The following is a 55,204-nucleotide window of genomic DNA, read 5'->3' as shown; positions in this document are numbered from 1 at the left end:
GACGTGACGAGGATGTGCTCCTGCTCGGCCTCGATCTGCGGCGTCGGGTCGTCGTACATCGCGATGCGGTCGTCGCGAGCCGTCGGCTCGAAGTGGTCGTCCGTGATGAACGTAGTCGCGTCAGGCTCGGTCGGGACGTTCCCCCAGGCGAGGAAGTTCAGCAGATTCTCCTCGATTTCCTGCTCGGCGTCGTCGAGGTCCGCCCAGGTGATGGGGTTGCCACCGTTCCGTTGCTGGTTGATGAGCACGCCGACCTTCGGGTGGTACAGCGGGTCTGTCGGGTCGCTGTGGACGTGCTTCGGGTGGTAGTGCTTGAACTGGAAGCCGTAGCGGTGGCGGGGAATCAGTTCGCGTGCGTCAGTCGGGCCGACCCAGAGTCTGTGCATATAGCCCTCGACCTTCTCGTTGTCCGCTTTGTACTCCGCCTTCGAGCCTTCGCGGTTCGCGAGCAGGTGCATGACCTTCATCATCGTCCCGCTGGCGAGGAGCTTCGAGGCCATCGAGCGCCGGATACGGACGTACCGTTCGTACGCGGTGACGCGCGAGTGCTGTGGGTGTGGCTCGTCGCGGAAGTAGCTCGACTTCATCGAGAGGCCAGCTTTCTGCGCGACCGCGTTGACGACGCCGTGGAGGAGCTTCGGAACTTCGCTGGGGTCGACGTTGCTGGCTTTCAGCTCGACGTCGAAGCCTTCCGTTCCGAATCGCTGCCACCAGCGCTGGCCGAAGCCGAGCGGTTCACCCGTATCGCGGTGTCGCATCCCGTGGAAGCGCGGCTCTATCATCGGGGTGAACTTGCGTTCGCCTTCGCCGCGACAGGTGAGGTCCCACGAGTACAGCGCGTTGCCGGCGATATCGTCGGTGGGTCGTGGTGCGATTCCGGTCTTCGAGTAGTTGCACTGGATGTCCCACGTCTCTCCGTCGATCTCCGTGGTGAACTCGGCGTAGCCGTCGAAGCGACCGATGATGGCCTTGGCGAGGAGCTGGTATGGTCCGAGCCCATACTGCGGGTACTTGAGGTACCCTTCGAGTTCGTGCGGGCTCGAGGTCGTCTGGCTCATCCGAGGACCACCCAGAGGAAGAGGGCGGTGGGCGTTCCGACGAGGAGCGCGAGCGCGAGCAGGAGCCGCGGCCTCACGCGGAATCACCTCGCCGGTACTGGTAACGACTTGGCCAGAGGTCGCGGTAATCCTCCAGGCGGAAGGTGTCGGCCTTCTCTATCTTCTTCTGCAGGTAGCGTTTCGTCTTCTGACGCGGCCAGGTCTCACGCCAGCAGAGCGCGCTGTGCTCGTTGACGAGGAGAACGTCGTATCGGTCTCTCCCCATCGAACGCGCGTAGGCAGTCAGTGGTCGGCTACCGAAGGGGACGGCGATGACGAGCCCCTTCTCGATGCTCGCGAAGAGGTCGGCGAACTGGATGCTCTCGGATTCCGGGTCCCAGCCGGGGTGCGAGCTACCCACCGTAACCACCTCTCGGGAGGTTCCGCGGGGTGTACTGTTTCTCGGCGGGATAGGCGGGCTGGCAGCCGATGCAGAGGACGAGGAAGTCAGCTTGGTTGCGGGCGTCGTCCCAGCCACGAACGTAGACTGTCTCGCGTGGGTGGGGAACAGATTCGCCGCAGGGGTCGCACCGCGGCATCAGTCAGCACCTCCGTCGGCGCGCGCCTCGACGAGTTGCTGGATACGCGGCGAGCGTTCGTCGGCTGAGACGCCGAAGCGTTCGGGCTGATCGAGTGGGTCGACGTGGTCTACCTCGCGTCCGGCTGCGCTGCCGTTGGCGAGTCGGCCGCGGGTGTCACAGTTCGGGCAGCGGTGGGCTCGGTTGTTTTCGTCACCGTGCGTGTGTGCGAAGCGTTTGGTGACGTGGCTGCCGCAGGTGAGGCACGACCGGCGGCTGGCGACGGCCAGCCGATTCATGGCCGACACACCCCGGCATCGAGGGCAGGACAGGCCTGACCTCTCTCGTGGATGACACAGCCGCAGAACTCACAGATGCGCAGTGACCGCTGGTCGGCGGTCTTGCTCACGCCAACCACCTCCCTCTACCGGAATCGCCAGACTGCGGCGACCCGCGTTCCGGTTTCTGTTGAACTCTCTTTGCTGAGGGAGGGTTCGAGAAGTGCCGAAATACAGATTTTGAGGAGTACGAAGGCTGGTGCTCCTGTTTAGTTTCCCCAGTTACGCCAGTAAAATTCTGATGGACTCGCCGGGATTTGAACCCGGGGCCTCTCCCATGCCAAGGGAGTGATCTACCTCTGATCTACGAGCCCTCGAACGCATTCAAATGTAGTGCAGGGGGTATTGATAAACCTCTCGAATCGATGTGCCGAAGACACCTGTTGCCGTGTCGGAGCTTCACACGAAACGGTGGTGTCTCTCCCGCACGCGAGGTGCGAGTAGAAACCCTTTAGTCTGCGCTTTGGAAAGGCACACGCGGGAACAGCACGGCCGTAAATCTGACTCGTCGGCGGGCTTCCGTCGACTTGGGATTACGGAGGTGCTCCCGGCAGCGTTGGCAGTCGCGTGACTGCCTCGGTACTGCCGGATTCGCCTGGCTGTTCGGTCTGTTGTTCCTATCCTCACAGACAATGGCGAGAATGCACACCCGCCGCCGCGGCAAGTCCGGTTCGGACCGACCCGCGACGGATGAGAACCCGGAGTGGAGTGACGTCGACGCCTCGGACGTCGAAGAGCGCGTCGTCGAACTAGCAGAGCAGGGTAACGACCCGTCCCAGATCGGGATGAAGCTGCGCGACGAGGGCGTGACTGGCACGCCGGTCCCCAACGTGAAGTTGGCGACGGGCAAGAAGGTCACCGAGATCCTCGACGAGCACGACGCGACCCCTGACCTGCCCGAAGACCTGCGCAACCTGATGGAGCGTGCTGTTCGCCTCCGTGACCACATGGAGGAGAACCAGCAGGACTTCCAGAACAAGCGCGCACTCCAGAACACGGAGTCGAAAGTCCGCCGTCTCGTCGCCTACTACCGTGGCGACGAGCTGGACGCCGACTTCGAGTACGACTACGAAGAAGTGAAAGAACTCCTCGAAGGCTGAACACCCATGTCGCACTCGGGTCGCACGGACGAACGGGCTGCAGACGGTGGGAGTGACATCGCTCCCGCCCTCGAACGAGCCTCGTTCGTCCAGTTAGTCGCACGCGCGGACGGTGATGCCGTCGCAGCCGCCGGATTGCTCGCGAGAGCACTGGCGGACGTTGGCACGCCGTTTCAGGTCAGTGTCGGCCGCACGGTGGCCGACCGGACCGAGCGCGTCGCCGACGTTGACGACGGCGCAGTCGCGCTTGTCGTCGGTGCGTCGGATTCAGACGCCCGCCACCTCGACCCGGCCGACGAGTCGGCGAGTGTGGCGGCGTGGCGACTGGCGAGCGACATCGGTGGCGCACCCGATTCGGTGCTGGCGTTGGCAGGCGCGGTCGCGGCGGGCGTGACGCCCGGCGCAGGGGCGACGGAACGACTGGTCGAGGCCGCAGAGACGAGCGGTCGCCTGCGCAGGCGACCGGGCGTCGCGGTCCCGACCGACGACGAGCGAGCAGGACTCGCCGGGTCGACGCTGTTACACGCGTCGTTCTCCGGTGACGACGACGAGACGCGGGCGATGCTGGCCGAACTCGACCTCGACGACGAAGACGCAGACGACGAGACTGACGATGACGACGAGTACGATGCTGAGACTGTCGCCGACGAGTCTGTTGGTGACGACGAGACGCAGGCAGTCGAGTTAGACGACGATGCGCGACGCACACTGGCGTCGCGCTGTGCGGTCGAGACGGTCGGTGCCCCAGATGCGACGCCCCGGTCGGGCGAGGTGCTCGACCGGGCGCTTCGCCCCTACGCGACCCCGGAGGGACCGTTCGCCACAGTCGGCGGTCTCGCGGACGTGCTGGACTGTGTGGCCCAGAACGCGCCCGGAACGGGCGTGGCGCTGGCCCTCGGTCACGACGTGCGCGAGGCGGCGCTGGCAGCGTGGCGAGAGACGGCGACTGCGGCTCACGAAGCCGTGCGCGAGGCGACGACTGGTCGCTACGACGGTGTGTACGTCGCGCGCGTGGACGAGGGAGCCCCAGTCGCGGTCACGGCCCGACTGGTGCGCGATTTTCGCGCACCGGAACCGGTCGCGCTGGTCGTCGGCGACGACGAAGCTGCGGCGGCCGCAGTCTCTGACTGCGACCTCGCGGGCGTCATGTCGCGGACGGTCACCCAGACCGGCGGTGCCGCCGACGGCACGCCCCGAACCGGCTACGCCACCTACGAGTGCGAGACACGGGCGTTCATCAACGCTTTCAGGGAGGCAGTATGACGCGACGAGCGACGATTCGAACCGAGCACGACCGCCCGGATATCGTGGCGGCCGCCATCGGTCCGGACAACACGACCGAGATGCAGACGACGGTCGAAGACGGCACGGTGGTCACGCGCATCGAGCGCGAGGCGACTGGTGGCCTGCAGTCGACCGTCGACGACTACGTCGTGAACGTCGACATCGCGTCCAGAGTGGTACAGCACGCAGACCGACAGAAACCAGATAATCATGAGTGAACGATCCGTTTCCCGCAAGAAGGAGCAAAAGCGGTGGTACACCCTGCACGCTCCGGAACAGTTCGACCGGAAAGAGCTGGGAACCACACCCGCAGACGAACCGGAGAAGGTGCTCGACCGCACCATCGAAACCACGCTCGGCGACCTCACGGAGAACGCCAGCGAGAACAACACCAAGCTGACGTTCAAGGTCAACGACGTCGGCAGCGACGCCGCGTACACGGAGTTCGTCCAGCACGAACTCACCCGAGACTACCTGCGTAGTCTCGTCCGCCGCGGTGCGTCCAAGGTCGACGCGCACGTCACCGTGCTCACGACCGACGACTACCGTGTCCAGGTCCAGCCTGTCGCCTTCACCACGAAGAAGGCCGACCACAGCCAGGAGCGCGCAATCCGCAAGGAGATGACGCAGATCGTCCGCGAGGCAGCCCGCGAACACACGTTCGAGGACCTCGTCGACTCCGTCGTCGAAGGGCGTCTCTCCTCCGCCATCTACGGCGAGGCGAAGACCATCTACCCGCTGCGCCGCGTCGAGATTCAGAAGGCATCTCTCGAAGCGCGACCGTCCGAGGTCGCCGCCGAGGAAGAGGCCGCAGTCGACGTCGACGAAGAAGACGTCGACACCGAGGCCGTCGACGTCGAGACCGACGCCGACGAAGACGAAGAGTAAGTCGGAGTCGCAGTCGGCCAGTGGCCGACCGATTCGACTCGTTATTTTTCGACGATAACCCGCCCAGTCATCCCGCCGCGTTCGTGCGGCACGCAGACGTAGTTGTACGTCCCGGCGACGTCGAACGTGTGCTCGAACGATTCGCCAGAGGGGATGGCCCCGCCGCGTTTGTTCGCCCACGCGTCACGCGCGGCCTGTTCGGAGTCGTAGCCACCGGAGGCGAAGAATTCTGCGGACTCCGGGATGGCGCTCCCGTAGGCCGTGACGGTGTGGGCCTTGCTGGAGGTGTTCTTCCACGTGACGGTCTCGCCGACGCTGACCGTGAACTCGGTGGGGCGAAACGAACTCGCGGCCATGCCGATGTCACAGTTCTCACCGCAGGTGTTTCGAGTGCCTGCGGTGAGCGCGAGGCAACCCGAGAGGCCGGCGAGCGTCGACGTAGAGCCTACCGCGGCCAGAAAGGTGCGGCGCTTCATGTGCGGGCGTTGGGAACTGGGGGGTATAATCGACTCGGTCCGTGTCCGGCAACCGAAAGAGCGTAAAAGGGGAAGAGCCAACCCCGGTGATATGCTGCCACGGTTCGTCGGCCGACTGAGTCTCGCGGACGCGGTGACCGCCGCGAACGCCGCACTGGGGTTCGTCGCGGTGGTCGTCGCGACGCAGGACCCAGAGTTGGCCGCGCGCCTCATCCTACTCGCGGGCATCGCCGACGGACTCGACGGTGTCGTGGCCCGCTACTCCGGTGGGTCGGCCGTCGGCCCGTACCTCGACTCGCTGGCGGACGTGGCCTCGTTCTCGGTCGCGCCCGCGGTCCTCGTCTACGCGACGGTGACCGCGAACGCGGCCATCGCGTTCGATGCAGTGACACTCGGTGACGCACTCACGCTCGCGCTGCCAGCCCTGTTCGTCGCCATGGGCGTGATTCGCCTCGGGATGTACACCGCATACGACACGGCGGACGAGTACACCGAGGGTGTTCCGACGACGCTCGCCGCGACGATACTCGCCGCAGCAGTCCTCTGTGGCGTCACGAAAGGGGCCTACCTGCTGGTCGGCACCGCCGCGTTCGCCTACCTGATGGTGTCGACGATTCGGTACCCAGACCTGCTCGCGCGCGACGCCCTCTTGATGGGCGTCGTCCACGCGCTCGCCGTCTTGTTCCCGTATGCGTACGGTCGTACCTTCCCGTGGGCCATCCTCACGCTCGCACTGGCGTACCTGCTGGCCGGGCCGTGGTTCTACTGGCGCGGTGGGCGGGTGCTATCGAAATGGTATGGAAACGCTTAGGAACACGCTGGCCCGAGATTCCCGCATGAACCAACCGGCAACGGGGGCCACCCATGAGTGAAGACGACGCCGATGCCGACGAGTCGGAGCAGACCGAGGAACTCGAAACGACGGAGGAGGTGACCGTCGAGTCGCTGCAGGAGCGACTTGACGCCGCCGCCGAGGACCTCGAAGCCGCCGAGACCGAGGCCGACCTCGACGACGTCGAGTCGGACCTCGACGACATCGAAGGCGACCTCGAAGACGCCGACCTCCCGGAAGCGGAGGACGACGACGAGGAGGACCCGGCCGACGAACTTTCGTCCCAGCTCTCTGACCTCCAGGACGAACTCGAATCCCAGCGCGGCCCGTACGCCGAGGACGTCTGTGACAACATCACGGACGCCCAGAGCACGGTCGCGGACACGCGCTGGACCGAAGACGGCGAAGCGCAGGTCCTCGACGCGGTCGAGACGTTCCTCGCGCACGAGGACATCGGTGTGAACGAGACCGTCTCCGACACCGACGAAGCGGCCGAGATGCTCGGCGAGGCGGAGACGGTCGTCGCTGCACAGGACCTCGACGCGGACGAGGACACGGAGACGATTCAGCGACTCCTCGACGCGAGCGAAGAACTCCTGGCAGAAATCGAAGATGCCGAGGAGTGGGACGACCTCTCCGTACAGGAACAGCTCGCGTGGCACGGCTTCTACGACGTGCTCGACCACCGCAAGGACTTCCCCCCGGAGTGGCACGCCATCAAGGTGTTCGAACGCGAGATGCAGGCCGACAAGATTCTCGTCGGCCTCGACACGTTCGAATCGGACTTCATGCAAGAACACTGCATGGAGTCGCTCGCACGTCTCGGCCCGGAGGAAGCCGTCGAACCGATGATGAACCTCGCCAACCGGCGCGACAAGCAGGCCATCACGGTTCTCGGCAAAATCGGCTCCGAGGAACCCGTCGAGACGCTGGTCGAGTACGCCGACGCGGACTCCGACCCGGCGCTCCAGAAGGTCACGTTCCGCGCACTGGGCGAAATCGGCTCGACCGACGCGGTCCAGCCCATCGCGAACAAACTCGACTCCGACAACCCCATCATCCGGTCGCAGGCCGCCCGGGCGCTGGGTCTCATCGGTGACACCCGCGCCGTGAAACCGCTCGGGAACGTCCTCGACGAGGACGAAGAGGACACGGTCCGCGCGAGCGCCGCGTGGGCACTGAACCAGGTCGGCACGGAAGACGCGCTCGAGACGGCCGCCGCCTACAGCGACGATCGCTCGTTCATCGTGCAGGACGAAGCCTCGAAAGCCGCCGAGGCGACCGAGTCCGACGACGCCGCCGCAGAGCCGACGGCGTAAGGACTGACCGCACACCCAGACTTTTTGTGCGAACAGGCGGCCAGAGCCGCCGTGTTTCGGAGTAGCGTCGCAGTAGTCCTCGCCATCGGTGTGCTGACCGGGAGCCTGCTCGTCGGCATCGTGGGGGCCGGTGCGGCGGTCACTCCGACGGCCGACACGACAGCCGAGAACGGCCACGCAGTCGAGTCGGTCGCCACGGAACCGAACGCCTCGCTCGTCGCCGTCGCACCGAACCCGGTCGCGTCGGCCGACGAGGGTGAGTACGTCGTCGTCGCGTTCGCAGGTGAGACGAACCTCGCGGGCTGGACGCTCGGCGACGACGAGACGACCGCCACGCTCGGGAATCGAACTGTTTCGGGCCACGTGGCGTTCAGCGCGTCTCCCACTGCGGTTCCCACGGACGCTGCCGACGTGACGGTCGGTGTGGCTGGCTTCCCCGAACTGGCGAACTCCGGGGAGCCACTGACACTCGCGTACCACGGAGCAGTCGTCGACACGCTGCGATTCGAAAACGCGCCGGCCGGCGAACGCTGGAACGGCGAGCGCTGGCGACCCCGCGGTGCGACCGACTTCGAGCCTGTCGTGACCGGCAGCACGCGCGTCGACGCGTTCGTCATGCCGGATACCGCAGTCCCGCTCGATGCGGTTCGCACGGCCGAAGCGCGAATCCGACTCGCCGGCTACACATACTCTTCACAGCGTGTCACCGACGCCCTCGTCACGGCCGCCGAGCGTGGCGTCTCGGTCCGAGTGCTGGTCGACGGCGACCCAGTCGGCGGGACGAGCGAGCGACAGGTCGCCGCACTCGACCAACTCGTCGATGCCGGTGTCTCAGTTCGCGTGGTCGGCGGCGAGGCGGCTCGGTATCACTACCACCACGCGAAGTACGTCGTCGCCGACGACCGGGCCCTCGTCCTCACCGAGAACTGGAAACCGTCAGGCAGCGGCGGCCGGGCGAATCGCGGCTGGGGCGTCGCCGTGCGGGGCGATGCGACGGGCGCGCTCGCCGACCTGTTCGCCGCCGACTGGCAGGCACACGACGCGATTCCGTGGCGCGACTACCGCGAAACCGTCGACCCGGTGGCGGGCGAAGTGGCCACCGGCGACTACCCGAGCGAACGCGAAGCGAAATCGGTCACGGTCGACCGAATCACCGTTCTCGCCGCACCAGACAACGCCGAAGCGTCGATGACGGCCCTCGTCCGCAACGCGACCGACTCGGTTCGCGTCGAACAGATGGCCGTCGAGGGCGTCGAAACACCATTGATGCAGGCGACGCTCGACGCAGCACGAAACGGAACCCGTGTGCGAGTCCTCCTCAGTTCGGCGTGGTACGCCGAGGAGGAGAACGGCCGCGTCGTCGACCGATTGAACGCCATCGCCGACCGTGAAGACCTCGCACTCGACGCTCGCCTCGTCGACCCGGACGGGCGGTTCGAGAAGATTCACGCGAAGGGCGTCGTCGTCGATAGTCGACACGTCGTCGTCGGAAGCGTCAACTGGAACCGCCACTCGCTCCGCGAGAACCGCGAGGTCGCGCTCGTGCTGACAGGCGAGGAGGTCGGTGCCTACTACGCAGCGGCGTTCGATTCCGACTGGTCCGGCGGTGCCCCTGACGACGATGTACCACCAGTTCTGCTCGGTGCTGCAGTCGTCGTAGTCGTCGCCGTGGTGGCACTGCTGCGAGGAAGTGTCGAGTTCGAATAACTTTCCGGACACCTCAAACCCGGTGACGGCCTCCTATACGCATGGAATCGACCGGTGACCGACGAAAAGACTTTCAGTTGATTCACGAGGTTGCCGAGGCGGTTTCGGAGGCTCCCTCGCTCGAATCTGCCCTCCTCGGAACCATCGAACTCGTTTGTAAACGAACCGAATGGCGGTACGGGGAGGTATGGCTCCCAAACGAAGACGGCGACAAACTCGTCCCGAGCAAGGCGTGGTACGGAAGAGGGAAGGGCATCGACGGGTTCCGCGCCGCCACGGAGAACCTCTCGTTCGACAAGGGCGTCGGCCTCCCCGGGCGGGTCTGGGAAGCCCGTGATATCGAGTGGGTGAAAGACGTCTCGTCGGATACGACCGACCTCTCCCTCCGACGAAGTGCGGCCAGTGCCGCGAACTTCCACGCCGCCATCGCGGTCCCGATTATTGCGAACGACGACGTCGTCGCCGTCCTCTCGTTCTTCCTCGGCGAACCGAAAGAATCCGATACGAGACACGTCGCACTCGTCTCGACGATCGCGATTCTCGGCGGTCTGTTCCTTCGGAAACGACAGCTAGAGGTGGTCAAAGAGGAGAGAGAGGCCTACAAGCGGCGGTTCGAGTCACATCCCGTCGGCGTCCTCGTGTTCGAACCGGACGGCACCATCATCGATGCGAATCCGCAGGCGTCCGATGTACTTCAGTTAGACATCGACGAGTTGCTCGGTACGAAGTTATCCCAGACACCACTGAAGATGTTCGACTGGGATGGCGACCCGATACCACCACACGAGACGCCCATCACCGAGGTCGTCGCGACTGGAAAGTCGATTCAGGGCCGCCAACTCGGCGTCCACACACCCGGTGACGACCGCTGGCTCCTCGTCAACGCCGCGCCGGTGACGAACCGTGACGGGAACGTCGAACAGGTCATCGTCGTCGTCGAAGACCGAACCAGCAAATACACCTGGGAGCGCGAAATCGAGCGACAGAACGAACGCCTCACCCGATTTGCGAGTGTCGTCTCCCACGACCTCCGGACGCCGCTCTCGACGGCTGCCACTGCGCTCCAGTTGGCCAAGCAGGACTGTGAGAGTGAGCACCTCGATACCGCCGAGCGCGCGATGGGTCGGATGGACGTCATCATCGACGACGTGCTCACGCTCGCCAAAGAGGGGAAACGCGTCATCCAGACGGAACAGGTTCCACTGGCGACCGTCGCAGGAAACGCGTGGGAGAACGTCGCTGCGCCGAAGGCGACGCTCGAAACCATCGGAAAACCGACCATCGTCGGTGACCCTGACCGGCTGGAACGAATGCTAGAGAACCTGTTCCGAAACGCCGTCGAACACGGGGATGATGACGTGACGGTCCGTGTCGGAAATCTCGAACCGAACGGATTCTACGTCGAGGACGACGGTCCCGGTATCCCCGAGAACGAACGCGAGCGCGTCTTCGAGACGGGCTACACGACGCGGGAGTCCGGCGCTGGATTCGGTCTCTCTATCGTCCGGGAAATCGCGTACGCACACGACTGGGACATCGAAGTGATGGCGGGCGAGTCGGGTGGCGCACGCTTCGAGATTCGACCAGCGAAAGCGACGTAGGAGAGAATCGGGAACCGTCGCAGTCGTCTGCTCAGTCGTCGGAGAGGACCGACGCAGAACTGAGGTCTTCGTCGATGTCCGCTTCTGCCATCTTCTCGACGAGTGAGTCGATGACTTCCTCGCGGCGGCCCTTCACGAACTTGATGGAGCCGACGACGAGGTGGCCGCCACCGGAGACGCCACCGCCGACGATCTCTTCTTGCAGGTCGGTGACCATCTGCGGGATGTCGAGGCGGACGCCGTCGGAGCGGAGCACGGCGAAGTCCGGGCCGTACCCGATGGTGATGACGGGGTCGCCCGTCTCTTTGACCTTCGCGTCGTGAATCTCGCCCGTGGTCTTGCCGGGTGCGGGGTAGGTGAAGCGGTGGGCGTAGTTCTCCACGTCGAGGCGGTAGAGGTGTGCGCCGTTCGCGAGGTCCTCGGATTCGAGGTGAGGCATCGCGGCGTCGAGCTGGTCCGACACTTCGTCGCGGGCGCGCTCTGCGAGGAAGTCCACGAGTTCTGTGTGGCGGTCACGGTCGTCACAGCCGACGTTTAGCACATCGTTGATGAGGTGACGGCCAGAGTCGTAGCGCAGCCAGTGCGCAGTGTAGTCGAGTGCCTCGCTGATGTCCTGGAGGTCGTCCTCAGTGTAGCCCTCTTCGCTCGCGAGTCCGAGGTACTCGTCCATGACTTCGGCTTTCGAGCGGTCCGACAGGCCCGCGACGGCGGGGACGTGACGGAGTTCCTCGGTCATGTCCGGGTAAATCATCCGCGCGAGTTCGACGCACATCATGCCGGTCGTGATGCGGTAGTCCTCGTCGTACAGGTACGGGTTGACGTGGGCGTCGAGGAGCGGTTCGACCGCTTCCGGGTCCGGGTGGTGGTGGTCGAGCGCGACGATGGGGATGTCGTAATGCGCGAGCGTTTCGTAGGCCGGCACGTCCTCGGCCGTCGACCCGTTGTCGAGCATGAGGACGAGCGGAAGCTGCTGGCCGTGCTTCTCGCGGTCTTCGAGTGCGTAGTTCAGGTCACGCGTCGCGTCCTCCATCTCGTAGAACGGGGCCTTCGAGGGGAGTCGCTTGAACAGGTGGCGCGGTCCGTCGGGGTCCTCGTGGACTTCCGCGATGAAGCGCTCGATGGCCTGCTGGACCGGAACCGCGGCGCACATCCCGTCACCGTCGGCGTGATGTCGAACGCGGATGGGGCGACCCTCGATGACGGTCTTGCGCAGGAGCCGGGCGACCTCACGGAGGTCCTCGCGGAGCTTTTCGAACGCGTCCCACTCGACGAGCGGGTCGACCTCGTGCGGTTCTGCCCACTCCGCGAGCGCGCTGTCGAGGCTCTGTCGGGCAGTGTCCTCCTCCTCACCTTCCAGCACGGTCAGCGAGCCGACTTCGAGCTGGATGGCGTCGTCGCGGGACTCGACGATGCCGGTCACGCGGACCACGTCGTCGATCTCGACTTCTGGGAAGGCACGGACGCCCGCGGCTTCGAAGGCCGCTGCGGGAACGACGCCGTGCTCGTCACGAATCTGGAAGATGGTCGGACCGCCGGTCTGCTTAATCTGCGTGACGACACCTTCGACGTGGACCTGCTCGCCGAGGTTGGTGTCGAGGGCCGTCGTCGCCGTCGTCCGGTAGTCGTGTGCGATCGCTTCGACTTCGTAGTCGTCGACGTCGACCGGAATCAACGAGATGTCGCCGTTTTCGCGGACGTTCTCGAGTTCGACGACGAGTTCGTCGCCGACGGCGAACGTGCCGCTGAGGTTCGATTCGTGGACGAGACCGGAGACTGCATCAGAGAGGTCGACGAAGACGCCGTATTCGACGATACCGTTGACGGTTGCGAGATAGGGCGTGTCCGCCTCGACGTCGTCGACCGTACAGTCGGGCGCTAAATCGTATACGACGGTCGTGTCACCGTCGTCGTCGGCGCTGCCGACGGAGTCGGATGTCATTGTTACGGGACTGTTTGGAACGACCGCGTATAACGCTTATCAAGACGAACGCAGGTTTCGGAACGTTTAGCACCGCCGAGGCGTGAGAGTGGCCTATGGGACTGTTCGACCGGTTTTTCCAGCGTGAGGCGGTCGTGGGCATCGCCCGCGACACCATCGAGTTCGCGCTCGAAGCCGCCGAAGACACGCACCCCAACGAGTACATGGGGATGCTCCGGGGTACGAGCGCGGACCAACTCGGCCTCGACGTGGACGGACAGGTCGTCACCGACGTGCTCGTCATCCCCGGCACCCGGTCGAACCCGGTCAGCGCGACGGTCCAGACGAACATGATTCCGAACGACATGCGCGCGCTCGGGAGCATCCACTCCCACCCGAACGGCGTCCTCAGGCCGAGCGACGCCGACCTCGCCACGTTCGGGAGCGGCACCGCCCACATCATCATGGGCGCACCCTACCGCGAGGGCGATTGGCGCGCGTTCGACCAGTACGGCGACCCGCGTGAGTTGCCCGTGCTTGACGTCGACCTTCCGGACCCCGCAGAGTTCTTCGACTTCACGCAGGCGGACATCGACGCGGAGTTGCGAGATTGATATGACAGGAAATGCTACCACGGTCATCGCACAGGGAACGTTCGACATCCTCCACCCCGGCCACGTTCACTACCTCGCCGAAGCGGCCGCGATGGGCGACGAACTCCACGTCATCATCGCCCGCCGGGAGAACGTCACGCACAAGGAGCGACCCATCCTGCCGGACCGCCAGCGCCGCGACATGGTCGACGCGCTCGAAATGGTCACGGAAGCCCACCTCGGCCACACCGAGGACATCTTCGTCCCCATCGAGCGCCTCCAGCCGGACTACATCGTCCTCGGCCACGACCAGCACCACGACGAGGCCGCAATCGCCGACGCGCTGGCGTCACGGGGCATCGAGTGCGAGGTTCGCCGGGCGTCGGCACGCGACCCGAAGTACGAGGGTGAGTTGCTCTCGACTGGGCGGATTATCGAGCGAGTGTTGGCCGAGCGCGTCGACGAGGAGTAGTCGGCGCGTTACCCGGTCGTCGATTCGGGCTGCGACTCGCGGAACGCCCATAGTGCATCCTCGCCGCCGCCGACCCGAGAGAGGATAGTCACGATGTCGTCCGGTTGAATGACCGTATCACCGTGTGGAGTGAGTTCGCGGTCGTCGCGCTCGATGGCGATGAGGAGCGTCTCCTCGTCAAGAATTCCCTGTCTAGCGGCTTCTTCGAGCGTTAGGTTGGCGATGCGTGCCCCAGCTTGCACAGTGACCTCGACCACGCTCGCGTCGCCAGTCAGGCTGATGAAGTCGTTCGTTTCCGGTGGCACTTCACCGGCGTCGGGGTCGAACGGGCTGTAGGGAGCGAACAGTTCCTCTTCGACGAGATCTTCGTCTTCGATGTGGATACCGATGTCAGTGAGCTGGCGCGCGACGCGTCTGAGGTCCCGCGTACTCTCGCCCACCGCGAGGACGTGCAGGTTGCGACGGCCGGTCATCAGCGTCCGGACGTTGACGACGCCGGGAATCCCCCGTGCCTCGTGAGCGAGGGCTTCGCGGTCGGTGATAGGAACGTCACAGAGGTAGAGGTTGGTGAGTCGTCCGCCGGTGAGTTCGAAGTCGACCTGTGTCGTGTAGCCACGGATTATCCCGGCCGCTTCGAGTTTGTGGATACGGTTCCGGATGGTCGCCCCGGAGACACCGGCTGCCGAGCCGAGCGTGCTTGCGGAGGTGTTGCGGGCGTCGTCCATGAGCGCGTGGAGGATGCGCCGGTCGATTTCGTCGAGTCGGTAGTCTGGAGTACGAGGTGACATTGGTGGAGCGGGGAAAACTTCTGTTTCGAAAATATGGTACGGTCTGTGGTGATATAATGCTTATTTCGGACCGGTATTTCTTCCATGTGGGACACACACCGAACGGCTCGTCTCTCACAGCCGACCCAGCGGCTCGGCTAGAGTTGTGGCCCTCCCGGTCGGCTCTCCCGTCGTGAGGGACCATGTTGGGGAGTGTCTGCGTTATCCACCACCGGAACTGTATTTTCATATCCGAAATTAAGAAGGGCAAAATTTTGCATATCGAAAAATAAGGGCGAGTATTTATGCTATGTGCGACCGCATCACGACGTATGGACAGAACGAGATTCGATTGCGACTCGCCTGGGGTTCCCACGATGGAGATGGGGTCACACCACCTCGTCCGGGACTGGACGACGATACGACGGCGGTCGAGGGCAGGCCGTCCGCCGGTTCGGTGGCTGTACCTGTCGACAGCGACCGGAGGTGGCTGACCAGATGCCGTTGCTCGAACGCATCGTCGTTCCAGTCGCGAACGATACAGACGCGTCCGCGACGGCGGCTGCCCTCTCTCGGTATCTCGACGAGGTGGACCACCTCACGGTCGCCCACGTCATCGCGAAGGGCGGTGGAGCGGTAGATAAAGCACCGATGGAGAAACGACAGGCCGACGCGAATCAGTTCCTCTCGTCGGTCGAGTCGAGGTTCGCAGATGGGACCACTGTCGACACACGTATCGAGTTCGGAACGAGCGTCGCCGAAACCATCGTCGAGACAGCACTTGACGTAGATGCCACGGCCATCGTCTTTCGTCCCCGTGGGGGCAATCGACTCGTCCGGTTTCTCTCGGGAGATACGGGAGTTCGCATCGCAGCCGAGGCGGACGTCCCGGTCGTCTCGATTCGTTCGCTGGACCCTTCGAACTCGCCGAAGCCACAGCCCCGGCCGAACCGCTCGGAGGGCCGCCGATGAGTGACGAAGCGCTGGCGAAAGACCTCGGACTCCTGTCGGCGCTGACAATCGGTATCGGGACGATGGTCGGGGCCGGTATCTTCGTCCTCCCCGGTGTCGCCGCCAGCACTGCTGGCCCGGTCGTCGTCGTCTCGTTCGTCGTCGGCGGTCTCATCGCACTCGTGAACGCCCTCTCGGTCTCGGAACTCGGGACGGCGATGCCGAAAGCCGGCGGCGGCTACTACTACGTCAACCGTGCCCTCGGTCCGCTGTTCGGCTCTATCGCGGGCCTCGGCGACTGGGTTGGGTTGGCCTTCGCCTCTGCCTTCTACAGCATCGGCTTCGGGCAGTATCTCGCGACGCTGGTGCCGATGCCGGAGGTACTGTTCCTCTCCGAGGTACAGGTCGGCGCGCTCGTCGCCGGAATCGTCTTCGTCGGCGTCAACTACATCGGTGCCAAAGAGACCGGTGGCGTTCAGACGGTCATCGTCACCATCCTCCTGCTGATACTGACCCTGTTCGCCGTCCAGGGCTGGCTATCGTTCGACTTCGCGACGCTCCTCGGTGACGGTGGGGTCGCTCCGTTCGGGTACGGCGCCATCCTCCCGGGGACGGCGCTGGTGTTCGTCTCGTTCCTCGGGTACGCGAAAATCGCGACCGTCGCCGAGGAACTGAAAAATCCGGGCCGGAACCTCCCGCTGGCTATCATCGGGAGCGTCGTCGTCGTGACCGTCCTCTACGCGGTACTGGTGAGCATCATGTTGGGTGTGGTGCCGTGGCCAGAACTCAGCCAGAACGCACCGCTGACACAGGCCACGCAGGTCGCCTTCCCCGGTGGGTTCACGGGGTTTGCCGTCACTATCGTAACGCTGGGCGCGTTGCTCGCGACGGCCTCGAGCGCGAACGCCTCCATTCTGGCGTCGGCTCGAATCAACTTCGCGATGGGGCGAGACAGAATCGTCACCAACTGGCTCAACGAGATTCATCCGAGCTACGCGACCCCCTACCGGTCGATACTCATCACGGGGGTGATCATCGTCGTCTTCATCGCCGCGCTCGGACAGGACATCGAAGTCCTCGCGAAGGCTGCGAGCGTGCTCCACCTCGTCGTCTACGCCCTGATGAACGCCGCCCTCATCGTGTTCAGAGAGACCGACCCCGACTACGACCCAGCGTTCACGGTTCCCCTCTACCCGATTACGCCGCTCGTCGGCATCGTGCTGTCGCTCGGGCTGCTGGCGTTCGTCGGGACGCAAGAACTCCTCCTGTCGGGGCTGTTCGTCGTCGGTGCCGTCGTCTGGTACTTCGTCTACGCTCGTCGGACCACCACCAGACAAGGGCTGCTCGGACGGTACATCCTCGACCGGGAGGGCGAGTTGCCACCGGCAGTCGTCGGTGCGGCGGCAACCGTCGCACCGAACGGTTCGGGACACACCGAGGTGGGGCCGACGACGATGGTCGCACTCTCGAACCCGCGCACCGAGCGGGCACTCGTGACACTCGCAGCCGCGCTCGCGAAGTTCGACGGTGGTCGAGTACTCGCCACGCACGTCATTCAGGTGCCGGACCAGACGTCGCTCGAAGCTGCAGCCGAGCAGCGTGACCGCATCTCGAAGACGTCGAAAGGCCTCATGGCCGATGCACGCCGTGACGCCGAGCGATTGGCCGTCCCAGTCGAGACGAGAACCGTCCTCTCACACGAGGGACTCGACGAAGTGTTCGACATCGCGCGCGAACGCGGCGTCGAACGGTTAGTCATCGGCCACGGCGGGAAGAAACTTGCCGGCGGACGAGTCGAGGGGACACTCGACGAGTTGACCCACGACTTACCCTGCGACGTCCTCGTCCTCGACGAACGCGGGTTCGACCCGAGCGATATCCTCCTGCCGACCGCCGGCGGTCACTCGTCGGACCTGTCTGCCGCAGTCGCGAAGGCGTTACAGGCGACGAACAGCGCGCGCATCTCGGTGCTGCACGTCGCCGATGACGCCACCGCCGGGCGTGCGTTCCTCGAACAGTGGGTCACGGACCACGACTTGACCGATGTGGAGTTACTGGTCGAGACGGGGGACGTGGCGACCGCCATCGGGAACGCTGCCGCCGATAAGTCGCTCGTCATCTTCGGAGCGACAGAGCGAGGACTCGTGTCTCGCATCCTCGGTGGCTCGCCCCAGCTGTCCGTACTCGAAGAACTCGAACTATCGGTGTTGCTAGCCGAGCGCCCACGCCCGCGGTCGGTGCGCGAGCGGCTGTTCGGCTGAGACGTGAGTCGAAAAATCGAGGGACCTCGAAGTGAGGTCGTCTACAGATACCCGGCGTCGGCCAGTCGCTCGACGCCCTCACGGAGCCGTTCTTCGCTGGCTGCGTACGAGAGACGGGCGTAACCGGGCGTGCCGAACGCGCTGCCCGGAACCGTCGCCACGTGGGCCTCGTCGATTGCGCCTTCACACCACGCCTGGTCGTCGTCGTCCACCGGGAGCATCATGTAGAACGCGCCCTCCGGGACGGCCACGTCGACGCCGTGCTCCGCAAAGAGGTCGACGAGCATGTCGCGGCGCTCCTCGAACGCCTCGGACATCTCTTCGACCGTCTCGTCGCAGTTCTGGATGGCTTCGACGCCCGCGTGCTGGACGAAGTTCACCGCCGAGGAGACAGAGTGGCTGTGAATCTTGCCAGCCTGTGAGACGAGTTCGGACGGGCCGGCGAAGTAGCCGAGCCGCCAGCCGGTCATCGAGTAGGCCTTGGAGAAGCCGTTGACCGTGATGGTGCGGTCTGCCATCCCGTCGAGAGTGCCGAGCGAGATAGCCTCCGCGCCGTAGGTAATCTCTTTGTAAATCTCGTCGGAGATGACGAGGATGTCGTGTTCGACGGCGAGGTCACGGACGCCTTCGAGGGCTTCGCGGGAGTACACCGCACCGTGCGGGTTGCCGGGTGAGTTGACGACGAGGAGTTCCGTCTCGTCGGAGACAGCCGCGGCGAGGTCGTCGAGCGCCGGTTCGAGTGCGAAGTCGTGCTTCGCCGTGTCGACGCGGGTGAGCGAGCCACCAGCGAGTTTCACCATCGCCTCGTAGGAGACCCACGCGGGGTCGAGGAGTGCCACCTCGTCACCGTCATCGATGAGGGCGTCGATGATTTCGTACAGGGCCTGCTTGCCGCCGGGCGTGACGATGACCTGACTCGCGTCGTAGTTGAGACCGTCGTCGGCCAGTTTGGTCGCAATGGCTTCCTTCAGTTCCGGGATTCCGTTCGACGGCGCGTAGCCGGTGTGGCCGGCGTCCATCGCGTCCTTGGCCGCCTGCACGACGTTTTCGGGAGTGGGGAAGTCCGGTTCGCCGACGCTCAGGTCCACCACGTCCACGCCGTCGGCTTCCAGTGCCGAGGCCTTGTCCGAGATGGCTAGCGTCGCTGACGGTTCGACTCGCTTCACGCGGTCTGCGAATTCCATAGTCATAGTCTCTCAGCCAGTTTTACTGCGCCCTCGACGGCCGATGCGGCGTTCTCGATGCGCTCGTACGCTTCGGCCGAACTCATTCCCGGGCCGGTGACGCCGAGCGTGACGGGCTTGTCGCGGTCGAGGCTCACGTCGGTCAGCTTCTGTGCCGTCGCGTGACCGATGACCTGGTCGTGGTCCGTGTCTCCAGTGATGATGGAGCCGACGACCGCCACGGCGTCGATGTCGTCTCTGCGTGCGAGGCGGTCGGCGGCCAGCGGCGAGTCGTACGCCCCCGGAATCTGGACCGTCTCGACGACCGTCGCACCTGCCGACTCTGCAGCGTCTCGTGCTGCGTCTTCCATCTGCTCGGTGACGGGAGCGTTGAACTCCGCGACCACCAGTCCGAGCGAGGTCATATGCGAGGGGTTGCGAGGCTGGCTGAAAGTTCTACCGTTCGTCGCAGGAATGGTCGCGGTGTTCGGTCACTCTCACACAGCGTCGCTCGCTTCGTCTCTCGGCTGACTGGCACTCGCCTCGTCCGTCGACGTGCAGCCCGCGGCCTCCCACGAGTCGTAGTTCCGTGCCCACTCGATGGTCTCGGCCAGCTCGTCGGCGTCCGCGAGGTGGTCGAGGATACGCTGTTCGTGTCCCGGTCGCTCGTCGCTCGGCAGGTCGAAGCGGACTCGACCGAAGCCGGTCGGCACGTACCGTTTCGTGTCCTCGTGCCGGGTGACGACGTCCTCGACGTCCTCGTACGGGACGAACCACTGCGGTTCGTCGAGGCGCGTGTCGTACCCGAGGATGCCGTCGGCGTACACGCGGTACTCGACCGACCCGGCGATGAGGTGACCGACACGGGACCCGACCCAGCCGACGAGCGCGACGAGCACGAGGACACCGAGGGCCACGCCGGGCGCTCCCACCTCGGGACCCCCGGTAGCGTCGAACGCGACGAGAGCGATCAGTCCGAGCGGAAGCACCGCGGCGATGCACTTCAAAATGCCCTGCGCCGCGGTGGACCTGCCATCGGTTTCGACTACCGCGAGCGGGTCGCCGTCGGGCGTCGGCACCGGTGGCCGCTCACCGACTCGCTCCGGGAGTTTCTCGTGCAGAAATCGACCGACACTGGTGAGTTGTTCGTCCGCGAGGTCGTAGCAGAGCTTCGTGCCGAGGAGGACCACGAGCGTGAGGGCGTACCCGAGTCCGGTCGTCGGCGTCGCAGAGAGCAGCACCGGCGCGACGTAACTGAGGAGGAGCAGCCCACCGATGTGGTGGCGGGCGACGGTCGATTCTGCGGACAGGTCCTCGTAGTCTCCGTCTCTGACCGACGTGTAGACGCCAGCGGCTTCTCGACCGAAAGCGAGCACCACACCGATTGCGAGTGTCTCGATGGCACCGCCCGAGAGGGCTGCGATGTGGTCACCGAGGGCGAACAGTCCCGCTATCGGCCAGAAGAGGCCGAGTATCCAGAGGTGCCCGGCGATTTCTGGCACGTTTCGCGGGTAGACCGGCGGCAACCAGTCGACGACGACGATGCTGCCTCGTTTCTCCGACAGTCGGTCTCGGTGGATTTTGTTGTCGTTCTCGGTCGTGGGTGGGAGTTGCGCGAACAGCCCTTCGACCGCCCCTCGCAGCAGTCCGATGCCGATTTCGAGCCAGTAGAGGACGACCACCGTCTGTGCCGTCCAGCCGAACCAGACGACACCGACCAGTGGAAACAGCGTGACGACGACGAGCGACAGGAGGGCCGTATCACGGCCGGGGAGGGGACGCATTGGGGATATCCGTCGTTCGGGCGACAGGTGGTAAAATGATTCTGCTGCGACGGCGACGGCTACGTCGAGGTCGTGTCGGTGGCCGATGTGTGGTCCGTCGGTTCGTCGTCGTGGGATGGGCGGTCCGTCGGTTCGTCGTCGTGGGACGCGTCGTCCGTCGACCACGCGCCAATCGTCACGTCGTCCTTCGGTTCCCACGGTTCGTAGTCCCGGGCCCACTCGATGTATGCCGCGAGTTCTTCGGCGTCAGGGAGGTGGTCGAGAATCGTGTGCTTGCGGTCTGGCTCTTTCAGCCGAATCCGGCCGAAGCCCTCGGGAACGTACCGTTTCGTGTCTTCGTGACGAGTCACGACTTCTTCGAGGTCGTCGTAGGCGACGCGCCACTGCGGTTCGTCGAACAGCGTGTTGTAGCCGACGACGCTCTCGGGATAAACCCGATATTCGATGGTGCCGACGGTCAGCCACGCGACGACGAGTTCGATGGTGGTTCGCGCGACGCCCACAGCGAGAACGCCGATGGCCGCCCCGACCAATCCACCAGCGAAGAGTCCGACGAACCCAGCGACACACAGCAAGAGGGGCGTCACGCCTGCGACCGTCTCCAGCGCTCCAAGGAGTCCTGCTTCGAGTGCGACCGACCTGGTCGTCGTCGAGACGCGGACGTACGGCGCTCGTTCGGGGAGCGAAATCGGGTCCGGGTCGGTCACGCCGTCGTCCGTGTGGCGGTCGGCGAAGTCGCCGAGGCCCAACACGTTCGCGTCGACCAGGTCGTAGCCGAACTTGCAACAGAAGACGAGCCCGAACGTCAGCATCGACCCTCGGTGTGCGGTCCCACCGATGGCAGCGAGAAACAGCGCGACGACACTGAGGACGAGCAACAGCAGCGCCTGCAACCCGGAGAACGCCGATTGGGCGGATTCGTCCTCGTATCGGCCAGTCCGAACGTACTGGACGAGTTCGACGACGTGTCGGCCGACGACGACGGGGAGCGCGAGCAACGCGTGGCTGCCGGTCGCTGGGTCGCTCAGCCCGTACAGTCCGAGGGTGACGACCCCTGCAATCGGCCAGAACAGGGCGAAGATGAACAGTCCACGGCCCACGAACGGGACGTTCCGGGGATACAGTGGTGGCAGCCACGAGACCGGTTCGACGCTCCCGCGAACGTTGACCAGCCGTTCGAGCGGGAGGTTCTGTCTCGTCCACTCGCTCGGCAGTCGCTGTGCGAACAACGCCTCGACGGCGTTTCTGCACAGCACGACCCCAGACTCGAACCAGTACAGCACCAACACGAGCTCGACGGACCAGCCGAAGACGAAGACGCCAGCCAGCAGCATCGCGTTGGCGGCGAGGATTGACCAGGGTGTCGCGTCGCGGGCTGGCGTGAGTCGCATCGTGGTCGTCCGGGATTTCCGTCATCGTAGGTAAAAGAACTCTGATACGAACTGTCGGCCACAGCCCCGTTCTCCCACGCTGGCGAAACCGCAGGGTGCGGTTCCGCCACCCGACCGACTAAATCCGCACGACCCGAACGAGTCGACATGAACGTCGTCGTACTCGGAGCCGGCTACGCCGGGGTGACACTCACGAAAAAACTGGAGAAGTCCCTTCCGTCGGACGTGGAAATCGTCCTCGTCGACGACACCGGGGTCCACCTCGTCCAGCACGAGTTACATCGGGTCGTCCGCCGCCCAGCCGTCGCGGACTACATCACTGTCCCGCTTTCCGAGGTCGTCGACCATGCGACCGTCCGCATCGGTCGTGTCACCGACGTCGATACGGCGAACCGGACCGTCCACTTCGCCGACGACACGACGCTCGACTACGACGTGGCGACCGTCTGTCTCGGTGCGGAGACGGCCTTCTACGACCTACCCGGCGTCGAGCGACACGCCACGCCCCTGAAACGACTCGAACACGCCCACGAGATACGCGAGGACTTCCTCGCTGCACTCGACGACGGCGGCCGAATCGTCGTCGGCGGGGCCGGCCTCTCCGGGATTCAGGTCGCCGGTGAACTCGCCGAACTCGGTGCCGAGGAAGGCGGTGGCGCACGAATCACGTTGCTCGAACAGTTCGACACCGTCGCTCCGAACTTCCCCGCGAACTTCCAGCGGGCAGTCCACGACGCGCTCACGGCCAAAGGCGTCGAGGTGCGGACCGGCGCGACCGTCACGGAAGCGACTGATGACGAGATTCGCCTCGCGGACGACGACCCGGTCGGCTACGACCAACTCGTCTGGACTGGCGGCATCCGCGGTCCGGACGCACTCCACGGCGAGCGCCCGGCTGTCAGGAGCGACCTCGCGCTCGACCGAACGACGTTCGTCATCGGTGACGCGGCGAAGGTCGTCGACGACGCTGGTGGGGCGGTCCCCGCCAGTGCACAGTCGGCCATCCGCGCAGCACGGGTCGCAGCGACCAACGTCGAGCGACTGGTCGAGCATCTCCGGGCCGGCCGCGCGAACGACTTCGCGCCCCGACTGAGCCGGTTCGACTTCGACTCTCCCGGTTGGCTCGTCACCGTCGGGAACAGCGCCGTCGCACAGGTCGGCCCGAGCGTGTTCACCGGTCGAGCAGCACTGACCCTGAAGGCGACAGTCGGCGCAGGCTATCTCTCGTCGGTCGGCGCAGTCACAGAAGCGGTCGAACTGGTGAACGACGAACTCGGGCTCGACCCCGGTGACGACTCGTAGCTGACCGCTGGGCGGTCGACTTCGTCGTGCAGTCGGCGAGTCCAGCCGCTGGCAGTCCTGGAAGCGCGTGCTATTGCTCGGCCACTGGTCGGCTACTGCTCGTCGTCTCTCGGTCGCGTCCCCGGCCGGTCGTGGGCGCGCGCTCGCTCACGCTGGCGAGACGACGTGTGAACTGCGAGCTGCGCCGCCGACAGTTCGGTGAGCAAGTCGTCGCCCGCGAGTTCCGCGACGAACGCCAGTGATTTCACGTGCCGAGCGAACGCTGGCGTCGCGAAGTCGGCCAGCGGCCCGCTCAACATCTCTTCGGACGGGTCGTCCGAGGAGCCTGTTTCAGTGGCTTTCTGTCCGTCCTCGGCTGGGAGGCCCTGCACGTACTGAATCATTCGCGAGCGGACCTCGCTGTCGATCCAGCCAATGTCTTCGTAGTACGACAGCGCCGAGAGCGCTCCGCTCGAACCGAAGGTGCGGCCGAGATGTCGGGCCCACGCGACTGCTGTCTTCGAGTCCCACTCGGTACTCTCAGCCCCGTCCAGAATCGGCCTGCTTCGGGGTGAGATGCGCATATAGAGTCGTTGTTGGCATCGGTACTTAATTTTTCCATGACACGAAATATGGCGGGAGCACTGGCTGGAGTTGTACGACTCGACAAGCGGACTCCTGTCTCGCAGGAGATGACAGAGAACCAGCGGAACGTGCTGTGACGGTCACCGTACCGAAACTAACGGACGTCTGTTGCTGCACAGAGCGGTCGGGTAATCATCAGTTAGGCCACGCCTGCTTGACGGTTTGACGCCGTCAGGTCGTCTGCACTGACCTCGAAATACCCGTGGAGAGACGCTGCCGTCCGCGTCGCACTACCGCAGAGTACTGTCCGCCGAACGCTCCCTTCGGTGACAGAGTCCGTCCCGCTAGCCGTCCGGTAGGCGGTCAATAGTTACACCCTCTACGACAGTATGACTCTCTGTAGCAAACTGCGGTCGGTCCCGTGCTACTGGGGGGAGTATGAAGCAGCAAGAGTGCCGATGTAAACTGGTGTACTGTACCAACGGCTGGGTCGAAATCAAAGAGATTGGCAGCAAAGAGGGCTGGATTGCGACGGATAGCCCGGTGCCTATCGAAGACTGAGCTATCGAGAGAGACGCCACAGTTGTGCCGATTTTACAGCAGTCGCTGAACGTCGAGCAATCGCCGCAAAAAGTGACCGGACTGCGAAGACGGTTCGTTAGCTGTACGAGAGGCCTCGCTCTGCCGCGCCGATGAGCAGCAGGGCGAAGAACGCGACAACTAACCACTGCCCGGTCTGCGTGGACAACGCGTCCGCGAAGGCGCCGAGCAGGTTCGCTCCGAAGGCCTGACCGAGTGCGAACAACAGGAGTACGAGGCCGATCATCGCAACGCCGAAGCGGACTGCGGTCGTCGCGAGGTAATTTTTGAGCCTCGAACCCTGTCGCCTCTGACCCTGCCCCCGGGCCTGCGTCTGCTGGGTCTGTTGACCCTGCGGTTGCTGGCCCTGTGGCTGGGTCTGCTGTGCGTGCTGTTCGTTCTGCGGCTGACCGTCGTTACCACGAGCGGACTGCTTGCCCGCGCCGTGATTGTCTCCGCGTTGGTCTCGGGGCATGGGAATTCAACCCCATCTGGACATAGCCGCGCCAGCGCCTAACTGTAGGCCCAAGACAGAAAGGCACGACCCATGTACATTCCAAAAACCGGGAATTTCTGAACCGTGTTCGAGGCGTGTGAGCGGTCAGCCGTCGGCACGAGCGAGCCGAACCGCGCGGTAGCTCGCCCCGACGACGACCGAGAGCCCGTAGGTAGCGACGACGAACGGAATCCAGTACACCCACAGCTCGTACTGGGGAGCGATTCGGTTCCCGACGGCGCTCCCGATAGTCAAAATCAGATAGCCCGGGAGTGCGAGTGGGGTCGCATAGCCGAACCGCAACAGTACGACCGGAACGACGAGGAGGGCGAACGTCACCAGTACCGCTCGACTTGCGAGCCACCGGCGGACCGTGGCGAGGTCGCTCATCGGCTCCCTCCGCTCGTGGCCTGGCGCTCGATGCCGTGTTGTGCGAGCAGGTGTTCGGCCGCACCGGTCGTCCAGTCGACGCGCGTGTCGAGGTCGGTGAGGAAGATGGTCGTCTCGACGATGTACGCCGGTTTCCCGAGGTCACCACCGACTTTGTGCGCGAGCAAGGGCGACGACCCGCCCATCTCGTTGCCGACGCGGAAGTCGTGTAGCGGCATCGACCACGGGACGTAGTTCGAGTTGAGGTGTGAACACGTCTTCGACGCACGCTCGGGGGCACCACCGGCCGCCGTCGGGAAAACCGCCTGTCCGACGTTTCGCGGATGGATACGATAGATACCACGCGACCGGTGTAAGTCGAGGACCACGTCCGGGTCGGCCCCAGAGACGACTTCCCAGATGGCGCGGGACAGTTTCGTCGCTGGCTCGTCACCGGGCGTGAACTGTCGGTTCAGGTCGCCGTTGTCGTTCTCTCTCGTGTCGGCCCGAATCGCGGGTTGGTTCGCCCGCGGGAGGACGACGACGGTGCCGGCGTCGAACGACCACGACGCGACCGCCTCGGCCGACCGGAACCCGCTGCGCTCGTCGCCGTGCAGGCCACCGACGACCACCGCGGTCGGCCCGGACTGGCCACTGTCTATCGTGACGACTTCGGTCTCGTACTTCGTTCCGGCGAGAATCGTCTCACGCGTTCGGTCGTCCGCGGGGGTGGCGTCCGCCGTCGCCGCCGACCGCTCACTCCTCGTGAGTACACCTGCGCCGACCACTGCGGCGGCGGCACCGGCCGCCGACCGTCGCAGGAACGTCCGTCGTTGCATCGTCGGAGGAGAGTAGACCGACACCCATGATTATGACCCGAATAAGCGGTGGGATACGGCCTAAATCGCCCGCCAGCGGAGAGAATCAGTCAGACCGCTGTCTGGCGCCACCGTCGGTTTCGACGGCGTCAGGTCCATCCGCATCGGTGTCGCCGAGGTCACCACCAGCGTCGGTGGTGTCAGCCGTGTCGCCAGCATCGACGGGACCGTCACCCGAAATCCACTCGGCTGCCCACTCGTCAATCGCTTCGAACACCGGGGCCAGCGAACAGCCCTTCGCCGTCAGTGAGTAGTACGTGGCGACGGGCGCGTCCTCTTCGAGGCGACGGTCGACGAAGCCGGTCTCTTGCAGGTCGTCGAGCACGCGAGAGAGGGTGCGCGAACTGGCGTCGGTCGACCGTTTCAGTTCGTTGAACCGCTTTTCGCCCTCCTGGAGGTCGTGGAGGACGATGAGTCGCCACTGCGAACCGATCTGTTCGAGCGAGTCGATGACGTGGCAGGCCGACTCGCTGTACTTGTCGTCGTCTTCGGCCGGAGGAGTAACCATCTACGCCGTTCTACGGCGAGTGCACACTTAGTAGTTCACCCTCGAACCTACTAACATCGTGAAACTGACTGGCGACCGATTTCGTGTTCCTTCGATTCACTCGTCGCCGGCGTCAGACTGTATACCCCTAGCCCACTGCCGACGGGCACCTGACACGCACGTCCCCTGGTGACGGGGTTGTCAGATGAGGCATATATCCGGTGAGACCGTACGGACTCGCAGAGACATCATGCCGACGCACGGAATCCACCACGTGACGGCCATCGCGAGCGACCCACAGCGGAACGTCGAGTTCTACACGTCGGTCCTCGGGCTCCGTCTCGTCAAACGGACCGTAAACTTCGACGACCCGACGACGTACCACCTCTACTACGGTGACGAGCGTGGGAGTCCCGGGACGGCCCTGACGTTCTTCCCGACCGAAGGCGCACGACAGGGTCGCGTCGGGAAAGGGCAGACGAACGCGACGGCGTTCGCCATTCCAGCCGACTCGGTCGACTACTGGACCGAACGATTCGACGAGCTCGGCGTCGACGCGAACGTCCCCGAAGAACGCTTCGGTGAGACGGTCGTCCCGTTTCGTGACCACGACGGTCAGCCGTTCGAACTCGTCGCCACCGACGAGGTTGGGGCTGGAGTCGAACCGTGGGCCGAGGGTCCGGTCCCAGCCGAACACGCCATCCGCGGGTTCTACGGCGTCACGCTCCACAGCCTCGACACCGACGTGACCGCCTCGGTACTGGAGACACTCGGCTACGAGCGTGTGAACGAGGCACCCGACCGAATCCGATACCGGACAGACGGTGACCACGCGACCGTCGTCGACCTCCTCACGCGCGACGGTGAGCGCGGCGTCCCCGGTGCCGGGACGGTCCACCACGTCGCGTTCCGAGCGGTTGACGACGCCGAACAGGCCGACTTGGCGACGGCACTCGACGAATGCGGGCAACACGTCACCGCCCAGAAAGACCGCCAGTACTTCCGGTCGGTCTACTTCCGCGAACCCGGCGGCATCCTGTTCGAAATCGCCACGGACGGCCCCGGCTTCGACACCGACGAATCGCTCGGCGAACTCGGCTCCTCGCTCAAACTCCCACCGTGGCTGGAAGGCGACCGTGACCGCCTCGAAGCCGAATTGCCAGCACTGGCTGACCCCACTATGGAGGCGCAGTGATGTCGGGGTCCGACTCTCAGTTCGCAACTACCGGTGCAGCACTCGACGACGCCGACGCTGCCATGGTGTTGCTCCACGGCCGCGGGTCGACCGCCCACAGCGTCCTCCAGTTAGCTGCCCAGTTCGACACCGACGGCGTCGTCTACGTCGCACCGCAAGCCCCCGGCGGCGCGTGGTACCCCAACTCGTTCATGGCCCCAATCGAGGCCAACGAGCCAGGGCTCTCGAACGGACTCGCCGCCATCGACGAAGCCGTCTTCCACCTCACTGAGGCCGGTATCCCGCACAACCGAATCGCCTTCGGCGGCTTCTCGCACGGCGCCTGCCTCGCCAGCGAGTACGTCGCCCGCAATCCGAGACGGTGGGGCGGACTCGTCGTCTTCAGCGGCGGCGTCATCGGTCCCGACGGCATGGACCTCGACTACGAGGGAGACCTGGACGGCACGCCCGTCTTCATCGGCTGTAGCGACGTGGACCCACACATCCCGGTCGAACGAGTCCACGAGACGACGCAGGTGCTGCGTGCCCTCGGCGGCGACGTGACCGAGCGGATTTACGAGGGCATGGCGCACACCATCGTGGAAGACGAGATGGAACACGCGCGGGCGTTGCTCTCGAAACTAGCCGACCAGACAGACTGAGACTCCGGGCTCCTTCGGTTCGGGACCTACGGTACGCGAAACGTTATGTTCTATACCCGAATAGGAGCGGCCGAATGTCCCTGCTGTTCGAACACGCAGTCGATGCCTTCTCCGTAGGCGACGCCTCGCTCTACACACTCGAACCGGGAGACCTCGACTCGACTGGTGACGAAATTCCAGTCCGCCCTGTCGCAGCGTTCGCCAGCCACTACGACTCCCTGCGAGACGACGAGAGCGGCGGAACCTGCGTTCCGCTGCACGACCCCGACGACGCGACGCCGACTACCCAATTCGTCCGGTTTACCCAACACAAACTGCGGGGGCCGATTTTCGTCGTCGGGAGTGAGGACGGGTACGAGACCATCGCAGCCGACGAGTTCGGGACCACCCGACTGGCGAAGCGACTCCGGTTCTGGCACTCGGACTACCTCCCCGAAACGGTCCCGGAAGGGTACGATGCACCGATAGACGACACTGAGCACCCCCGAAACCCGGTCGATTCGGACCGGCTTTTCGACGAATTCACGACGTACGTCGAGAACGAACGTGCCGCGACACGCGAGACGAACCGCGAACGCATTCGTTCGCGCTCCCCCCGTGAAATGTACGAACAAGGCAAAGCAGCGATTCCGTCACTTTCCGCCCGCGGCGTCGAAGACGGTGCGTACCAGTTCCGTGTCGAACTCGACCCCCCGCTCCGAGACGAACGCGACGACTGGGCGTTCTTCGTGAGAAACGAGTTCGCCATCTACGAGGGGAACGAAGTTCTCATCCACGCATCGGCGGAAAACGCACCGAGCGTCTTCCCCGTCGAGGCGGAAGTCGAACGAATCAGAGGACTGAACGTCTGGCTCACGCTCGACTGGAGCGACGTCGTCGACTCCGGCCGCATCGGAAGCTACCTCACGTCCGACCACTCGTTCGGACTCTCGGCGCTCCTCAACCCGGTGCCCTTCGACCGCGAACGGGACGCGGTCGAGACACTCACGGACCATCGCCTGTCGGCGGTGCTGGCCGGCGACGGCCCCGTCACGTTCTCGAACGACGCGGCAGCACGGAGCGAGACGTTCGACACCAGCTTGAACCAAGAACAACAGCTCGCGGTCACCTACGCCTTACTGGCAGACGACCTGTTCTGTATCCACGGTCCGCCGGGAACCGGAAAGTCACGGACGCTACTGGAGATAATCCGCCGGGCGGCCGACGCCGGGGAAACCGTCCTCGTCTGTGCCGACTCCAATCAGGCGGTAGACAACCTCGTCGCCGGGTCGTCGACCCGTGACGAGGCGGACCCACAGTCACTACACGCACACAGTCAATGCGGGTCTGGCGAGTTCGTCCTCGACCGGGTGAACGCGGGACGTTCACCACACGCCGTGGTCCGAGAGCGATACCGGTCCGTCGACGACACGGCACAGGTCGTCGCAGCGACGAACAGCAGTGCCGCGACGATTCCGCGCGAGTTCGACCTCGTCGTCGTGGACGAGGCGACGCAGTCGACGTGTACCGCCTCGTGTATCCCGCTGTCCCGAGCGAACCGTGTCGTCCTCGCAGGTGACCACCGACAGTTACCCCCGTTCAGCGCGACCGAGGCACCACCCGAATCCAGCTACGGGCTCTCGCTGTTCGAACACCTCTACGCCGATGGTGGTGTTTACGAGGGTGTCGGACTGCAACTCAAGACCCAGTACCGAATGCACCGCGACATCGCCTCGTTCCCGAACCGCGCCTTCTACGACCGGAGCCTCCGGAACGGCCGTACCGTCGAACCACTCCCGAACAGACCTGCCATCGAAGGCTACAACATCGGCGGGTCGGTGACCGTCTCGGAGCACTCCCGGTCGAACGAGACCGAGGGCCGACTCGTCGTCCACCTCGTCCAATCCCTGCTGGACGACGTTTCTGGCGACGAAATCGGCATCATCACGCCCTACACGGCACAGGTGGAGCTCTTGCGAGAGATGCTCGCTACGCACACGGCTGTCAAAGACGAGATTACGGTCGACACTATCGACTCCTTCCAGGGCAGTGAGAAGACGGCCATCGTCATCTCACTCGTTCGAAGCAACAGTGACGGGAGCGTCGGTTTCCTCGGCCGACCGGCCGACGGCCCACGACGACTGAACGTCGCTCTGACCCGCGCGAAGCGATACTGTGCCGTGGTCGGCGACTTCCACACGTTTCGGTACGAAGACGACGGCAAATGCGTCGACCTCTATCAGGACTTCTACCACTACTTCGATACGATTCTAGAACTGAATCACGTCGACCCCGCGTTCTTGCCGAGCAACGGCTAGTGAACGGTCGACAGACGGCACTCGAAGTTAGCGATTCCTCGCAAAATCATGGGCGCTGCAGGATTGTGAACTACAGTCGCTCGCTACGCTCGCTCCCTGGTTCAAACCCTTCTCGAGACACGTTTCACTGCTCACGTTGTTCGCAGGAAAAGTGGGCGCTGCAGGATTTGAACCCGCGGCAACTTGGTCCGAAGCCAAGCACTCTGTCCAGACTGAGCTAAGCGCCCGCTATCGAAAAGTGGTAGGCACTGAGGTATAAACCCCGCGATTCGTCACGGCACAAGAGACGAGTCGAAACCGCAAGCAGACGGTTCAGTGAGACACGTGAGAAACTGCCACGAAAGAAGCACCCGAACGAGCCGTAGGGAACCGCCGTCAGCCGTCAGACCCGTTCGGTCACTGGAATTCGACCGAGACGACGGTCACCCGAACGATGGCGGTATCTGCGCCGGTGCAGGTAGCCGTATTGCCACTCCGGGTCCAGTCGTTGTCGCTGTCGTCGAAGTAGCGGCCCCACGCAGTCTCGTACGCTGAGTCGTCGACGGTCACAGAGACATCGACGCTCCCTCTGCCGCCGCCGGTCCGGTCTGGGTAGATGTACTGTAACGTCGAGGTGGACGCCGTCTTTCGGCTGATTATCTCGACGTTCGTGTCCCCGCCGATAGCGTTCTCGTCGCTCCGGAGGACCACGAGGGAGACGACAGCGCGGTTCGGACCCGACGCCGGCCGTTGGCAGCTGAACGAGGGTTCACTGACCATCACGGGGCTGTCGCCGTCTTTCCGGAACACTGCTCCGTTCTCGTAGGCCACGTCGGTCCCTTCGAACGAGTACTGCAGCGAGCCGCTGCTATTGTTGAACTGGGTGCTGCTCCACAGGACGGTCCCGCCACCGTCCTCGACCGTGACGCCGATGTCGGTGTCGTTGGTCACCTGCAACGTCCCGCCGGAGAGGTCGAGCGACCCGGAGCGTCCCGGACCCTTGCCTGCCTGGATGTCGTCGAACGTCGTCGACAGCGCGTCGAACGCGCGCACGGCGTTCGTCTTCTGCTCACCTTCCTGAAAGTCAGAGAGACTGGCGAAGCCGATACCGTACACCAGTCCGACCGAGGTGATGATGATGCCGAAGGTGAGGACGAACGCGAGCACGTCGCTCACGGCACGCTCCTCGAAAACCTTCATGCTGCTCCCTCCGTCTCTCCGAACCGAGCGCCTGTATCCGGCGGCGCGAGCGCGGAAGCCCGAATCGCCAGAGTTGGCCGGTCGGATTGGATGGTTATCTCGCTCCCGTCGTAGTACACGTAGAACGACCCGCCAGAGACGGCACTGGTCGAAACGGCCGTCGAGTTATCGAAGGGGACGACGACGACTGTGTTCGTCGACGAGGCCTCGAGGACGAGACACGCACTGTCCGGTGGGACCTCTCTCGGCACGTCGAAGTTGGCCGCACAGTACGACTCCTGTCGGAGCCGAACCGCGTAGCCACCGCCAGCAATCCGTGTCGGATGGCTGGTCTGCAAACTCATGCTCGACCCGGAGTTCTGTGCGGCGTGGTCGACGCTCGCGATGTCGGCCGCGATGCGGTTCCCGATAGTCCGCATCTCGTCTCGCGCCGCGTCGCTCTTCTCCTCGTCGAGCAGGCCGCCCGCGCCGATGAGGAGGCCCGCGACGAGGATGGTCGTGATACCGACGGTGAGGACGTGCGTGACGGCTATCGAGACGGCGCGGTCGTCGGTGAGTGAGACGTTTCGGGTCATCGTGAGGTGTTGTAAAGCGGGACGGTGTAGGTCGTTCGTGAGCTCGTCGTCTGGCTCTCGAAGGAGACAGTCACCGAAGCGTTCCAGAGGATGTCCGTGTAGTACGGAGAGTTCCCAGACGCGGCGCTGTTGAACGTCGATGCGGCCCTGACACGATTGCTCATCAACAGTGAATACGTGCCAGAGACGTTGTCGGAGTCTCTGAACGCAATCGCGTAGCCTTCCTCGCCCGGGAGCGGTTCCAATCCGTCCGTGAAGTCGAACTCGCAACTCGTCCCGGCGATGCTCCCGTTCGTGACGTTCACGTCGATCTCGGTCGGGGCAGGTTCGTCACAGACTTCTGTACCGCCTGCTTGCGAATCGGTCCAGAAATTCGTTCCGGGCGAACCGGTTTGTGAGTCCTCCGTCACGTTCACGACCACGTTCCCGCCGCCCGAGTCGTTGTAAAACCTGACCACACGCCAGGCGTAGTCGCCACTCGAATCGGTCCCGAGCACTGCCAGGTGGAACGAATCCTCCCAGTCGTTTATGAAGGCACTACGGTCGACCGTCATGTTGAAGCGAGCGACCTCCGTCGAGTCAGATTCCGTCGAGACGAACCAGTTCTGTCCGAAGTCGTCGAACGTCGTCCCGTCATCGTGAGAGACGCGCGCACCATAATCGGATTCGCCCGTCCCGTTGTTTATGGTGACGTCGACTATCACCGGCGAGTCCGTCGCGTAGGATTCGCGTAACAGCTGACTGTAGCTACTGACGTTCCGCCAGAGTTGCGTCTCGATGCCGTTGGCGACACCGACCGATTGGTTCCCCTCGTTCACTGCGCGACCGATACGGGCTACGTCTCCGCCGGCCTCAGTCTGCAACTCGACCGTCTCGCCGACAGCCGATGCACTCCCGGCGCTGTCGACGTTCTCGGTGTACAGCACCGTGTTGAAGACGACGACGATACCGAGGACGATGAACGCGATGGCGAGTGCGCCCACCAGCACGAGCTGTGCTCGTGACCGGTCGTCTGCTCTCACCATATGATCACCGTGATCGTCACGACGTTGTAGACGGGATTATTCGGCCCTGCCGCATCTGGTATCGGGAAATAGTCGTTCGCGTACGCCGTCCCGAGCGTCGGACAGGATGTGCCACACGACGGTCCGAGTAACCGCTGGTCGTCGTACAGCGTCACCGTGTACGTCGCCGTCACGGCCGACTCGGTCGGGACGCCGCGGTACACCATCCGTTCCTCGTGCGTCTTCGTCGGGTCGCTCGCGTTCCGGTACGAGACGATGATGTTGTACTCGCGGCCCTGTTCACCGAACGTCTGGTTCAACATCTCGCCGAACTGCGTCGGCCCACTGGTACAGTTCGCCACAGAGTCCGGAGGTTCTGGTCCGTACCCGATGCGGTCGTCGACGGCACTGGCGAACGTCGCTTCGCTGGTCGTGTCGTTCCAGTACCGAGTCTGGCACGACAGTTCGTCCTCGCCGGCAGCGATGGTCAGTACGTCCGTCGCTTCGGTTCGGAGCTGTTCTTGCACGTCCTTGCTCACCTTGCCAGAGGTCGTCGGCATGATGACGACGGACTGGAGGGCGAACAGGACCGCCGTCAGGATGACGATGGCCCCGATGAACCCCTCCAGCGTGTACGCCTGCCCCCTGCTGTCGTCGCTCACCATACGCGAACCACCACCTGACACTCGACATCGCAGTGGCCACCGGTCACGACGATTATCCGGGTCGTCGACGCCGCTGGCGTCTGGTCTCGATACGAGTCTCCGGCCGTCATGTTGCCACCGGTCGCGTTGAGGAGTTCCTGGTACGGTGGCCCACTCGCCGTGACGTTCACCACGGTGATGTTCACGTCAGCGGTCGCCCGCAGGCCGAAGTACTCTCGCAACTCGTCGCCGGACGGATTGCTTGCGAGGAACGATTCGAGTGAACTGTTGTTCAGCGTCCGCGGCTCGCCGTCGACGTTGTGGTCCTCGATGAGCGTCGCCGCGACGCGGTCGGACTTCGACGTGATGTCGTCACCCATCGGCGAGCCAAACGGCGTCAACAGACTCGGCAGGAAGCCGAAGGTGAACGCCACCGCGAGCAGGAACACACTGATACCGACCGCGAAGTCCTGTGTCGTCTGTGCCCGGTCGTCCCGGCCAGACAGTGTGAGTCCAATCGATTTCATCGACATCACGCGACGATTGCCCAGACACCGAGTGCGATGGTCAGTAAGACGAGCACGAACTTCAGGCCGCTCAGGATGTCGGCGTCACGGATGTACCCTGCGATGAGCCCAGACAGGATGGCCTGCATGGTCACCGCGTGGAAGAACAGCAGCGACAGCCGATTCGTGTTCACGTTGCCCGCGAAGCTCTGACTCTGCGCGGCGCCGCCGCCACCGCCACCACTGGCGTCGTTCAGTCCCGTCAGCACGTCGAGGAACTGCGTCTTCAGGATGGCCATGACCACCAGGAGCGTCAGGTACGTCATGATGATGATGACGACCTGCATGCGCGTGCGCGACTTCCGTTCGCGCTCGATGTCGTCCTGGTTTTCGGAGGCCTGTGCGGCCGTCGTCAGCACGTCCGTAATCTGACTCGACGCCTCCTGTGCCTTCGAGATGAGTTTGACCGTCCGAGCCAGTCTCGGAATGTGGTAATCGTTGTTGAACTCGACGAGCGCGTGTTTCAGGCTCATCCCGTAGTTCACCTTCGCGTGCATCGTCTCGAACTCACGGGCGAGTTTCCCGCTCGTCGTGTCCGAGACAGTCTTCAGCGACTCCAGTAGTGTCAGACCGGTGTCGTTCGCGCTGGAGAGTTTGCGCAGGTTGTCGGAGATGTGCGTGATGACCGTCTTGCGCGACCGGATGTTCCACTCGCGGAAGATGGCCAGCGGCAGCATGATGACGTAGACCGGGAGGTAGATGTAGACGAACGTCCCCCAGACGGGGTTGTCGACCAGTCCGCCCCACGACGTGGGCACCGCACCGGACACCATCGCGACGACGAGCAACACGAGCGTCGTCGGAATCGTCAGCGCGAGCGTGTACAGCGGGTTGTCGCGGAAGAAGATGTGGGGCGCACTGAGGACCTTGATCGTCTCGTGCGTCCCCTCCTTGTTCTTGATGCGGTCGAAGACGCTGTACTCACCGGTGAACCGCTCGATGAGACCCAGATTGAGCAAGCCGGCACCCTGCTGCACAGAGATGCGGTCGCCCGCGTCGTCGGGCATGAGGTAGCCATCACCCGGTTCGTCCTCTTTGACCGTCGAAACGAGGACGAGGAAGCCAGCGCCGGTCATCGGGATGAGGCCGTACACCGTCGCGAACAGCATCGTCACCTGCGCCTCGCCGAGCATCCGCATGATGACGAGGATGATGATGAGCAAGAGCGGGAACAGCGAGAGCGTCATGTACATCTCGCCGAACAGTTCCAGCGTCTCCAGCGTCATCTCCTGTTGCTGCTTGGCGGTCCGCATGTGCTTCTCCTTCTTGTCGTAGAGGAAGCCTTCCATGTCACCGCCGGAGTTGACGATAGAGAGCATGTCGGTGAGGAACTGAGACAGTTCGTCGCTCGGCGTCTCCATCGCCTGGTTCCGAATCGCAGTCCGGTAGTCAGTATCGAAATACTCCGTCTCCTGGACGATGGACTGGAACTCTTTGGCGACCTCACCGTAGGTGTCCTCCGCCCGCGCCATCGCCTCCAGAATTTCGAGTTGGTTCAGTCCGCCGACCGACAGCGCGTACATGAACGACACCGAGTCGGTCAACAGCATGTTTATCTCGCGTTTTCGCGCCGACGCCCGTGAGTACGGCACCGCGACGAGCGCGCCGAACCCGATAGCGAACCCTATCGAGCCGAGGAATAATCCCGTTACGAGGATGAGTGCGGGCACCTTGAGCGTCTGCACCAGCCAGAGGAGCGTCTCGTTCGGGATGGTCGCCCCGAGGAGGTTCTGTGTCGGGATGATTCCCGTCGCGAACAGGAAGTAGCCGATGAGCGTCCCGAGCAACCACAGCATCCCACCGCTGATGACGCCGATGGCCAGCGACCGCGACAGATACATCTCGACCGTGTCGGCCATGCGCGCCTGCGCGAGTTTGCTCTCGACGTCGCCGACGAAATCAGAGTCCGAGGAGAACAGTCGCTCGTACACCGGGTAGAACAGGTCGCCCAGCGAGTCGGACGAGGTGTCGAACCCGCCACCGCCCGTGTTTCCCTTCGTCTGCAGGCTCATTCGGCATCACCGTCATCGTCGTCTTCCGACGGTTCCTCGCCACCGAAGATGCTGTCGCTGTCGGTGCTCTCTTCAGCACTCGCATCGTCACCGAACACTGACTCACTGTCATCGTCCGCGTCGGACTCGTCACCCGCGTCGGCTTCTTCGCCGCCGAACACCGAGCCGCCGCCGTCGTCCGCATCGTCGACAGCGTCGAACATGCCGCCGTCGTCAGCCGGTTCGTCCGTGCCGTCGTCGCTGAACACTGCATCACCGTCTTCCTCGCCGAAGATAGAGCCGACGTCGTCGTCCTCGCCGAAGAACGGCTCGTCGTCCGCACCGAAGAACTCGCCGTCCTCGTCTCCATCGTCGCCGTCGTCACCGAAGTCCGGCACGGTGCCGGTATCGAACATCGACTCGGTGCCGGAGTCTTCGACGTCTCCGAAGATCGGCCCGTCGTCTTCGTCCGCCGACTCGAACGGTGCTGGCGAGTCGTCGGTCTCACCGAACGGTTCGAGGCCAGTCTCTTCTGCTGCCGCCGAGTCACTGTCGCCGAGTGCAGGGAATTCAGCACTCACGTCCGAATCTGCGTCGTCCAGTTCGGGAGTCGACGAAGCGGTGGGCGTGGCCTTCACCGTGGATTCCTCGTCGTCGGTCGTCGACTCGGCCGGCGACGTGTCGGCTCCTGTTGCGTCGGCAGTGGCAGACTCGGTCTTGCCATCGCCGAGTTGTGGCGTCCCCTCGGGTGCCGGCTCCGTCTGGTCGTCGTCGCCATCGTCACCGAATCCGCTGAACTCTTCGTCCTCACCGAAGTCGAAGCCGCCCTCGTCGCTGAGCCACGAGGGACCGTCTTCCATCTCGTCGTCACCGAACGTCAGCCCATCGTCGTCGTCTGCCTCGGCACTGAACGAGAAGTCGCCGTCGTCGCCGAAGCCGAACGGATCGTCGTCGTCGCCTTCGACCGCACCGCCGAAGTCGAAGTCGCCGTCGCCGGGGTCCGCCTCGATGGTCGGTTCGGACTCGTCGTCGACGCCAGAGCCGGAGAGGGCGCTGTCGATGCCGAGCCCGCTCAGGCCCTGCCCGCGGTACTCCTCGAACAGCGACTCTTCGGCCCGTTCGAGGATGTCCTGTGAGAGGTTGTACGTCTCGTCGTCGGGGTCCGGTCGCGGGACGAGTGCTTCGTCCTCCGGGTCGACGTTGATCTCGACGGACTCCATCTCGCGGAGGTCTTCGAGACTGGCTTCCAGTTGCTCGTTCGCGATGAGCGTGAGGATGGTCGGCGGGTCGTTGATGAACGCCTGGAACGTCGCGGCCACCTGCACGTACTGGTTCAGGCCGTTCTTGATGAGGTAGGCGATGATGACCCGCCGCATGAACAGCTCCTCTTCGAGCTTCTCGCGCGACCAGCCGCGGTCGAACTGAATCTCGTCGAGCGTGTTCGAGTCCCCCATCTTCAGGTACTCGTCGGTCTCCGCCTGCCACTGGTAGACGTCTTGAACGTTGATTTCGTCGTTCTCCGCGTCGTAGTGGTTTATCTCGGTCAGGTTCTTGTTCCGGCGAACCTTGTTCCCCTGCACCCGGGTCTGGGTCTGGATGGAGACGAGGTCCAGCGCGGTGAACATCGTCTTCGAGACGTTGATGGGGTCGGTCGTGAACCGTTTCAGGACCTCACCCACGGAGTCGGCGTGGAAGGTCGTGTAGGTCGTGTGCCCCGTGGACATGACCTGGAACAGGGTCCGGCCCTCCTCACCACGAATCTCACCCATGACGATGTAGTCGGGGCGTTGACGCAGTGCGGCCTCCAGCAGGTCGAACTCGTCGACGTCACCCTGTGAGTCGTCGCTGAACGACGGCCGGGTGACGCTCGCGATCCAGTTCCGCTGGGGCAGTTCGACCTCACGCGTGTCTTCGATAGAGACGATCTTCGTGTTCGACGGGATGAACAGCGAGACCGCGTTCAGGCTCGTCGTCTTCCCGGACGCCGTCCCACCGGCGAAGATGAGCGACTTGTGGTTCTCGATACAGAGCCACAAGAACGCCATCTCGTCCAGCGAGAACGTGTTCCAGTTGATGAGGTCGATGGGGGTGAACGGGACTTCCTTGAACTGACGGATGGTGTAGTTGGTCCCGTGGTCGGACACTTCCTTCCCGAGGGTCAACTGCGCACGAGAGCCGTCCGGCAGCGTCGCGTCGACCTGCGGCCGCCGCTTCGAGATACCCTTGCCGGACCGCTGCGCGAGTTTGACGACGAAGTCGTCGAGTTCGCGCTGCCCGTGGTAGATGTTCGAGATAATCTGCTCGTAGCCCGAGTGGTAGACGAACACCGGCGAATTGTAGCCGTCGACCGAGATGTCCTCCACGTTGATGTCGTGTTTGATGGGGTCGATGCGCTCGTACCCGATGAAGTTCCGTTTCAGGTAGTAGAGAAGCTTCTCGACCTGATACTCGGAGAGTTGGTCGGCGTCGTCGGCGAGGACGGCCGGTTCGGGCCGTGCCGAGATGCCGTCGAGGGCGACCGTTGCCGGCTCAGCGAGCGCCTCCTCGGTCGGTTCGCTCGTGTCGAAGAGGTCGCGTAACTGTTCGACGAGCCCTTTCTTCTCCTCACCACGCAACGTCCCACCCTTGAACAGGTCGTAGCGCTTGAGTAGTCGCTTCGTCTCGCGGTCGATGACCTCACGACGCGCGCCCTCGTCGCCTTCGACGGTAATCTCGTCGTCGGAGTACTTGATCGCCGTCCGGAGCTTCCCGGACATGAACTCCTGTAGGTCGTTCTCGATCTGGTTCCGGTACGGCTCGATGGCGTAGTACTTCTTCTCGTTCTCCTTCTCGGAGTGGAAGACGATGACGAACGCGTAGGGCTTGTTGACCCAGTAGCGTTCGACCTCACGGAAGTGCAGTTTCTTCTCGAAGGGCACCGCCTTTTCGAGGTCGTACCGGTTGACGACCGTCGTGTTGCCCGCGTCGGTCGAAAAGAACTCGTCTTCCTCCTCGTGCGTGACGTTCACCGTGCGGTCGTCGACGATGCGGTCGAGTTCTTGGGCGAAGTCGTCGGCCTGACTCAACACGCCCTCGATGTCGTCGGCGTCGAAGCCGAGATATTCAGACGAGTCGAACTCGACTTTGTCACCGTTCGAGTCGTGTGGAATCTCGCCGTCGTCGTCGTAGTGGTACTGCCACTTGAAGTGTTCCCACGTCCACTCGTCCTTGACGACGGGCGTCGTCTCCGGGTCGCAGTACTCGGCGAAGTGGTCCCACAGCCACTTGCCGTTGCTCGCGTGTTCCGTGATGCGTTCTGCGAGGTCGTCCGGGTGGTACCCCAGATACACCTCCGGGTCGAAGTCGACACGGTTCCACGCGTCACCGTGGGGTGCCGTCTCGACCTCGCCTTCACTGTTCCCGAGTCCTAGTCGTTCCGAATCGTCGGTCGTCTGTTGGGTAACGCCAGAGTAGAGTGTGGAGATTTCGTTTTCGTATCCGTACTCCGTCATGAAATCCCGCCACGTGTAGGTTCCCACTCTGGTGTTGGAGCCCGTCGTCGGCCCAGACGACGAACTCACGTCCGACGCGGAATCCGACTCATCAGCCCCCTCGAACTGATTCGACTCGGTTCCGTCGGCGTCGTTCACAGCCATTGCCTACCCCTTTTCCTGTCCCACCAAAAAACCTTCCACAGGTTATCACGGTCGATAATCGGAGATTACTCCGTTCAAACAGTTGACTGGTTTGCATTTTATCCGGCCGCCTTCGGGTGGTTTTTTGACGAAATACCGTCGTCAACCAATAATTTATTTCTCACTCTGGTTCGAAAATACAAAGCCACTCGTTTTGTTCTTTATCGGGTATTTGCCATCTACTTGCCAGCACAATCCACCCGTCCGGCCAGGAAAGTGGAGATATTGTCGTCGTCGACACCGGCCATCGAGGCGTGAACGTCACGAATTCGTGCAATTAGCACCAAACAACCCGACATCGACGGCGACGACTCATCCATCATATCCACCGTACGGATTCGCGCGCGGAATGAAAAACGTGGCTCAAGTCACTACTCCACAGAACAGATGCTGAGCGCGACTGGATTCACGCGGACGAAGTGAGCGGGTGTGACGGGACTCCCGCGAGCGGTGCGCGGTTCGGAGCGAGGCGAAAACCGCGAGACGAACGGCGAAGCCGTGAGTCAGCGAGTGGGAGTACGTCACGGCCGTCGACCGAGCGAAGCGAAGGAGACGGGCGTGACGGGATTCGAACCACGGTCGCTCACTCCGTTCGCTCCCTGATTCGAACCCCGCACGATTCGTAATGGGTTCTCGCTGTCGCTCGAACACGATTACGGGCGTGACGGGATTCGAACCCGCGATCAGAGGGTTAGGAACCTTCTGCCCTATCCGCTAGGCCACACGCCCGCGTGGAAATAAAAACAGTCGCGTCAGTTCTCGTCCGTCTTCTCGGTCTCGCTGACCGCCTCGGTCGTCGAATCCGTGGACTCCACGGACTCGGTCGTCTCCGTCGTCGTGGTCGTCTCGGAGTCGAGGTTGCTGGATGCCGTCTTGCCCTCGCGCATCTGCTGGAGCTCGTCTTCGACTTCTTCGCGCCCTTTCTGGAATTCGCCCATCGCCTCACCGGTCGACCGTGCAATCTTCGGGATCTTGTTCGCCCCGAACAGCAGGACGACGATCAGGAAGATGACGATTACTTCGGGTCCACCGAGGCCGCCCCCGATGAACAGTGCTGTGGTTTCGAGTGCCATCTCTATCCTCGTCTAACCCGCTGCGAATTATAACCTTTTTGCTCGGACGCATCAGCAAATCGTTATTCTGGCCCGAACAGTGGCGGGATTCGAAGGCTTCGACCCGATTCGGACGGAAACAACCGAGAGCGCAACGAACTTGCCTCGGGTGGCCTAACGCGGAGACGCAATGGTTGACGTAGGCGACGACGCACCTGATTTCACGGTACCGCTCGCAAACGGCGATGTCGAGTCCTTCACGCTCTCCGAGAATCTCGGCGAGGCCCCCATCGTCCTCGCGTTCTTCCCTGGCGCGTTCACAGGCGGCTGTACGACCGAGATGTGTACGTTCCAGGACCAGCTGGCCGAGTTCGAGAACGTCGGGGCGACGGTGTACGGCATCTCCGTCGACTCGCCGTTCGCGCTCAACGAGTTCCGCGACAAGAACGGTCTCGAGTTCGGACTGCTGAGCGACTTCGAGAAGGAAGTCATCGACGACTACGGCGTCCGGATGGACTTCGCAGACCTCGGCGTCTACGGCGTCTCGAAGCGTGCTGTCTTCGTCGTCGACGGCGACGGCAAAGTCGCGTGGTCGTGGGTCAGCGACGACCCCAGCGTCATGCCCGACTACGACGACGTGCAGGAGGCGGCGGACGCTGCGCAGGAGTAACACGACGCGAGAGAGATTCACACGCGCGAAGACCTTTTTTACCCCCGGGATGAGGATTCTGATATGAGCGACGCACGAGACCAAGCAGACCTTGCAGGCCGGACCTACACGCCGACGGACGAGCACGCGTTTCCGGACGAGAAGTTGAACGAGGTTCTCACGTACATCGACAACGATCCCGAGATTCAGACCTACCTCGAAGCGCAGAACGTCAACGCGGTCGACCGCAAGGGGTACAACGACCACGGCCCGAAGCACATCTCCATCGTCCGCAACCGGGCGCTCTGTCTCTACGACTTGCTGAAGCGTGCGGGCGTCGACTTCAACGGTGCACACCAGCAGGGACTCGACGAGGAAGACGAGGCCGTCATCGTCGCACTCGCTGCGACGCTGCACGACATCGGCCACGTCGTCCACCGCGACGAGCACTCCTACTACTCGATTCCACTCGCCTCGGACGAACTCGACCGAATCCTCCCCGAGTTCTACAGCAAGCCCGAAGCAGTGCGAGTCAAAGGTGAAGTTCTCCACGCTATCCTCTGTCACCACACCGCAGAACACCCGCTTACCCGCGAGGCCGGCGTGGTTCGCGTCGCTGACGCGCTGGACATGGAGTCCGGTCGGTCGCGTATCCCCTACGAGAAGGGTGGGCGCGGCATCAACACGCTCTCCAGTCAGGCCATCAAGAACGTCACCCTGAAAGCGAGCGACGACCACGCTGTTCTCGTCGAAATCGAGATGACGAGCGCGGCCGGTGTCTATCAGGTTGACAACCTCCTCAAGGCGAAACTCCGCGACTCGATGCTCGAAGAATACATCCGCATCGTCGCCATCAAGTCCACCGAAGAGGCCGACGACCTCGTCGACCGCATCGAACTGTAACACTCGTCTCGGCGTACGAGCCGGTCGTTTTCTCGTATCATCTACCCTGTCGCACGTCCGTGACGAGTGGTACTTCAGTGGGTGCCGCCTAGCCCGGCCATGGACGACGACGAGCGGTCGTGGCCGGACCCGCCACAGACGAGTGACTTCGACGTGTACCGCGTCGGTGTCCGAGTCGGCTGTTCGCTCGTCGTCGCAGTGATACTGGCAGCAGTGTTCTGGGACTACCTCACCATCGTACTCCCTGCGCTGTGGCCGCCGCGCGAACCACTCTCGCGCTGGCTGACGTTCCTGATGCTGCAGGCGCTCGGGTTCGTGTTCCTCCCGCTGAGTATCGGTTCGTTCGTCGGCGACGTGCTGTACGACCGGTTTTACTGACTGTCTGGTTTCTCCAGAACGCTACTCCGCGTCAGCCACGCGAACCGCATCAAGGCCGTCTCGCTCGACCAGCCCACGACGGTCGAGCGTCGAGAGGATGGAATAGAGTGAAAGCTTGTCCAGTCCGAGTTCGGTCTGGAGCGTCGCCGTCGTCGTCTCGCCAGCCGTGTCGAGGTAGAGGTACACCAGCTTCGCCTGTGGTGAGTCTATCTGTGTGAGTGCTGTCGAACGATTCGTGCGCGTCTGCGACGTCGTGCTCATGGTAGTTCTCCAAGGACATTCGACGATAATAAAACTCGGGTTCGACTACTGTCGTAAGTTTCGGCTCTCGATGACCGCGATATCAGCATAGACGAGCCACAGACGAACGAAACGCCAGCCATCGACTCAGCGAAAGCAAAATTTCAGTGATAGCAAAAATTGGGACCAGTTCGACTCACGACGAGTCGGTGAATCACCGGCTCAGCCGAGGATGTAGTCGAGTCTGGGGTACTTCTCGATGAGCTTCTGCCCGCCGAGTTCGTACTTTTCGATGAGGGTGTCAAGCCCGAGGATGCGGCCTGCACCGAAGGCGGCGACGGCGAGGAACACGAGCATGTACGCGAAGTCACCGTTGATGATGCCGTGTTCGATGCTCCAGTTCCCGAAGTAGAACATGAGCATCATCAGTGCGCCGAAGAACGCCGCGAGGCGGACGAGCGCACCGACGAGCAGTCCGATGCCGATGAGGAGTTCGCCCCACGGGACGGCGACGTTCACGAAGTCGACGAACCAGGCGGTTTCACCCATCCAGACGAACATCTCGGCCAGTGGGTTCCCGTTCGTCCCCGCTGCGTGGACGAGGTAGCCGCTCGCGTCGAACGGGTTGGCGATTTTGTCCCAGCCAGCGTGCAGGAACGCGTACCCCATCATGAGCCGGAGCGAGAGGACGAACCACGCACTCAGGCTGTGTGCCTTTCCCTCGACGTGGATGCCGGCGAGGGTGCTCTCGAAGGTGTTGCTGCCGGTCTGGATTTTTTGGGTGGTCATCGTAATCTTCCTCTTACATCTCAATAGATGAGGGGTATCGACATATAAATAGACTGTAATTCTCGGTTCTATGGAACTGAGAATCTGGGTTCACTCGAACGGAAAAACGGTACACTGCGGCGATGTTTCTCGATACCTCTGTGACAGACAGAGGCACGAGCCGATGTGTCAAGTACCGTCTTTGAGCCGACGTGACCGCCGTCGCTCACCGGAGAACGGAAGGGGCGGGATGAATTCACTCGCAACGAAGTTGCTCGCTATTCGAATCCCACCGTCGTCGCTCTCGTTCTCGCTGGCGCTCGAACAGAGAGCGGAAGGGGCGGGATTCGAACTCACTCGCTTCGTTCCACTCGCTCGCTGCTCAACTCCCGCAGTCACCGCTCGTGTCCTCACTATCGTTCGGACAACGAGCGGAAGGGGCGGGAGTTGAACCACGCGAAGCCTTACACGTCCGCCGTGGGCGAAGCCACGGCGCGCTCTACCACTGAGCTACCCTTCCTCCTTCCGGCGTTCTCCCGAAATGGGTAAAGAAGTATCCCCTAGCTGAATCGAGCCGCGATTTCGCGGGCCTGTTCGCGCACTGCTGCAGCGTCGACGACGTGTTCGCCGTCGTCGTAGCGCACGTCGCCGTCGATCATCGTGAAGCGTACGTCGTCGCCATGGGCGGCGAAGACGAGGTGCGAGTACACGTCGTGGACCGGCGTCGCGCGCGTGATGTCGGTCGTCAGGCCGACGATGTCCGCTTTCCAGCCTTCCTCTAACTTCCCGACGCGGTCGAACCCGGCCGCCTTCGCGCCGTTTCGCGTCGCCATCTGGAAGATGTGCTGGGCGGGCATCGCCGTCGAGTCGAGGTGGTCGACCTTCTGCAGCAAGCTCGCCTGTCGCATCTCGGTGAAGGCGTCGAGCGTGTTGTTGCACGGCGGGCCGTCGTTGCCCAGCGCGACGTTCACACCGCGGTCGAGGTAGTCCAGCACCGGCGCGATGCCGGAGGCGAGTTTCATGTTCGAAGACGGGCAGTGCGTGACGTGCGTGCCGGTCTCGGCGAGGAGTTCGCGCTCGGTCTGATCGGTCCAGACGCAGTGTGCGAGTACCACGTCGTCCCCAGTGAGACCGACCTCGTCGAGCCAGTGGATGTTGCGCTTGCCCGTCTCGGCCTCCACCGTCTCGATTTCGCCCTGATTCTCGCTCGCGTGCGTGTGGATGCGCACGCCGTCGTACTCGTCTGCGAGTTCACGCGCCCCGCGGAGACAGGCCTCCGAGCAGGTGACGGCGAAGCGTGGTGTGACTGCGTATCGAATGCGGTCGTCGAAGGCGCCGTGATACTCCTGAATGAGTCGCTCGGACTCGTCGAGACCTGCCTGTGTGTCTTCCTGCAGGCCCTCGGGCGAATCCTTGTCCATCAGCACTTTTCCGAGCAAACCACGGATTCCCACGTCGCCGGCGGCCTCGAAGGCGCGGTCGGCGTGCGCGACCGAGAGGTGGTCGATGACCGCCGTGGTGCCACTCTCGATACACTCCAGATAGCCGAGTCGCGCAGCGACCTCCATCTCGTCGGCCGTGAGCGACGCCTCCATCGGCAGCACGTGGTCGAACAGCCAGTCCAGCAGTTCCGTATCGTCGGCCAGTCCACGGCCGAGGCTCTGCACGGAGTGGACGTGTGCCCCGACCAGTCCCGGTGCGAGGACGTCGTACGACCGCCGCTCGTGGCCGTCGCCGCCGTGGGCCGCGACGACCGACTCGCGCTCACCGACGGCGACGATTCGGTCGCCATCGACGACCAGCGCGCCGTCTTCGATGACCGTCGTCGAATCGACGACGACCGTCCCTGTGAGTAACATTCCGTCAGAAGAGAATCCGTCCCGCATGCAATACGCCTTCGATTCGCCGGGACGGGCGATGCGAACTGAAAGGTGCGAGCCAGTTAGTACGAGCGAACTTTCGGCTCGTACTTCTTGTCCTCGCCTTCGAGGATGGTCGGCCGGTAGTAGATGGTCGGGTTACCCTCGTGCCAACTGATGAGCGTGTGCTTCAGCCAGTTCTCGTCCTTGCGCTCCTGGTGTTCCGCGCGCCAGTGTGCGCCACGGAACTCAGTGCGGACGAGCGCACCGAGCGTGATGGTCTCGGCGATGTCGATGAGGTTGCGCGTCTCGATGGTCGCCTGCAGGTCCGTGTTGAACGTGCGCGACGGGTCGGCGACGTACACGTCCTGGTAGGCCTGGCGAATCTCGCGGATGTCGCGGAGTGCCTGCTTGAGACCTTCCTCCTCGCGGAAGACGTTGACGTTCTGCGTCATCGTCTTCTGGAGTTTCGCACGAATCTGCGAGTGCTGGACGCCCTCGTCCTTCTCCATCATGTGGTCGACGCGAGCACGCTCGCTCTCGACGGCACCGCGGACGATGCTGTCCGAGTCGGTGGCGACCGCGCCGCCGTCCGAGCGCGCCTTCGCGGCACCGGCGGCGGTCTGCGGACCTTCCATGTCGACTTCGCCCGGTTTGTAGGGCAGCTCGGTCTCGTCGTACTCGATGTCGCCGCGCTCGCCCGTCTCGATCTTCGGTTCGCCGAGGTCGGCACCGGCCGCGTGGCGACCGGCACGAGCGCCGAAGACGATGAGTTCGGGCAGTGCGTTCCCGCCGAGGCGGTTCGCACCGTGGACCGACACGCAGGCACACTCGCCCGCGGCGTAGAGGCCGTCGATGCAGGTGTGACCGTTCTCGTCGGTCTCGATGCCGCCCATCTCGTAGTGCTGACCGGGCTTGACCGGCATCGGTTCCTTGAGCCCGTCGACGCCCTCGAAATCCTCTGCGAGGTGGAGGATGTTCTCCAGTCGGTCGATGATGCGCTCTTCGCCGAGGTGGCGCATGTCGAGCATCACGTACTCGTCTTCGAACCCGCGGCCGTTGTTGACCTCCGTGAGTTCGGCACGAGCGACGACGTCACGCGAGGCGAGTTCGCCGTCGTTGTTCGCGTAGCCGTACTCGAACATGAACCGCTCACCGCCCGCGTTGTAGAGGATACCGCCCTCACCACGGACACCCTCGGAGATGAGCACACCAGTGCTGGGCAGCGTCGTCGGGTGGAACTGGACGAATTCCATGTCCTCCAGCGGGACACCCGCGCGGTAGGCCATCGCGTAGCCGTCGCCGGTACACGCGACCGCGTTCGTCGTGTGGTCGAACGCCTGGCCCGGGCCGCCGGTCGCGAGGATGACGCCCTGTCGCGCCTTGAAGCCCTCAATCTTGCCGGACTGCACGTCGTAGGCGACGATGCCGTGACACGTGCGGTCTTCGGGCGTCTCCTCGTCGGAGACGGCGAGGTTCGTGACGAACCACTCGTCGTACACCTGAATGCCCCGTTTGACGACCTGCTCGTACATCGTGTGTAGCAGGTGGTGTCCGGTCTCTGCGCCCGCGTACGTCGTCCGCGGGAACGAGAGGCCACCGAACGGGCGCTGGGAGACGCGCCCGTCCTCTTCGCGGGAGAACGGCATCCCCCAGTGCTCTATCTGGAAGACCTCGCCCGGCGCGTCCTGCGCCAGCGTCTCGATTGCGGGGGCGTCGCCGAGGTAGTCAGACCCCTTCATCGTGTCGTAGGCGTGGTCTTCCCAACTGTCCGCGTCACGCAGGGCGGCGTTGATGCCACCCTCTGCTGCGCCCGTGTGCGACCGAACCGGGTGCAGCTTCGTGACGATCGCCACGTCTGCTCCTTCTTCGTGGGCCGCGATTGCCGCGCGGAGACCCGCGCCGCCGCCGCCGACCACGAGTACGTCGTGTTCGTACATTGGTGGTTACCAGAATTTCAGGTTGTTCTTGACCGCTTCGCGCTTGAGCTCCTGAATGTGCTCGGTGAGCGGGATGTCCTTCGGACACACCTCGGTGCAGGAGAACTGGGTCTGACAGCGCCAGACACCGTGTTCCTGTTCGAGGATGCGCAGTCGGTGCTCTTTGAGTTCTTCCTCGTCCTCACGCTCGTCCATGTAGAACCGGTAGGCCTTGTTGATGGCCGCCGGCCCGAGGTACTCGTTGTCGCCCGCGGCGATGTTACACGAGGACATGCACGCACCACACCAGATGCAGCGCGTGGACATCTTGATCTTCTCTCGGTTCTCACGCGACTGGCGCTGTTCTTCCTTCGGGAGGTTCTCCGACTGGAAGTACGGCTCGACCGCGTGCATCTGGTCGTAGAAGTGCTCCATGTCGACGACGAGGTCTTTGACCACGTCCTGGTGCGGGAGCGGCTCGATGCGAACCGGCTCAGAGAGCGAGTTGAGCTGCGTCTTGCAGCACAGACGCTGTCGCCCGTTGACGAACATCGCGTCCGAGCCACACACTGCCTGTCGGCAGGAGTGGCGGAACGTGAGCGAGGAGTCGTAGTGGTCTCGCGCGTACATGAGCGCGTCGAGGACCGTCATCCCCTTCTTGTACGGGACGTAGAAGTCGTCGAAGCGCGGTTCCTGTTTACCCTCGACCTCCGGGTCGTACCGGAACACTTTGAGGTGGTACGTCTCGTCGGCCGCTTTGAGGTCCGCCTCCGCTTTCTTCTGTGCGTCGCGGAACTGTTTCTTCGAGGCCTTCTCGGCCATGCGCTTTTCCTGCGGCGACTGCCCCTGCGATTCGCCCGCCTCGGAGCCAGCCTCCGCGTCGTCTTTCGTATCCGGAACTTGCGTACTCATGTTAGAGGAACCCGTTCATGACGAGTGCGACTCTCGTACCCTGTGCGACCAGCAGGAGTCCTGCCAGTGCCAGCACGCCCTTGACGGCCGTCTTCTGCCCGCCGCTGATGCCCTGATTGACGAGCGCGTTGTAGACGCCGTTGACGCCGTGGAACGTCGCCGTCACGAGGAACAGCCACATCGTCGCGAAGTAGCCGATGTCCTCCATGCGGGCCGTCGTGCCAGCCAGCGTAATCTCGAAGGCGTGGTGGTAGAAGTGGAGCAGGAAGAAGTGGAACGCGAGCACCACGACGAGAAACGCCGCGGTGATACGCTGGAACAGCCAGCCCCAGCCGCCACGCTCGAACGAAGTAGGTGCGCCTGCACTCATGTCAGGCACCCCCTCCGAGTCCGGCGAGGAAGGTCGGGACGCTCGCGATGACGATGACACCCGTCAGGACGAGCGACGCGTAGAACGTCTTGTCCTGCGAGTCGAGGCCGATGCCCAGGTCGACCAGCAGCAGTCGAATCCCGTTGAGGATGTGGAAGACGGCGACCGCCAGCAGTCCGACCTCCAGCAGTCGAACGATGAAGATGCCCTCCAGCGTGCCCAGTGTCTGGGAGTAGATGTCCGTTCCTGCCTGAATTTCGCTCGCCGATGCGTTCTGACTCGCCGAGATTGCGGTACTCAAAACAGCGATGTGGGTGAACAGGTAGCCGATGAGGACCCATCCAGTGAATTTGTGGAATATCCACGCCCACATCCCGGCCGAGAACTCCTTCCAGCGACTGAAGTCCTCGATGAGGCCGCGATTGTAAGACTGGCTCATACTCTCAGTTCGGAGGGTAGGAGCGTATCTTAAAGAAAGTTCCTACCTGCCCCCGTCAGGGCCGGTATTTTCGGTCCTCGCCGACGACTTCAGTGACCGATTCTGTCAGGCCATCTCTGGCGGTGCGTCCGGCGGGGCGGACTGCTCACGTTCGACCGCACGGAGCGTCTTCCGGTCGAGTTCGACGAGGTGACAGAGCGGGTTGCCGGGGTAGACGACCGGGTTTTCGAGGACACCGACCATGACGCCAGTGAAGGGGGCGTAGATGGGCTCGTTGTCGGTCTTGAACGGGCTCGTGATAGTGCAGATGCGGTCACCCTCGTGGACGAGCGCCCCGCACTCGAAGTGCATGTCGACGATGCCACCCGCGTCGGCGCGGAGCCACGTCTTCTCGGAGTGCCCCTCGATGATGGTCCGCCAGCCGGGCCAGCGCACCGACTCCGCTTTGAGCATGCCGTACTCCGCGAGCACACTGCGAACGCCGTCGAGTGCGCGGTCGATGAGTTCGCGCTGGAAGCGATGGGCTTCGCCCATCTCGATAGTGATGGTCGGGCAGTCGACCTCGGTCGCTTCCCGCCGGAGCGTCCCATCTGGTCCGTCACTCCCGATGATGACGTTCGACGCGAACGCCCGAGCGAGGCGAGCCACGTCGTCGTCCGCCATGTCGGCCCGGACGTGGAGCATATTGGTTCGGCCGCGAGTCGACGTGTGAAGGTCGATACCGAGGTCACAGGGTTCGATGAAGTTCGTGAAGATGCGGTGGGCCATCCGCTTCGCACTCGTCGAATCCTCGCGGCCGGGGAACGACCGGTTCAGGTCGCGGTCGTAGATGGGCAGATAGCGCTGCTGGGCCAGAAAGCCGGGAACGTTGAGGACCGGGAGACAGACGAGACAACCGTGGAGTTCTTCGAGCGGCCACTCGTGGGCGACTTCGCGCACGACCTCGATACCGTTGAGTTCGTCGCCGTGGGCCGCAGCAGAGAGAAACACAGTCGGGCCCGGGTGTTCGCCGTTGATGATGGTGACCGGAATCCTGACCGGGTCACCGAGATACGTCTCGCTGATACCGTACCGTATGTTCGCTGATTCACCGGGGTCCACCTTCCCCCCGATGTAGGTGAACGACTCGTTTCCGTCGTTCGAATCCGCGTCGCTGCTCATACTCGTCTTCTGTCCCGGGGGTATAAAGCCGTGTGGCCCTCGGCGACTGTCGAAACAGGCGGCTACAACGGCAGACGATGGCCGTGGTCAGCCTATATCGCCGCTTGGCCAGAACGTTATATGATAGCACGTCGTACCGGCCGCTATGGAGATTCGCGAAGCCACAGACGCCGACTTCGAGTCGATTCGCGCCATCGCAGACAGTTCCCTCCACACCTCCTACGAGGATTTCCTCGACGCCGAGATTATCGACACGGCTGCCAGTGAGTGGTACGACGACGAGGCGCTCGAAGAGCAACTCGCCGACGACGGTGCGGTGTTACTCGTTGGGGTCGACGACGGCGACGATTCGGGCAATGTCATCGCGTTCTCGCAGGCACAGGTACAGGGTGAGACACCCGTCGAGGGCCGTATCACGTGGCTCCACGTCGATCCTGACGCTCGTGGGCGCGGTATCGGCGCACGACTGCTGGTCCGAACGCAAGAGGAGTTGCTGGACCGCGGTGCAGAGCAGTTGGCTGGTGTCGTCCTCGAAGGGAACGAACTCGGGAACGAGTTCTACGAGGCACACGGCTACGAACACGCGAGCGAACGGACGGTCGAAATCGGTGGCACGGAGATGCGCGAGAACGTCTTCATCCGGGCTGGCGAGGCAGACGAGACGAATTGGGAGACCCTCGACGAGTTCGACACCGAAGACGGAGCGGTGTACGTGAGCTACAGCGAGTCGAACCGCGGGTCGAACGGCCCGTTCTATCAGGCCTACGTCGACGAAGCCCGCGACCGAAAGTACGGCTGGTTCTGTGGCGCGTGTCAATCGTTCGAGACGGCGATGAGCAGTATGGGCGAAGTCATCTGCAACGAGTGCGAAAATCGCAGGAAGCCGACGCGGTGGGACGCCTCGTACCTGTAGCGTGTGGACCTCTGACAGTCGAAATCGTGACAAGCAACGTTTTTGCACCGCCCGTGAGTTGAGCGTATATGGATAATTCTGACAGCGTACGAGTAGGGGTACTCAGCCTTCACAACAGCAAGGAGTCGAAGGCAATCTGTAACGCGGTCGAAGAACTGGGCCACGAGCCAGAGTGGCTGCGTGAGGAGAACACCGTCGTGCGAGTCGGCGGCCCCGGCGTGACACTGGAACCGGACGTCGACGTCATCGCGAACCGGATGCTGCTCTCGAACACGGAACAGCCGTGTGAGGAACTCGGACTGGCGAACACGCTCAACAGCCTGCGACCGATGCTCAACGAGCCACACACGACGCTCCGAGCGACACACAAAATCGCGACTGCGGCGGCACTTTCTGACAACGGTATCCGTGTACCCGAGGCACTCCTCGCACTCAACGGCGACAAACTGAACGCGGCCCGCGGTGAGTTCGGCGAAGAAGCGGTCTACAAGACCGCTATCGGCACCCACGGCGGTGGCACGTGGAAGGTCGGCCCGGACGAGCGCGTCAACGCGAAGGTCGGCAACCGCTACGCGTTCCTCCAGAAGCTCATCGACCGTGACGGCGAGCGACACCGCGACCTGCGCGTCTACGTCGTCGGCGACGAAGTCGTCGGCGCGATGTACCGCTACGCGCCGGACACCGACTGGCGGACGAACGTCGCACTGGGCGGCGAGGTCGAGGATGCGACCGGCGAACTCCCCGAGAAGGTCCGTCGCATCGCCAAGAAGTCCACCGAAGTCGTCGGTCTCGACTACGCTGGTGTCGACATCGTCGAAGGTGACGAAGGCTGGTACGTCCTCGAAGTGAACCCGACCGCCGGCTTCAAAGGCCTGTACAAGGCGACCGGCCACTCGCCTGCACCGTACATCGCCAAACTCGCCATCGAGAAGGTCGGCGGGGAAGTCGACGACGAACGCGTTCGCGAACTCTCCGCGACGCTCGACGACTCGTGGCCCTCGTGCGCACCGCGCGAGACGCAACAGAAGCCCGACAAGCCGGTCATCGTCGGCTACACCGAGGAGGTCGTCGTCTCCGGGACCTCCGACTCGAAGACGGTCATCGCCAAGTCCGACACGGGCGCGACCCGGACCAGTATCGACACGGGTCTCGCGGCGGACATCGGTGCCGGTCCCATCAAGTCGGTCATGCGCGTCAAGTCAGGCAGCCTGAAGCAGGGCAAGTCCCGCCCGGTCGTCGACCTCGTGGTCGGTGTCGGGGGGAACCAGCACACGGTCACTGCCAGCGTCGAAGACCGGTCGCACATGGACTACCCCATCCTGCTCGGCCGCGACATTCTGACGAACTATCAGGTGGACGTCTCGAAGCGCGTCGACCGTGACGACGGCGACGAGCGCGAAGAAGAAGAAGAACTGATGGAGTAATCAGCTAGCTCGACCGTTCAAGTCGGCAGCTATCTCCTCGACGTTGTCGTGATTTTCTGAGTAGACCTGCGCTGCACCAGCCGTGGTGAGCGACGCGGCGAGGAGAGCGGAGAGCGCGAACCCACTGACGGGGAGCGCACCGACCGCCGCGAGAGCGGTCACGGCGAGCGCGCCGATGCCGATACAGACGTATCTGGACCCCCAGCAGGTCGGTGTCTCTGGTTCGTCGTCGGTGTCGAGGTAGACCTCTAACCCGTCACAGGCGTCTGTCAGTTGTATCGTTCCCTGTGCGGACTCGTATTCGACCAGGCCGGCATCGTCGAGCTTCGGTAGGTGTGTCTGGTGGAGGGCGATGTAGACACGCTTTCGCTCGTCGGAGGAGACGAGTTCGAGCGGCTGGTCGGTTTCCCACGCGGCGATCTGCCGTGAGATTTCTCGTTTCGTGGAGGCACCATCCTCGCAATCGAGGAGGTACTCCAGTGTCTGTCGTCGTCGTCGGTTCGAGAGGACCTCGAACAGTTCCTCTTTGGTCGGTCCTGTTTCGGTCGGCTTCGTCGTCGAAATCTGATTCACTTGTTTCGTTGCCATAGTTCCCATCCCCCTATGTTACGTGTGGGCGGACTTCATATGTCGAGTCGTGGCCATAACCCTTAATTCACTGGGTTGGAAACACTGGGTCTTCGTAGGTTCTCCGGTGATGTTCAATGGCACTGATAATAGTGCCCGTTACTCGAAAACATACGTTAGAGGCGCCCTGAGTAGTATTTTCTATTCTCGGAAACGTGAGTATATCGTGGCGGTATCCCGAGCAAAACCGAAGTAGTACCAGCGTACTCTGGTCTAGCCAAAAGACTACTCACAATATCGACTACTCTCGACCGGTGAGGATTCAGAACTGTCCGACTGCGTCGTGCAGCAAGCGTTAGAAGGCGGCACCGACGACCCACAGAGTCACCATCCCGACGCCGATGGTCGCCAAGACGTTCTCCGTCCGCCACGCGACGATGCCTGCGGCGACGGCTGCGACGACCTTCGTGAGTTCGTAGTCGAGACCGAACGAGGGGTCCATCGCGACGACGGACGGGACGACCAGTGCGGCCAGCACCGCGGCTGGGACGAATCGGAGGACAGTCTCGAGTCGCGGGGGCACGGCGTCGAGTCGTCCGAGCAGGAGAATGAACGAGAGGCGAATGGCGTACGTCCCGAGTCCCGCCAGGAGGATGACGAGCCAAACCGCCTGGTCGCTGTAGGTCGTCACTGGTGACCACCGCCGTCCCCGTGCGTGCCATCAGGGGACTCCGCAGCATCGGTCGACG

General features: G+C 63.5%; 58 protein-coding genes and 4 tRNA genes (2 of these 62 only partly in view). 23 read left to right on the top strand and 39 right to left on the bottom strand.

Translation table 11 applies throughout. The features are described from left to right. From ACSC1P_RS11830 to ACSC1P_RS11810, 5 genes are all read right to left on the bottom strand, one after another. Positions 1-1,058, bottom strand: partial view of a DUF7845 domain-containing protein gene (locus ACSC1P_RS11830; protein ID WP_435360388.1) — the 5' portion only. 556 nt of this gene lie to the left of the window's left edge; only the first 1,058 of its 1,614 coding nucleotides appear in the window; its start codon is at positions 1,056-1,058; its stop codon lies off the left edge, out of view. A 73-nt stretch (positions 1,059-1,131) separates the two neighbouring features. Further along, positions 1,132-1,458, bottom strand: coding sequence for a hypothetical protein (locus ACSC1P_RS11825; RefSeq protein ID WP_435360387.1), 327 nt, complete (start codon positions 1,456-1,458; stop codon positions 1,132-1,134). Next, positions 1,451-1,636, bottom strand: a complete 186-nt coding sequence (locus ACSC1P_RS11820) for a hypothetical protein (protein WP_435360386.1) — start codon at positions 1,634-1,636, stop codon at positions 1,451-1,453. The genes ACSC1P_RS11825 and ACSC1P_RS11820 overlap by 8 nt, the downstream gene beginning before the upstream one ends. Then, entirely contained in the window at positions 1,636-1,914 is a 279-nt protein-coding gene (locus ACSC1P_RS11815) for a DUF7563 family protein (protein ID WP_435360385.1), read from the bottom strand. Before ACSC1P_RS11815 ends, ACSC1P_RS11820 begins: the two co-directional genes overlap by 1 nt. A 281-nt stretch (positions 1,915-2,195) precedes the next feature. Further along, positions 2,196-2,267 (bottom strand) — tRNA-Ala (locus tag ACSC1P_RS11810). 318 nt (positions 2,268-2,585) lie between these two features. Here ACSC1P_RS11810 and ACSC1P_RS11805 point away from each other — a divergent pair. From ACSC1P_RS11805 to ACSC1P_RS11790, 4 genes are read left to right on the top strand one after another with little or no spacing between them, the layout of a single operon-like run. Beyond that, the gene (locus ACSC1P_RS11805) at positions 2,586-3,053 is read left to right on the top strand and encodes a 30S ribosomal protein S15 (RefSeq protein ID WP_435360384.1); all 468 of its coding nucleotides are present in this window, start codon (positions 2,586-2,588) and stop codon (positions 3,051-3,053) included. A 6-nt stretch (positions 3,054-3,059) separates the two neighbouring features. Further along, on the top strand, positions 3,060-4,316 hold the full coding sequence (locus ACSC1P_RS11800; protein WP_435360383.1) for an exonuclease RecJ: 1,257 nt from the start codon (positions 3,060-3,062) through the stop codon (positions 4,314-4,316). After that, on the top strand, positions 4,313-4,555 hold the full coding sequence (locus ACSC1P_RS11795) for a KEOPS complex subunit Pcc1 (protein WP_435360382.1): 243 nt from the start codon (positions 4,313-4,315) through the stop codon (positions 4,553-4,555). The genes ACSC1P_RS11800 and ACSC1P_RS11795 overlap by 4 nt, the downstream gene beginning before the upstream one ends. Beyond that, positions 4,548-5,225, top strand: a complete 678-nt coding sequence (locus ACSC1P_RS11790) for a 30S ribosomal protein S3ae (RefSeq protein ID WP_435360381.1) — start codon at positions 4,548-4,550, stop codon at positions 5,223-5,225. Before ACSC1P_RS11795 ends, ACSC1P_RS11790 begins: the two co-directional genes overlap by 8 nt. Positions 5,226-5,266: 41 nt before the next feature. Here the strand turns inward: ACSC1P_RS11790 and ACSC1P_RS11785 are convergent, their stop codons facing one another. Further along, entirely contained in the window at positions 5,267-5,701 is a 435-nt protein-coding gene (locus ACSC1P_RS11785) for a plastocyanin/azurin family copper-binding protein (protein ID WP_435360380.1), read from the bottom strand. 91 nt (positions 5,702-5,792) lie between these two features. On the opposite strand from ACSC1P_RS11785, the gene ACSC1P_RS11780 reads away from it, so the two are divergent. The 4 genes from ACSC1P_RS11780 to ACSC1P_RS11765 are packed head-to-tail and all read left to right on the top strand — an operon-like array spanning position 5,793 to position 11,160. Continuing rightward, a complete protein-coding gene (locus ACSC1P_RS11780; RefSeq protein ID WP_435360379.1) occupies positions 5,793-6,512 on the top strand; it encodes a protein sorting system archaetidylserine synthase in 720 nt (239 codons plus the stop codon). Between the two features lie 53 nt (positions 6,513-6,565). Next, complete coding sequence (locus tag ACSC1P_RS11775) at positions 6,566-7,852, top strand: HEAT repeat domain-containing protein (protein ID WP_435360378.1); 1,287 nt, start codon at positions 6,566-6,568, stop codon at positions 7,850-7,852. Between the two features lie 51 nt (positions 7,853-7,903). Next, on the top strand, positions 7,904-9,559 hold the full coding sequence (locus ACSC1P_RS11770) for a phospholipase D-like domain-containing protein (RefSeq protein ID WP_435360377.1): 1,656 nt from the start codon (positions 7,904-7,906) through the stop codon (positions 9,557-9,559). Positions 9,560-9,600: 41 nt separating this feature from the next. Then, positions 9,601-11,160 (top strand): sensor histidine kinase, encoded by a 1,560-nt coding sequence (locus tag ACSC1P_RS11765; protein WP_435360376.1) that lies wholly within the window; start codon positions 9,601-9,603, stop codon positions 11,158-11,160. Positions 11,161-11,191: 31 nt separating this feature from the next. On the opposite strand, the gene han is transcribed toward ACSC1P_RS11765, so the two are convergent. Beyond that, a complete protein-coding gene (han, locus tag ACSC1P_RS11760) occupies positions 11,192-13,099 on the bottom strand; it encodes a Hef-associated nuclease (protein WP_435360375.1) in 1,908 nt (635 codons plus the stop codon). Positions 13,100-13,194: 95 nt separating this feature from the next. Here han and ACSC1P_RS11755 point away from each other — a divergent pair, with 95 nt between their 5' ends. Then, complete coding sequence (locus ACSC1P_RS11755; protein ID WP_435360374.1) at positions 13,195-13,692, top strand: Mov34/MPN/PAD-1 family protein; 498 nt, start codon at positions 13,195-13,197, stop codon at positions 13,690-13,692. A 1-nt stretch (position 13,693) separates the two neighbouring features. Further along, the gene (locus ACSC1P_RS11750) at positions 13,694-14,143 is read left to right on the top strand and encodes an FAD synthase family protein (RefSeq protein ID WP_435360373.1); all 450 of its coding nucleotides are present in this window, start codon (positions 13,694-13,696) and stop codon (positions 14,141-14,143) included. An 8-nt stretch (positions 14,144-14,151) separates the two neighbouring features. On the opposite strand, the gene ACSC1P_RS11745 is transcribed toward ACSC1P_RS11750, so the two are convergent. Next, positions 14,152-14,931, bottom strand: coding sequence for an Lrp/AsnC family transcriptional regulator (locus tag ACSC1P_RS11745; protein WP_435360372.1), 780 nt, complete (start codon positions 14,929-14,931; stop codon positions 14,152-14,154). Between the two features lie 311 nt (positions 14,932-15,242). Between ACSC1P_RS11745 and ACSC1P_RS11740 the strand changes: the two genes are divergently transcribed. The 3 genes from ACSC1P_RS11740 to ACSC1P_RS11730 are packed head-to-tail and all read left to right on the top strand — an operon-like array spanning position 15,243 to position 18,122. Continuing rightward, positions 15,243-15,404 carry a hypothetical protein gene (locus tag ACSC1P_RS11740; RefSeq protein WP_435360371.1) on the top strand — a complete coding sequence of 54 codons (162 nt, stop codon included), beginning with the start codon at positions 15,243-15,245 and terminating at the stop codon, positions 15,402-15,404. Positions 15,405-15,408: 4 nt separating this feature from the next. Beyond that, positions 15,409-15,882, top strand: a complete 474-nt coding sequence (locus ACSC1P_RS11735; protein ID WP_435360370.1) for a universal stress protein — start codon at positions 15,409-15,411, stop codon at positions 15,880-15,882. Then, positions 15,879-18,122 carry an amino acid permease gene (locus ACSC1P_RS11730; protein ID WP_435360369.1) on the top strand — a complete coding sequence of 748 codons (2,244 nt, stop codon included), beginning with the start codon at positions 15,879-15,881 and terminating at the stop codon, positions 18,120-18,122. The genes ACSC1P_RS11735 and ACSC1P_RS11730 overlap by 4 nt, the downstream gene beginning before the upstream one ends. Positions 18,123-18,163: 41 nt before the next feature. Here the strand turns inward: ACSC1P_RS11730 and ACSC1P_RS11725 are convergent, their stop codons facing one another. The 4 genes from ACSC1P_RS11725 to ACSC1P_RS11710 form a co-directional block, all read right to left on the bottom strand. After that, on the bottom strand, positions 18,164-19,312 hold the full coding sequence (locus ACSC1P_RS11725) for a pyridoxal phosphate-dependent aminotransferase (protein ID WP_435360368.1): 1,149 nt from the start codon (positions 19,310-19,312) through the stop codon (positions 18,164-18,166). After that, a complete protein-coding gene (ribH, locus tag ACSC1P_RS11720) occupies positions 19,309-19,710 on the bottom strand; it encodes a 6,7-dimethyl-8-ribityllumazine synthase (protein ID WP_435360367.1) in 402 nt (133 codons plus the stop codon). The genes ACSC1P_RS11725 and ribH overlap by 4 nt, the downstream gene beginning before the upstream one ends. A gap of 72 nt (positions 19,711-19,782) precedes the next feature. Then, positions 19,783-21,069, bottom strand: a complete 1,287-nt coding sequence (locus ACSC1P_RS11715; protein WP_435360366.1) for a DUF6498-containing protein — start codon at positions 21,067-21,069, stop codon at positions 19,783-19,785. 59 nt (positions 21,070-21,128) lie between these two features. Further along, entirely contained in the window at positions 21,129-22,460 is a 1,332-nt protein-coding gene (locus ACSC1P_RS11710; RefSeq protein ID WP_435360365.1) for a DUF6498-containing protein, read from the bottom strand. A gap of 147 nt (positions 22,461-22,607) precedes the next feature. On the opposite strand from ACSC1P_RS11710, the gene ACSC1P_RS11705 reads away from it, so the two are divergent. After that, positions 22,608-23,762, top strand: a complete 1,155-nt coding sequence (locus tag ACSC1P_RS11705) for an NAD(P)/FAD-dependent oxidoreductase (RefSeq protein ID WP_435360364.1) — start codon at positions 22,608-22,610, stop codon at positions 23,760-23,762. Between the two features lie 92 nt (positions 23,763-23,854). Here ACSC1P_RS11705 and ACSC1P_RS11700 read toward each other — a convergent pair whose 3' ends face one another. Continuing rightward, positions 23,855-24,325, bottom strand: a complete 471-nt coding sequence (locus tag ACSC1P_RS11700; protein ID WP_435360363.1) for a FlaD/FlaE family flagellar protein — start codon at positions 24,323-24,325, stop codon at positions 23,855-23,857. 439 nt (positions 24,326-24,764) lie between these two features. On the opposite strand from ACSC1P_RS11700, the gene ACSC1P_RS11695 reads away from it, so the two are divergent. Then, the gene (locus ACSC1P_RS11695; protein ID WP_435360362.1) at positions 24,765-24,887 is read left to right on the top strand and encodes a hypothetical protein; all 123 of its coding nucleotides are present in this window, start codon (positions 24,765-24,767) and stop codon (positions 24,885-24,887) included. 97 nt (positions 24,888-24,984) lie between these two features. On the opposite strand, the gene ACSC1P_RS11690 is transcribed toward ACSC1P_RS11695, so the two are convergent. The 4 genes from ACSC1P_RS11690 to ACSC1P_RS11675 form a co-directional block, all read right to left on the bottom strand. Further along, entirely contained in the window at positions 24,985-25,380 is a 396-nt protein-coding gene (locus ACSC1P_RS11690; RefSeq protein WP_435360361.1) for a hypothetical protein, read from the bottom strand. Between the two features lie 126 nt (positions 25,381-25,506). Further along, entirely contained in the window at positions 25,507-25,791 is a 285-nt protein-coding gene (locus ACSC1P_RS11685; RefSeq protein WP_435360360.1) for a hypothetical protein, read from the bottom strand. Next, positions 25,788-26,609, bottom strand: a complete 822-nt coding sequence (locus tag ACSC1P_RS11680) for a M99 family carboxypeptidase catalytic domain-containing protein (protein ID WP_435360359.1) — start codon at positions 26,607-26,609, stop codon at positions 25,788-25,790. Before ACSC1P_RS11680 ends, ACSC1P_RS11685 begins: the two co-directional genes overlap by 4 nt. 85 nt (positions 26,610-26,694) lie before the next feature. Next, complete coding sequence (locus tag ACSC1P_RS11675) at positions 26,695-27,156, bottom strand: winged helix-turn-helix transcriptional regulator (RefSeq protein WP_435360358.1); 462 nt, start codon at positions 27,154-27,156, stop codon at positions 26,695-26,697. 229 nt (positions 27,157-27,385) lie between these two features. Between ACSC1P_RS11675 and ACSC1P_RS11670 the strand changes: the two genes are divergently transcribed. From ACSC1P_RS11670 to ACSC1P_RS11660, 3 genes are all read left to right on the top strand, one after another. Then, positions 27,386-28,330 (top strand): ring-cleaving dioxygenase, encoded by a 945-nt coding sequence (locus tag ACSC1P_RS11670; RefSeq protein ID WP_435360357.1) that lies wholly within the window; start codon positions 27,386-27,388, stop codon positions 28,328-28,330. Beyond that, positions 28,330-28,971, top strand: coding sequence for an alpha/beta hydrolase (locus tag ACSC1P_RS11665; protein WP_435360356.1), 642 nt, complete (start codon positions 28,330-28,332; stop codon positions 28,969-28,971). The genes ACSC1P_RS11670 and ACSC1P_RS11665 overlap by 1 nt, the downstream gene beginning before the upstream one ends. Positions 28,972-29,045: 74 nt before the next feature. Further along, positions 29,046-31,268 (top strand): AAA domain-containing protein, encoded by a 2,223-nt coding sequence (locus ACSC1P_RS11660; protein WP_435360355.1) that lies wholly within the window; start codon positions 29,046-29,048, stop codon positions 31,266-31,268. Positions 31,269-31,420: 152 nt separating this feature from the next. Here the strand turns inward: ACSC1P_RS11660 and ACSC1P_RS11655 are convergent. From ACSC1P_RS11655 to ACSC1P_RS11610, 10 genes are all read right to left on the bottom strand, one after another. Continuing rightward, positions 31,421-31,495: transfer RNA gene (locus ACSC1P_RS11655), tRNA-Arg, on the bottom strand. A 169-nt stretch (positions 31,496-31,664) separates the two neighbouring features. After that, entirely contained in the window at positions 31,665-32,447 is a 783-nt protein-coding gene (locus tag ACSC1P_RS11650; RefSeq protein WP_435360354.1) for a DUF7289 family protein, read from the bottom strand. After that, positions 32,444-33,022 (bottom strand): DUF7266 family protein, encoded by a 579-nt coding sequence (locus tag ACSC1P_RS11645; protein WP_435360353.1) that lies wholly within the window; start codon positions 33,020-33,022, stop codon positions 32,444-32,446. The genes ACSC1P_RS11650 and ACSC1P_RS11645 overlap by 4 nt, the downstream gene beginning before the upstream one ends. Then, on the bottom strand, positions 33,019-34,047 hold the full coding sequence (locus tag ACSC1P_RS11640; protein ID WP_435360352.1) for a DUF7261 family protein: 1,029 nt from the start codon (positions 34,045-34,047) through the stop codon (positions 33,019-33,021). Before ACSC1P_RS11640 ends, ACSC1P_RS11645 begins: the two co-directional genes overlap by 4 nt. After that, entirely contained in the window at positions 34,041-34,691 is a 651-nt protein-coding gene (locus ACSC1P_RS11635) for a DUF7288 family protein (RefSeq protein WP_435360351.1), read from the bottom strand. The genes ACSC1P_RS11640 and ACSC1P_RS11635 overlap by 7 nt, the downstream gene beginning before the upstream one ends. Further along, positions 34,685-35,197, bottom strand: a complete 513-nt coding sequence (locus tag ACSC1P_RS11630) for a DUF7287 family protein (RefSeq protein ID WP_435360350.1) — start codon at positions 35,195-35,197, stop codon at positions 34,685-34,687. The genes ACSC1P_RS11635 and ACSC1P_RS11630 overlap by 7 nt, the downstream gene beginning before the upstream one ends. A gap of 5 nt (positions 35,198-35,202) precedes the next feature. Then, entirely contained in the window at positions 35,203-37,248 is a 2,046-nt protein-coding gene (locus tag ACSC1P_RS11625) for a type II secretion system F family protein (protein WP_435360349.1), read from the bottom strand. Next, positions 37,245-40,862 carry a type II/IV secretion system ATPase subunit gene (locus ACSC1P_RS11620; RefSeq protein ID WP_435360348.1) on the bottom strand — a complete coding sequence of 1,206 codons (3,618 nt, stop codon included), beginning with the start codon at positions 40,860-40,862 and terminating at the stop codon, positions 37,245-37,247. The genes ACSC1P_RS11625 and ACSC1P_RS11620 overlap by 4 nt, the downstream gene beginning before the upstream one ends. Before the next feature lie 695 nt (positions 40,863-41,557). After that, positions 41,558-41,630 (bottom strand) — tRNA-Arg (locus ACSC1P_RS11615). A 23-nt stretch (positions 41,631-41,653) separates the two neighbouring features. Continuing rightward, entirely contained in the window at positions 41,654-41,974 is a 321-nt protein-coding gene (locus ACSC1P_RS11610; protein WP_435360347.1) for a twin-arginine translocase TatA/TatE family subunit, read from the bottom strand. A gap of 169 nt (positions 41,975-42,143) precedes the next feature. Between ACSC1P_RS11610 and ACSC1P_RS11605 the strand changes: the two genes are divergently transcribed. The 3 genes from ACSC1P_RS11605 to ACSC1P_RS11595 all read left to right on the top strand — a co-directional run bounded on the left by ACSC1P_RS11605 (position 42,144) and on the right by ACSC1P_RS11595 (position 43,883). Then, a complete protein-coding gene (locus ACSC1P_RS11605) occupies positions 42,144-42,623 on the top strand; it encodes a redoxin domain-containing protein (RefSeq protein ID WP_435360346.1) in 480 nt (159 codons plus the stop codon). 63 nt (positions 42,624-42,686) lie between these two features. Further along, a complete protein-coding gene (locus tag ACSC1P_RS11600; protein WP_435360345.1) occupies positions 42,687-43,505 on the top strand; it encodes an HD domain-containing protein in 819 nt (272 codons plus the stop codon). Positions 43,506-43,604: 99 nt separating this feature from the next. Continuing rightward, complete coding sequence (locus ACSC1P_RS11595) at positions 43,605-43,883, top strand: hypothetical protein (protein WP_435360344.1); 279 nt, start codon at positions 43,605-43,607, stop codon at positions 43,881-43,883. 21 nt (positions 43,884-43,904) lie between these two features. On the opposite strand, the gene ACSC1P_RS11590 is transcribed toward ACSC1P_RS11595, so the two are convergent. From ACSC1P_RS11590 to ACSC1P_RS11550, 9 genes are all read right to left on the bottom strand, one after another. Next, positions 43,905-44,144 carry a TrmB family transcriptional regulator gene (locus ACSC1P_RS11590; RefSeq protein WP_435360343.1) on the bottom strand — a complete coding sequence of 80 codons (240 nt, stop codon included), beginning with the start codon at positions 44,142-44,144 and terminating at the stop codon, positions 43,905-43,907. Positions 44,145-44,345: 201 nt separating this feature from the next. After that, positions 44,346-44,912, bottom strand: a complete 567-nt coding sequence (locus ACSC1P_RS11585; protein WP_435360342.1) for a DoxX family protein — start codon at positions 44,910-44,912, stop codon at positions 44,346-44,348. 411 nt (positions 44,913-45,323) lie between these two features. Then, a tRNA-OTHER gene (locus tag ACSC1P_RS11580) sits at positions 45,324-45,411 on the bottom strand. A gap of 40 nt (positions 45,412-45,451) precedes the next feature. After that, positions 45,452-46,750 (bottom strand): 5'-deoxyadenosine deaminase, encoded by a 1,299-nt coding sequence (locus ACSC1P_RS11575; RefSeq protein ID WP_435360341.1) that lies wholly within the window; start codon positions 46,748-46,750, stop codon positions 45,452-45,454. 83 nt (positions 46,751-46,833) lie between these two features. Continuing rightward, the gene (locus ACSC1P_RS11570; RefSeq protein ID WP_435360340.1) at positions 46,834-48,690 is read right to left on the bottom strand and encodes an FAD-binding protein; all 1,857 of its coding nucleotides are present in this window, start codon (positions 48,688-48,690) and stop codon (positions 46,834-46,836) included. Between the two features lie 6 nt (positions 48,691-48,696). Further along, positions 48,697-49,581, bottom strand: a complete 885-nt coding sequence (locus ACSC1P_RS11565) for a succinate dehydrogenase/fumarate reductase iron-sulfur subunit (protein WP_435360339.1) — start codon at positions 49,579-49,581, stop codon at positions 48,697-48,699. 1 nt (position 49,582) lies between these two features. Beyond that, the gene (locus ACSC1P_RS11560) at positions 49,583-49,951 is read right to left on the bottom strand and encodes a succinate dehydrogenase/fumarate reductase transmembrane subunit (RefSeq protein WP_435360338.1); all 369 of its coding nucleotides are present in this window, start codon (positions 49,949-49,951) and stop codon (positions 49,583-49,585) included. A gap of 1 nt (position 49,952) precedes the next feature. After that, entirely contained in the window at positions 49,953-50,390 is a 438-nt protein-coding gene (sdhC, locus tag ACSC1P_RS11555) for a succinate dehydrogenase, cytochrome b556 subunit (protein ID WP_435360337.1), read from the bottom strand. A 105-nt stretch (positions 50,391-50,495) separates the two neighbouring features. Continuing rightward, positions 50,496-51,551 (bottom strand): succinylglutamate desuccinylase/aspartoacylase family protein, encoded by a 1,056-nt coding sequence (locus ACSC1P_RS11550; protein ID WP_435360336.1) that lies wholly within the window; start codon positions 51,549-51,551, stop codon positions 50,496-50,498. Between the two features lie 145 nt (positions 51,552-51,696). Between ACSC1P_RS11550 and ACSC1P_RS11545 the strand changes: the two genes are divergently transcribed. Together ACSC1P_RS11545 and ACSC1P_RS11540 are read left to right on the top strand one after the other, a co-directional pair. Continuing rightward, positions 51,697-52,464 (top strand): GNAT family N-acetyltransferase, encoded by a 768-nt coding sequence (locus ACSC1P_RS11545; RefSeq protein WP_435360335.1) that lies wholly within the window; start codon positions 51,697-51,699, stop codon positions 52,462-52,464. 68 nt (positions 52,465-52,532) lie between these two features. Next, on the top strand, positions 52,533-53,888 hold the full coding sequence (locus ACSC1P_RS11540; protein WP_435360334.1) for an ATP-grasp domain-containing protein: 1,356 nt from the start codon (positions 52,533-52,535) through the stop codon (positions 53,886-53,888). Here the strand turns inward: ACSC1P_RS11540 and ACSC1P_RS11535 are convergent, their stop codons facing one another. From ACSC1P_RS11535 to ACSC1P_RS11525, 3 genes are all read right to left on the bottom strand, one after another. After that, the gene (locus ACSC1P_RS11535; protein WP_435360333.1) at positions 53,889-54,476 is read right to left on the bottom strand and encodes a DUF7344 domain-containing protein; all 588 of its coding nucleotides are present in this window, start codon (positions 54,474-54,476) and stop codon (positions 53,889-53,891) included. It lies immediately after the preceding gene. Between the two features lie 334 nt (positions 54,477-54,810). Beyond that, a complete protein-coding gene (locus ACSC1P_RS11530; protein ID WP_435360332.1) occupies positions 54,811-55,146 on the bottom strand; it encodes an AzlD domain-containing protein in 336 nt (111 codons plus the stop codon). Continuing rightward, positions 55,143-55,204 carry the end of an AzlC family ABC transporter permease gene (locus ACSC1P_RS11525; protein ID WP_435360331.1) on the bottom strand. It continues 688 nt past the right edge of the window, so 62 of the gene's 750 nt are visible here — the last part of the coding sequence; its start codon lies off the right edge, out of view; its stop codon occupies positions 55,143-55,145. Before ACSC1P_RS11525 ends, ACSC1P_RS11530 begins: the two co-directional genes overlap by 4 nt.

Origin of the sequence: Haloarchaeobius caseinilyticus (assembly GCF_051207395.1) — an archaeon.
In the GTDB taxonomy this organism is placed as follows: domain Archaea; phylum Halobacteriota; class Halobacteria; order Halobacteriales; family Natrialbaceae; genus Haloarchaeobius.
The sequence above is the reverse complement of the archived record's forward strand: the minus strand, read 5'-3'. Positions and strand labels throughout refer to the sequence as shown.

Coding starts and splice junctions, on each gene's coding strand:
- ACSC1P_RS11590 (WP_435360343.1), bottom strand. CDS start 44,144: ATGAGCACGACGTCGCAGACGCGCACGAATCGTTCGACAGCACTCACA.
- ACSC1P_RS11575 (WP_435360341.1), bottom strand. CDS start 46,750: ATGTTACTCACAGGGACGGTCGTCGTCGATTCGACGACGGTCATCGAA.
- ACSC1P_RS11705 (WP_435360364.1), top strand. CDS start 22,608: ATGAACGTCGTCGTACTCGGAGCCGGCTACGCCGGGGTGACACTCACG.
- ACSC1P_RS11605 (WP_435360346.1), top strand. CDS start 42,144: ATGGTTGACGTAGGCGACGACGCACCTGATTTCACGGTACCGCTCGCA.
- ACSC1P_RS11620 (WP_435360348.1), bottom strand. CDS start 40,862: ATGGCTGTGAACGACGCCGACGGAACCGAGTCGAATCAGTTCGAGGGG.
- ACSC1P_RS11745 (WP_435360372.1), bottom strand. CDS start 14,931: ATGTCACCTCGTACTCCAGACTACCGACTCGACGAAATCGACCGGCGC.
- ACSC1P_RS11820 (WP_435360386.1), bottom strand. CDS start 1,636: ATGCCGCGGTGCGACCCCTGCGGCGAATCTGTTCCCCACCCACGCGAG.
- ACSC1P_RS11595 (WP_435360344.1), top strand. CDS start 43,605: ATGGACGACGACGAGCGGTCGTGGCCGGACCCGCCACAGACGAGTGAC.
- ACSC1P_RS11600 (WP_435360345.1), top strand. CDS start 42,687: ATGAGCGACGCACGAGACCAAGCAGACCTTGCAGGCCGGACCTACACG.
- ACSC1P_RS11650 (WP_435360354.1), bottom strand. CDS start 32,447: ATGAAGGTTTTCGAGGAGCGTGCCGTGAGCGACGTGCTCGCGTTCGTC.
- ACSC1P_RS11725 (WP_435360368.1), bottom strand. CDS start 19,312: ATGACTATGGAATTCGCAGACCGCGTGAAGCGAGTCGAACCGTCAGCG.
- ACSC1P_RS11560 (WP_435360338.1), bottom strand. CDS start 49,951: ATGAGTGCAGGCGCACCTACTTCGTTCGAGCGTGGCGGCTGGGGCTGG.
- ACSC1P_RS11790 (WP_435360381.1), top strand. CDS start 4,548: ATGAGTGAACGATCCGTTTCCCGCAAGAAGGAGCAAAAGCGGTGGTAC.
- ACSC1P_RS11640 (WP_435360352.1), bottom strand. CDS start 34,047: ATGGTGAGAGCAGACGACCGGTCACGAGCACAGCTCGTGCTGGTGGGC.
- ACSC1P_RS11775 (WP_435360378.1), top strand. CDS start 6,566: ATGAGTGAAGACGACGCCGATGCCGACGAGTCGGAGCAGACCGAGGAA.
- ACSC1P_RS11545 (WP_435360335.1), top strand. CDS start 51,697: ATGGAGATTCGCGAAGCCACAGACGCCGACTTCGAGTCGATTCGCGCC.
- ACSC1P_RS11625 (WP_435360349.1), bottom strand. CDS start 37,248: ATGAGCCTGCAGACGAAGGGAAACACGGGCGGTGGCGGGTTCGACACC.
- ACSC1P_RS11695 (WP_435360362.1), top strand. CDS start 24,765: ATGAAGCAGCAAGAGTGCCGATGTAAACTGGTGTACTGTACCAACGGC.
- ACSC1P_RS11740 (WP_435360371.1), top strand. CDS start 15,243: ATGGACAGAACGAGATTCGATTGCGACTCGCCTGGGGTTCCCACGATG.
- ACSC1P_RS11585 (WP_435360342.1), bottom strand. CDS start 44,912: ATGACCACCCAAAAAATCCAGACCGGCAGCAACACCTTCGAGAGCACC.
- ACSC1P_RS11610 (WP_435360347.1), bottom strand. CDS start 41,974: ATGGCACTCGAAACCACAGCACTGTTCATCGGGGGCGGCCTCGGTGGA.
- ACSC1P_RS11815 (WP_435360385.1), bottom strand. CDS start 1,914: ATGAATCGGCTGGCCGTCGCCAGCCGCCGGTCGTGCCTCACCTGCGGC.
- ACSC1P_RS11785 (WP_435360380.1), bottom strand. CDS start 5,701: ATGAAGCGCCGCACCTTTCTGGCCGCGGTAGGCTCTACGTCGACGCTC.
- han (WP_435360375.1), bottom strand. CDS start 13,099: ATGACATCCGACTCCGTCGGCAGCGCCGACGACGACGGTGACACGACC.
- ACSC1P_RS11700 (WP_435360363.1), bottom strand. CDS start 24,325: ATGCGCATCTCACCCCGAAGCAGGCCGATTCTGGACGGGGCTGAGAGT.
- ACSC1P_RS11540 (WP_435360334.1), top strand. CDS start 52,533: ATGGATAATTCTGACAGCGTACGAGTAGGGGTACTCAGCCTTCACAAC.
- sdhC (WP_435360337.1), bottom strand. CDS start 50,390: ATGAGCCAGTCTTACAATCGCGGCCTCATCGAGGACTTCAGTCGCTGG.
- ACSC1P_RS11645 (WP_435360353.1), bottom strand. CDS start 33,022: ATGACCCGAAACGTCTCACTCACCGACGACCGCGCCGTCTCGATAGCC.
- ACSC1P_RS11665 (WP_435360356.1), top strand. CDS start 28,330: ATGTCGGGGTCCGACTCTCAGTTCGCAACTACCGGTGCAGCACTCGAC.
- ACSC1P_RS11710 (WP_435360365.1), bottom strand. CDS start 22,460: ATGCGACTCACGCCAGCCCGCGACGCGACACCCTGGTCAATCCTCGCC.
- ACSC1P_RS11805 (WP_435360384.1), top strand. CDS start 2,586: ATGGCGAGAATGCACACCCGCCGCCGCGGCAAGTCCGGTTCGGACCGA.
- ACSC1P_RS11795 (WP_435360382.1), top strand. CDS start 4,313: ATGACGCGACGAGCGACGATTCGAACCGAGCACGACCGCCCGGATATC.
- ACSC1P_RS11535 (WP_435360333.1), bottom strand. CDS start 54,476: ATGGCAACGAAACAAGTGAATCAGATTTCGACGACGAAGCCGACCGAA.
- ACSC1P_RS11565 (WP_435360339.1), bottom strand. CDS start 49,581: ATGAGTACGCAAGTTCCGGATACGAAAGACGACGCGGAGGCTGGCTCC.
- ACSC1P_RS11715 (WP_435360366.1), bottom strand. CDS start 21,069: ATGCGTCCCCTCCCCGGCCGTGATACGGCCCTCCTGTCGCTCGTCGTC.
- ACSC1P_RS11685 (WP_435360360.1), bottom strand. CDS start 25,791: ATGAGCGACCTCGCCACGGTCCGCCGGTGGCTCGCAAGTCGAGCGGTA.
- ACSC1P_RS11660 (WP_435360355.1), top strand. CDS start 29,046: ATGTCCCTGCTGTTCGAACACGCAGTCGATGCCTTCTCCGTAGGCGAC.
- ACSC1P_RS11635 (WP_435360351.1), bottom strand. CDS start 34,691: ATGGTGAGCGACGACAGCAGGGGGCAGGCGTACACGCTGGAGGGGTTC.
- ACSC1P_RS11800 (WP_435360383.1), top strand. CDS start 3,060: ATGTCGCACTCGGGTCGCACGGACGAACGGGCTGCAGACGGTGGGAGT.
- ACSC1P_RS11730 (WP_435360369.1), top strand. CDS start 15,879: ATGAGTGACGAAGCGCTGGCGAAAGACCTCGGACTCCTGTCGGCGCTG.
- ribH (WP_435360367.1), bottom strand. CDS start 19,710: ATGACCTCGCTCGGACTGGTGGTCGCGGAGTTCAACGCTCCCGTCACC.
- ACSC1P_RS11630 (WP_435360350.1), bottom strand. CDS start 35,197: ATGAAATCGATTGGACTCACACTGTCTGGCCGGGACGACCGGGCACAG.
- ACSC1P_RS11550 (WP_435360336.1), bottom strand. CDS start 51,551: ATGAGCAGCGACGCGGATTCGAACGACGGAAACGAGTCGTTCACCTAC.
- ACSC1P_RS11570 (WP_435360340.1), bottom strand. CDS start 48,690: ATGTACGAACACGACGTACTCGTGGTCGGCGGCGGCGGCGCGGGTCTC.
- ACSC1P_RS11680 (WP_435360359.1), bottom strand. CDS start 26,609: ATGCAACGACGGACGTTCCTGCGACGGTCGGCGGCCGGTGCCGCCGCC.
- ACSC1P_RS11670 (WP_435360357.1), top strand. CDS start 27,386: ATGCCGACGCACGGAATCCACCACGTGACGGCCATCGCGAGCGACCCA.
- ACSC1P_RS11755 (WP_435360374.1), top strand. CDS start 13,195: ATGGGACTGTTCGACCGGTTTTTCCAGCGTGAGGCGGTCGTGGGCATC.
- ACSC1P_RS11765 (WP_435360376.1), top strand. CDS start 9,601: ATGGAATCGACCGGTGACCGACGAAAAGACTTTCAGTTGATTCACGAG.
- ACSC1P_RS11735 (WP_435360370.1), top strand. CDS start 15,409: ATGCCGTTGCTCGAACGCATCGTCGTTCCAGTCGCGAACGATACAGAC.
- ACSC1P_RS11690 (WP_435360361.1), bottom strand. CDS start 25,380: ATGCCCCGAGACCAACGCGGAGACAATCACGGCGCGGGCAAGCAGTCC.
- ACSC1P_RS11750 (WP_435360373.1), top strand. CDS start 13,694: ATGACAGGAAATGCTACCACGGTCATCGCACAGGGAACGTTCGACATC.
- ACSC1P_RS11675 (WP_435360358.1), bottom strand. CDS start 27,156: ATGGTTACTCCTCCGGCCGAAGACGACGACAAGTACAGCGAGTCGGCC.
- ACSC1P_RS11780 (WP_435360379.1), top strand. CDS start 5,793: ATGCTGCCACGGTTCGTCGGCCGACTGAGTCTCGCGGACGCGGTGACC.